This window comes from Sphingomonas sp. GW821-FHT09E03 (assembly GCF_059416225.1).
Genome location: NZ_JBWKOS010000002.1, coordinates 442751 through 498380, shown reverse-complemented (window position 1 = coordinate 498380; position 55630 = coordinate 442751). Strand labels below are relative to the sequence as shown.

Annotated in this window: 56 protein-coding genes and 1 tRNA gene (2 of these 57 cut by a window edge); 34 read left to right on the top strand and 23 right to left on the bottom strand. The window is 68.8% G+C overall.

The window, feature by feature from the left end:
* Positions 1–627, top strand: partial view of a flagellar biosynthesis protein FlhA gene (gene flhA / locus AC07M8_RS06705; RefSeq protein WP_495173589.1) — the 3' portion only. 1443 nt of this gene lie to the left of the window's left edge; only the last 627 of its 2070 coding nucleotides appear in the window; its start codon lies beyond the left edge, outside the window; its stop codon occupies positions 625–627.
* Positions 624–1400, top strand: coding sequence for an RNA polymerase sigma factor FliA (gene fliA / locus AC07M8_RS06700; RefSeq protein ID WP_495173588.1), 777 nt, complete (start codon positions 624–626; stop codon positions 1398–1400). Before flhA ends, fliA begins: the two co-directional genes overlap by 4 nt.
* Positions 1401–1948: 548 nt before the next feature.
* Here the strand turns inward: fliA and AC07M8_RS06695 are convergent.
* A complete protein-coding gene (locus AC07M8_RS06695; RefSeq protein ID WP_495173587.1) occupies positions 1949–2980 on the bottom strand; it encodes a flagellin N-terminal helical domain-containing protein in 1032 nt (343 codons plus the stop codon).
* 136 nt (positions 2981–3116) lie between these two features.
* Positions 3117–3434, bottom strand: coding sequence for a hypothetical protein (locus AC07M8_RS06690; RefSeq protein WP_495173586.1), 318 nt, complete (start codon positions 3432–3434; stop codon positions 3117–3119).
* Here AC07M8_RS06690 and AC07M8_RS06685 point away from each other — a divergent pair.
* From AC07M8_RS06685 to fliS, 18 genes are read left to right on the top strand one after another with little or no spacing between them, the layout of a single operon-like run.
* Positions 3427–4575, top strand: coding sequence for a sigma-54 interaction domain-containing protein (locus AC07M8_RS06685; RefSeq protein WP_495173585.1), 1149 nt, complete (start codon positions 3427–3429; stop codon positions 4573–4575). The genes AC07M8_RS06690 and AC07M8_RS06685 overlap by 8 nt on opposite strands.
* Positions 4572–4940, top strand: a complete 369-nt coding sequence (fliE, locus tag AC07M8_RS06680) for a flagellar hook-basal body complex protein FliE (protein WP_495173584.1) — start codon at positions 4572–4574, stop codon at positions 4938–4940. Before AC07M8_RS06685 ends, fliE begins: the two co-directional genes overlap by 4 nt.
* Before the next feature lies 1 nt (position 4941).
* Complete coding sequence (gene fliF / locus AC07M8_RS06675; RefSeq protein ID WP_495173583.1) at positions 4942–6630, top strand: flagellar basal-body MS-ring/collar protein FliF; 1689 nt, start codon at positions 4942–4944, stop codon at positions 6628–6630.
* On the top strand, positions 6627–7640 hold the full coding sequence (gene fliG / locus AC07M8_RS06670) for a flagellar motor switch protein FliG (protein WP_495173582.1): 1014 nt from the start codon (positions 6627–6629) through the stop codon (positions 7638–7640). The genes fliF and fliG overlap by 4 nt, the downstream gene beginning before the upstream one ends.
* A complete protein-coding gene (locus tag AC07M8_RS06665) occupies positions 7633–8346 on the top strand; it encodes a FliH/SctL family protein (RefSeq protein WP_495173581.1) in 714 nt (237 codons plus the stop codon). Before fliG ends, AC07M8_RS06665 begins: the two co-directional genes overlap by 8 nt.
* Positions 8340–9668 carry a FliI/YscN family ATPase gene (locus AC07M8_RS06660; protein ID WP_495173580.1) on the top strand — a complete coding sequence of 443 codons (1329 nt, stop codon included), beginning with the start codon at positions 8340–8342 and terminating at the stop codon, positions 9666–9668. Before AC07M8_RS06665 ends, AC07M8_RS06660 begins: the two co-directional genes overlap by 7 nt.
* Complete coding sequence (locus AC07M8_RS06655) at positions 9661–10080, top strand: hypothetical protein (protein ID WP_495173579.1); 420 nt, start codon at positions 9661–9663, stop codon at positions 10078–10080. Before AC07M8_RS06660 ends, AC07M8_RS06655 begins: the two co-directional genes overlap by 8 nt.
* Before the next feature lie 37 nt (positions 10081–10117).
* Positions 10118–12598 carry a flagellar hook-length control protein FliK gene (locus tag AC07M8_RS06650; RefSeq protein WP_495173578.1) on the top strand — a complete coding sequence of 827 codons (2481 nt, stop codon included), beginning with the start codon at positions 10118–10120 and terminating at the stop codon, positions 12596–12598.
* Between the two features lie 34 nt (positions 12599–12632).
* Complete coding sequence (locus AC07M8_RS06645) at positions 12633–13247, top strand: flagellar basal body-associated FliL family protein (protein WP_495173577.1); 615 nt, start codon at positions 12633–12635, stop codon at positions 13245–13247.
* 3 nt (positions 13248–13250) lie between these two features.
* Positions 13251–14183 (top strand): flagellar motor switch protein FliM, encoded by a 933-nt coding sequence (locus tag AC07M8_RS06640; RefSeq protein WP_495173576.1) that lies wholly within the window; start codon positions 13251–13253, stop codon positions 14181–14183.
* Positions 14180–14482: a flagellar motor switch protein FliN gene (fliN, locus tag AC07M8_RS06635; RefSeq protein ID WP_267397209.1), complete on the top strand. Its 303-nt coding sequence runs from the start codon at positions 14180–14182 to the stop codon at positions 14480–14482. Before AC07M8_RS06640 ends, fliN begins: the two co-directional genes overlap by 4 nt.
* 7 nt (positions 14483–14489) lie before the next feature.
* Positions 14490–14837, top strand: a complete 348-nt coding sequence (locus AC07M8_RS06630; RefSeq protein ID WP_267397210.1) for a FliO/MopB family protein — start codon at positions 14490–14492, stop codon at positions 14835–14837.
* The gene (gene fliP, locus AC07M8_RS06625) at positions 14834–15724 is read left to right on the top strand and encodes a flagellar type III secretion system pore protein FliP (RefSeq protein ID WP_495173575.1); all 891 of its coding nucleotides are present in this window, start codon (positions 14834–14836) and stop codon (positions 15722–15724) included. The genes AC07M8_RS06630 and fliP overlap by 4 nt, the downstream gene beginning before the upstream one ends.
* Before the next feature lie 13 nt (positions 15725–15737).
* On the top strand, positions 15738–16007 hold the full coding sequence (fliQ, locus tag AC07M8_RS06620; RefSeq protein ID WP_267397212.1) for a flagellar biosynthesis protein FliQ: 270 nt from the start codon (positions 15738–15740) through the stop codon (positions 16005–16007).
* 5 nt (positions 16008–16012) lie between these two features.
* Positions 16013–16783 (top strand): flagellar biosynthetic protein FliR, encoded by a 771-nt coding sequence (fliR, locus tag AC07M8_RS06615; RefSeq protein ID WP_267397213.1) that lies wholly within the window; start codon positions 16013–16015, stop codon positions 16781–16783.
* The gene (gene flhB / locus AC07M8_RS06610; RefSeq protein WP_495173574.1) at positions 16783–17910 is read left to right on the top strand and encodes a flagellar type III secretion system protein FlhB; all 1128 of its coding nucleotides are present in this window, start codon (positions 16783–16785) and stop codon (positions 17908–17910) included. The genes fliR and flhB overlap by 1 nt, the downstream gene beginning before the upstream one ends.
* Before the next feature lie 51 nt (positions 17911–17961).
* Entirely contained in the window at positions 17962–19464 is a 1503-nt protein-coding gene (gene fliD / locus AC07M8_RS06605) for a flagellar filament capping protein FliD (RefSeq protein ID WP_495173573.1), read from the top strand.
* Positions 19464–19862, top strand: coding sequence for a flagellar export chaperone FliS (gene fliS, locus AC07M8_RS06600; protein WP_495173572.1), 399 nt, complete (start codon positions 19464–19466; stop codon positions 19860–19862). The genes fliD and fliS overlap by 1 nt, the downstream gene beginning before the upstream one ends.
* A gap of 18 nt (positions 19863–19880) precedes the next feature.
* On the opposite strand, the gene AC07M8_RS06595 is transcribed toward fliS, so the two are convergent.
* Genes AC07M8_RS06595 through argH form a run of 5 tightly spaced genes read right to left on the bottom strand, consistent with a single transcriptional unit; the run spans position 19881 to position 24451 of the window.
* Entirely contained in the window at positions 19881–20834 is a 954-nt protein-coding gene (locus AC07M8_RS06595; protein WP_495173571.1) for a zinc transporter ZntB, read from the bottom strand.
* Positions 20831–21592, bottom strand: a complete 762-nt coding sequence (locus AC07M8_RS06590) for a precorrin-2 dehydrogenase/sirohydrochlorin ferrochelatase family protein (RefSeq protein WP_495173783.1) — start codon at positions 21590–21592, stop codon at positions 20831–20833. The genes AC07M8_RS06595 and AC07M8_RS06590 overlap by 4 nt, the downstream gene beginning before the upstream one ends.
* Positions 21589–22851: a diaminopimelate decarboxylase gene (gene lysA / locus AC07M8_RS06585; RefSeq protein WP_495173570.1), complete on the bottom strand. Its 1263-nt coding sequence runs from the start codon at positions 22849–22851 to the stop codon at positions 21589–21591. Before lysA ends, AC07M8_RS06590 begins: the two co-directional genes overlap by 4 nt.
* On the bottom strand, positions 22851–23087 hold the full coding sequence (locus tag AC07M8_RS06580) for a hypothetical protein (protein WP_495173569.1): 237 nt from the start codon (positions 23085–23087) through the stop codon (positions 22851–22853). Before AC07M8_RS06580 ends, lysA begins: the two co-directional genes overlap by 1 nt.
* On the bottom strand, positions 23084–24451 hold the full coding sequence (gene argH, locus AC07M8_RS06575; RefSeq protein WP_495173782.1) for an argininosuccinate lyase: 1368 nt from the start codon (positions 24449–24451) through the stop codon (positions 23084–23086). The genes AC07M8_RS06580 and argH overlap by 4 nt, the downstream gene beginning before the upstream one ends.
* Before the next feature lie 16 nt (positions 24452–24467).
* Between argH and AC07M8_RS06570 the strand changes: the two genes are divergently transcribed.
* A complete protein-coding gene (locus AC07M8_RS06570) occupies positions 24468–25076 on the top strand; it encodes a TlpA family protein disulfide reductase (RefSeq protein WP_495173568.1) in 609 nt (202 codons plus the stop codon).
* A 72-nt stretch (positions 25077–25148) separates the two neighbouring features.
* Positions 25149–26243 (top strand): NADH:flavin oxidoreductase/NADH oxidase, encoded by a 1095-nt coding sequence (locus AC07M8_RS06565; RefSeq protein ID WP_495173567.1) that lies wholly within the window; start codon positions 25149–25151, stop codon positions 26241–26243.
* A gap of 55 nt (positions 26244–26298) precedes the next feature.
* On the opposite strand, the gene AC07M8_RS06560 is transcribed toward AC07M8_RS06565, so the two are convergent.
* Together AC07M8_RS06560 and AC07M8_RS06555 are read right to left on the bottom strand one after the other, a co-directional pair.
* Entirely contained in the window at positions 26299–26583 is a 285-nt protein-coding gene (locus tag AC07M8_RS06560) for an NAD(P)H-dependent oxidoreductase (protein WP_495173781.1), read from the bottom strand.
* Positions 26511–26867 carry an NAD(P)H-dependent oxidoreductase gene (locus tag AC07M8_RS06555; RefSeq protein ID WP_495173566.1) on the bottom strand — a complete coding sequence of 119 codons (357 nt, stop codon included), beginning with the start codon at positions 26865–26867 and terminating at the stop codon, positions 26511–26513. Before AC07M8_RS06555 ends, AC07M8_RS06560 begins: the two co-directional genes overlap by 73 nt.
* Positions 26868–27051: 184 nt before the next feature.
* On the opposite strand from AC07M8_RS06555, the gene AC07M8_RS06550 reads away from it, so the two are divergent.
* On the top strand, positions 27052–27180 hold the full coding sequence (locus AC07M8_RS06550; protein ID WP_495173565.1) for a winged helix-turn-helix transcriptional regulator: 129 nt from the start codon (positions 27052–27054) through the stop codon (positions 27178–27180).
* A 392-nt stretch (positions 27181–27572) separates the two neighbouring features.
* On the opposite strand, the gene AC07M8_RS06545 is transcribed toward AC07M8_RS06550, so the two are convergent.
* A tRNA-Gln gene (locus tag AC07M8_RS06545) sits at positions 27573–27646 on the bottom strand.
* 151 nt (positions 27647–27797) lie between these two features.
* On the opposite strand from AC07M8_RS06545, the gene AC07M8_RS06540 reads away from it, so the two are divergent.
* Positions 27798–28841, top strand: coding sequence for a Ppx/GppA phosphatase family protein (locus AC07M8_RS06540; protein WP_495173564.1), 1044 nt, complete (start codon positions 27798–27800; stop codon positions 28839–28841).
* Positions 28842–28854: 13 nt separating this feature from the next.
* Positions 28855–29532, top strand: a complete 678-nt coding sequence (locus AC07M8_RS06535) for an RlmE family RNA methyltransferase (RefSeq protein WP_495173563.1) — start codon at positions 28855–28857, stop codon at positions 29530–29532.
* Between the two features lie 85 nt (positions 29533–29617).
* On the opposite strand, the gene rpoZ is transcribed toward AC07M8_RS06535, so the two are convergent.
* Complete coding sequence (rpoZ, locus tag AC07M8_RS06530; RefSeq protein ID WP_495173562.1) at positions 29618–29962, bottom strand: DNA-directed RNA polymerase subunit omega; 345 nt, start codon at positions 29960–29962, stop codon at positions 29618–29620.
* Between the two features lie 162 nt (positions 29963–30124).
* On the opposite strand from rpoZ, the gene AC07M8_RS06525 reads away from it, so the two are divergent.
* Complete coding sequence (locus tag AC07M8_RS06525) at positions 30125–31318, top strand: phospholipase D-like domain-containing protein (protein WP_495173561.1); 1194 nt, start codon at positions 30125–30127, stop codon at positions 31316–31318.
* Positions 31319–31329: 11 nt separating this feature from the next.
* On the opposite strand, the gene AC07M8_RS06520 is transcribed toward AC07M8_RS06525, so the two are convergent.
* Positions 31330–32319 (bottom strand): transferrin-binding protein-like solute binding protein, encoded by a 990-nt coding sequence (locus tag AC07M8_RS06520; RefSeq protein WP_495173780.1) that lies wholly within the window; start codon positions 32317–32319, stop codon positions 31330–31332.
* Between the two features lie 566 nt (positions 32320–32885).
* Here AC07M8_RS06520 and AC07M8_RS06515 point away from each other — a divergent pair.
* Positions 32886–35855, top strand: a complete 2970-nt coding sequence (locus AC07M8_RS06515) for a TonB-dependent receptor domain-containing protein (protein WP_495173560.1) — start codon at positions 32886–32888, stop codon at positions 35853–35855.
* Between the two features lie 49 nt (positions 35856–35904).
* On the opposite strand, the gene AC07M8_RS06510 is transcribed toward AC07M8_RS06515, so the two are convergent.
* The 5 genes from AC07M8_RS06510 to AC07M8_RS06490 form a co-directional block, all read right to left on the bottom strand.
* Complete coding sequence (locus AC07M8_RS06510) at positions 35905–37941, bottom strand: MGH1-like glycoside hydrolase domain-containing protein (RefSeq protein ID WP_495173559.1); 2037 nt, start codon at positions 37939–37941, stop codon at positions 35905–35907.
* Entirely contained in the window at positions 37938–38858 is a 921-nt protein-coding gene (locus tag AC07M8_RS06505) for a Gfo/Idh/MocA family protein (protein ID WP_495173558.1), read from the bottom strand. The genes AC07M8_RS06510 and AC07M8_RS06505 overlap by 4 nt, the downstream gene beginning before the upstream one ends.
* 3 nt (positions 38859–38861) lie before the next feature.
* Positions 38862–39848, bottom strand: a complete 987-nt coding sequence (gene araD1 / locus AC07M8_RS06500) for an AraD1 family protein (RefSeq protein WP_495173557.1) — start codon at positions 39846–39848, stop codon at positions 38862–38864.
* 49 nt (positions 39849–39897) lie between these two features.
* On the bottom strand, positions 39898–41472 hold the full coding sequence (locus AC07M8_RS06495; protein WP_495173556.1) for an aldehyde dehydrogenase (NADP(+)): 1575 nt from the start codon (positions 41470–41472) through the stop codon (positions 39898–39900).
* Between the two features lie 140 nt (positions 41473–41612).
* The gene (locus AC07M8_RS06490) at positions 41613–42221 is read right to left on the bottom strand and encodes a class I SAM-dependent methyltransferase (protein WP_495173555.1); all 609 of its coding nucleotides are present in this window, start codon (positions 42219–42221) and stop codon (positions 41613–41615) included.
* Between the two features lie 137 nt (positions 42222–42358).
* Between AC07M8_RS06490 and AC07M8_RS06485 the strand changes: the two genes are divergently transcribed.
* Complete coding sequence (locus AC07M8_RS06485) at positions 42359–42709, top strand: antibiotic biosynthesis monooxygenase family protein (protein WP_495173554.1); 351 nt, start codon at positions 42359–42361, stop codon at positions 42707–42709.
* Between the two features lie 87 nt (positions 42710–42796).
* Here AC07M8_RS06485 and AC07M8_RS06480 read toward each other — a convergent pair whose 3' ends face one another.
* The 4 genes from AC07M8_RS06480 to AC07M8_RS06465 all read right to left on the bottom strand — a co-directional run bounded on the left by AC07M8_RS06480 (position 42797) and on the right by AC07M8_RS06465 (position 47338).
* Positions 42797–43207 carry a hypothetical protein gene (locus tag AC07M8_RS06480; RefSeq protein ID WP_495173553.1) on the bottom strand — a complete coding sequence of 137 codons (411 nt, stop codon included), beginning with the start codon at positions 43205–43207 and terminating at the stop codon, positions 42797–42799.
* A 142-nt stretch (positions 43208–43349) separates the two neighbouring features.
* Positions 43350–44072, bottom strand: coding sequence for an acetoacetyl-CoA reductase (phbB, locus tag AC07M8_RS06475; RefSeq protein WP_495173552.1), 723 nt, complete (start codon positions 44070–44072; stop codon positions 43350–43352).
* A gap of 48 nt (positions 44073–44120) precedes the next feature.
* Entirely contained in the window at positions 44121–45128 is a 1008-nt protein-coding gene (gene hemH / locus AC07M8_RS06470; protein ID WP_495173551.1) for a ferrochelatase, read from the bottom strand.
* 2 nt (positions 45129–45130) lie between these two features.
* Positions 45131–47338, bottom strand: coding sequence for a xanthine dehydrogenase family protein molybdopterin-binding subunit (locus tag AC07M8_RS06465; protein WP_495173550.1), 2208 nt, complete (start codon positions 47336–47338; stop codon positions 45131–45133).
* A gap of 220 nt (positions 47339–47558) precedes the next feature.
* On the opposite strand from AC07M8_RS06465, the gene AC07M8_RS06460 reads away from it, so the two are divergent.
* Entirely contained in the window at positions 47559–49211 is a 1653-nt protein-coding gene (locus AC07M8_RS06460; RefSeq protein WP_495173549.1) for an inorganic phosphate transporter, read from the top strand.
* A 103-nt stretch (positions 49212–49314) separates the two neighbouring features.
* Here the strand turns inward: AC07M8_RS06460 and AC07M8_RS06455 are convergent, their stop codons facing one another.
* The gene (locus tag AC07M8_RS06455) at positions 49315–51030 is read right to left on the bottom strand and encodes a class I adenylate-forming enzyme family protein (protein ID WP_495173548.1); all 1716 of its coding nucleotides are present in this window, start codon (positions 51028–51030) and stop codon (positions 49315–49317) included.
* A gap of 65 nt (positions 51031–51095) precedes the next feature.
* On the opposite strand from AC07M8_RS06455, the gene lgt reads away from it, so the two are divergent.
* The 4 genes from lgt to pgeF all read left to right on the top strand — a co-directional run bounded on the left by lgt (position 51096) and on the right by pgeF (position 54393).
* Positions 51096–51995: a prolipoprotein diacylglyceryl transferase gene (lgt, locus tag AC07M8_RS06450; RefSeq protein ID WP_495173547.1), complete on the top strand. Its 900-nt coding sequence runs from the start codon at positions 51096–51098 to the stop codon at positions 51993–51995.
* A 69-nt stretch (positions 51996–52064) separates the two neighbouring features.
* Positions 52065–53126 (top strand): class I SAM-dependent methyltransferase, encoded by a 1062-nt coding sequence (locus AC07M8_RS06445; protein ID WP_495173546.1) that lies wholly within the window; start codon positions 52065–52067, stop codon positions 53124–53126.
* A complete protein-coding gene (locus tag AC07M8_RS06440) occupies positions 53123–53632 on the top strand; it encodes a GNAT family N-acetyltransferase (protein WP_495173545.1) in 510 nt (169 codons plus the stop codon). The genes AC07M8_RS06445 and AC07M8_RS06440 overlap by 4 nt, the downstream gene beginning before the upstream one ends.
* On the top strand, positions 53629–54393 hold the full coding sequence (pgeF, locus tag AC07M8_RS06435; RefSeq protein WP_495173544.1) for a peptidoglycan editing factor PgeF: 765 nt from the start codon (positions 53629–53631) through the stop codon (positions 54391–54393). Before AC07M8_RS06440 ends, pgeF begins: the two co-directional genes overlap by 4 nt.
* Before the next feature lie 7 nt (positions 54394–54400).
* Here pgeF and AC07M8_RS06430 read toward each other — a convergent pair whose 3' ends face one another.
* The gene (locus tag AC07M8_RS06430) at positions 54401–54646 is read right to left on the bottom strand and encodes a hypothetical protein (protein ID WP_495173543.1); all 246 of its coding nucleotides are present in this window, start codon (positions 54644–54646) and stop codon (positions 54401–54403) included.
* Positions 54647–54858: 212 nt separating this feature from the next.
* Between AC07M8_RS06430 and AC07M8_RS06425 the strand changes: the two genes are divergently transcribed.
* On the top strand, positions 54859–55630 hold the 5' portion of the coding sequence (locus AC07M8_RS06425; protein ID WP_495173542.1) for a cystathionine gamma-synthase family protein. The gene runs 554 nt beyond the window's last position; only the first 772 of its 1326 coding nucleotides appear in the window; its start codon is at positions 54859–54861; its stop codon lies off the right edge, out of view.

Here is a 55630-nt window from a genome sequence, read left to right as displayed (position 1 = left end):
CACCTGCTCGGCCAGAGCGCCAGCGAGCTGCTCGGCCCCGACGAGGTCCAGGCGCTGCTCGACGGCCTCAAGGAGCGCGCCGGCCAGCTGGTCGCCTCGCTGACCCCGCAGCCGCTGTCGCTCACCACCCTCACCCAGGTCCTCAAGGGCCTGCTCGCGGAGAACATCCCGTTGAAGGAGTTCCGTCGTATCGCTGGTGCCATCTCGGTCGCCGCCCATCGCACCCAGGACGCCGAGGAGATCATCGAACTGATCCGCCCCGAACTCGGCCCGCTGATCATCCAGAAGCTGTGCGGCGTGCGCGAGCCGCTGCGGGTGATGACGCTCGAAGGCCAGCTCGAAGGGCTGCTCGGCCAGGCCGCGCGCGCCGACGCCTCGCGCCGCCACGTGATCGAGCCCGATCTCGGCCGCCGCATCGTCGATGCCCTGCAGCAGGCGGCGCAGCCGCTGATCGCTGAGGCCAAGCCGTTCGCGTTGGTCGTCCAGCCCGCGATCCGCCTCGCCATCCGCAAGCTGGTCAAGACCTGCCTGCCCGATACGCCGGTATTGTCCTTCTTCGAGGTGCCCGAGGAGAAGGCGGTCGAGGTGGTCGCCGTGATCGGCGCGCCGCAGGCGCTCGCGGCATGAGCGCCGAACCGATGAAGCAGATGTTCGCCGGCGCGCAGCCCGCGCCCGCGCACCTCGTGCCGGAGCAGCCGCTGACCTATTCGCCGCGTCGCGCTGCTGCCAACACCGAGGCGCTGGTCCGCCAGCATCTGCCGCTGGTGCGGCGCATCGCCTGGCACGTCCATGGCTCGATGAGCAGCCTGATCGAGGTCGAGGATCTCGTCCAGGTCGGTCTCGTCGCGCTGGTCGAGGCCGCGGGCCAGGCTGCCGAACAGGGCGCGCAGTTCCGCGCCTATCTGCAGACGCGGCTGCGCGGCGCAATGATCGACGAGCTGCGCCGCCAGGCCACCACCACCCGCGGCGCGATGCGCCGCCGCCGGCAGTATGCCGCCGCCGTTTCCACCCTCACCGCACAGACGGGGCATGCCCCGGGAGAAGCCATGATCGCCGAGCATCTGGGTATCAGCGTCGACAAGCTGCGCGCCGACTACGAGACCGCCGCGGCGGTGCGCTTCGAATCGATCGACGATGTCTACCAGGACGATCTCCCCTGGTTCGCCGACGATACCCCCGACGCGTTCGAGCAGCTCGCCACCAGCGACCTGCGCGACACGCTGATCGCCGCGATCTCCAGCCTGCCCGAGCGCGAGGCGATGGTGATCCAGCTCTATTATGTCGAGGAGCTCAACCTCGAGGAGATCGGCCAGGTGCTCGACATCGGCGCCGCTCGGGTCTGCCAGATCAAGGCCGCCGCGCACGCCAAGCTCAAGCGAGCGCTCGCGAAGAAGGTGTAGCGCTTCCGCGCGGTTCAACAACGCAGCATGCAGGACCCAGGTCGCCGAGATGTCGGTCGCCTGGGTTTTTCGTATTCGGCGGGGGTGGTGCATGCGACCAGCAGCGGGCGGCACTGCACTTACCTTGTCCCGCCTTGCCCCAGTGAGCTCGTCGTCACACGATCCGAACCGCCGGGAGCGACGCTCGTCGGGTCCACCGCTGTTCCTGACTGGAGGCGTGATCGCCGCGATGCGTCCGTCATCCCACCATCTTGAGAACCACCCGCCACGTTGACGTCACCCCAGCGAAAGCTGGGGTCTCGTCATAACGAGGTCCGCGCGCGCGGAAGATCCCAGCGTTCGGTGGGATGACGGCGTGAGGAACGGCGTGACAGGCGGAAGCCGCAAGTCACCGGTCGTGCACACCTGAACGTAGAACCACCTCCACGCGCCGACGCCAAAAACCCCGGTGGCATGGAGCCACCGGGGTAATGGTGCCCCTTCTCGCGAAAGGGCCCGGTCGGCGCCGGCACCCTCTTGGGGGGCCGGTGCCGGCGCCGATACGTGCATTACTGGAGGAGCTTCAGCACGCCCTGCTGGCTCTGGTTGGCCTGGGCCAGCATCGCGGTCGACGCCTGGCTCAGGATCTGCGCCTTGGCGAGCGCGGTGGTCTCGGTCGAGAAGTCGGCGTCTTCGATCCGGCTCTTGGCGTCTGACAGATTGGTCGCGTTGTTAGTCAGATTGTTGACTGCCGACTGCAGGCGGCTTTGCGCGGCGCCGATGCCCGCCCGAACCGACGAAACCTTGTCGAGGAAGGTGTCGATCGTGTCGAGCGCGCTGCTGGCCGTGCCGGCGGTCTTGATCGAGATGCCAGTCGGGATGTCGTCGCCTACTTCAGCGAGGACGAGATCGCCCTTGTTCGGCGTGTAGCTCTTGCCGACTTCGACGAGCTTGCCGCCAACCGTGACGCCTGCGTTGCGCATGTCTTGGGTAGCCTCGAAGGGATCACCTGCGTCGGCATCCTGCACCTTCAGCGCACCCGCCGTAACATCGTCGGCCGTGGCGGCACGGGTGGTACCGGACACCAGGCTAGAAGTGTCGAGGTTGTCGATCTTGATCGTGACCTTGTCGCCGTTGTTGGCGCCGGTCTGGATGTCGAGGCTGACACCGGCGCCACCCGAGCTCTGCGTGAACAGCGACACGTCGTTAAACTTGGTACCAGTCAACACGCTCGAGATCTGCTGCGTCAGCTGATCGACTTCGGCCTGGATGTTGTCGCGATCCGACTGGCCGTAGGTGCCCGACGCCGACTGAACCGCCAGTTCGCGGATCCGCTGCGCCATGTTGGTCACTTCGCTCAGCGCGCCGTCAGCGGTCTGGGCAAGAGCGATACCGTCGTTCGAGTTGCGAACCGCTTGGTTCATACCCTTGATCTGCGCCGTCATCGACGAGGCGATGGCAAGGCCAGCGGCATCGTCTTTTGCCGAGTTGATGCGCGAGCCGGTCGACAGGCGCTCCATCGCGGTGGACAGTGCCGCATTGGCTGCGGTCGATGCATTGGCAGCGCGCAGCGAAGCGATGTTGGTACCGATGACAGTCATGAGAATATCTCCATTTGCTACGGCTTCACCGCCGCCCCCAGAGCGGAGGGCCGAGCCGTCAAATGGAGTAACGGCCGGTTACGGGGCGGCTTTAGCGAAAATATCGCAGCCTCCGGATCCTTTCCCCAGCCCCCTCCTACGCGCACGCGCGCAAGCGCATGCCGCCGGCGCGTAACGCGCGCGCGGACGCACCCGGAAAAGTTTTGCCGCCTGCAACCGATTTTAACAGGGCTTTAACCGCACTTGCCGCATTGAGAGCCTGTCCTTGGGGGTAATCAATGCGCTCGATTTTTCCTTCTGCTGCAGTCACTTCCCGCAAATACGCGCTGATCTCGAGCCTCAGGGCCCAGGGTTTTGGCATCGGTTCGTTCGAATCGGTCCAGCCTGGACCGGCTGATCTGTTTCTGATCGCCGAAGGCGAGGCCCCGCCCGCCCCGGCGCGGACGGTGATCATCGGCGAAGATGGCCGCTACGTGGTGCCGTCAAGCAACGGAAATCCCGCGCGGATCGCGTTCGGCCCGGCAGACGCTGCGGTGGGCAACGGCTTCGCCCGCGCGCTCGTTGCTGGCCCCAACCAGCCCACCGCTGCCGATCCCGAGAGCCTGGCGCTGCTCGCGCTCGCCGAACGGGTCGCGCAGGCGGACATTACGGTATTGATCAACGGCCCCACCGGCACCGGCAAGGAAGTGCTGGCGCGCGCGATCCACAACAATTCGGCGCGCAAGGACAAGCCGTTCATCGCCATCAATTGCGCCGCCTTGCCCGAGACGATGCTCGAGGCCTTGCTGTTCGGCCACCAGAAGGGCGCGTTCACCGGCGCCTCGAGCGGCGGCGAAGGCTTCTTCCGCGCGGCGGACGGCGGCACCATCCTGCTCGACGAGATCGCCGAGATGCCGCTGCAGCTGCAGGCCAAGCTGCTGCGCGTCCTTCAGGAGCGCGAAGTGGTGCCGATCGGCGCCTCGGTGCCCCAGTCGATCGACGTCCGCGTCGTCGCCTGCGCCAACCGCGATCTCCAGGCCGAGGTGGCCGCGGGCCGGTTCCGCGCCGATCTTTATTACCGCCTGTCGGTATTCCCGCTCTCCACCAAGCCGCTCGCCGAGCGCACCCAGGACATTCCCGCGCTCGCCGCGACGATGATCCTGCGCCACGCCGGCAATCGCGCGGTGGTGCCGTGGCCGACCGCCGAGGCGGTGCAGGCGCTGGTCGATTACGATTGGCCCGGCAACGTCCGCGAGCTCGAGAACGTGATCCAGCGCGCGCTGCTGTTCGCCGGCGGCGACACCATCGAGCTTGCCCATATCGTGTTCGATCGCCCGATCAGCTTCACCTTCCAGCGCACCGAGGCACCCGTCGTCGCGATCAACGCGCCGGCGCCGCCGCCGGTGTTCCTCCCCGCCGATACGGCAACACTCGGTAACGTCGTGCAGATGAGCGAATTCCAGGCGATCCGCGAAACGCTCGCCGCCTGCGGCGGCAGCCGAATCGAAACCGCCAAGCGGCTCGGCATTTCGGAGCGCACCTTGCGCTACCGGCTCGCCAAGGCACGCGAACAGGGTGAGGATCTCGCCCGCACCAACATGGCGGCCCGGGCATGAGCGGCGTTGCAGGGATCGGCGGTGCGATGAGCATCGACCGGGTGATGGCGATGCGCTCGCAGATCCTGGAGCGCAACCAGGCGCTGAGCCGCGCCAGCGCCAGCGGGTCGGTCGACAGCGCCGCCGCGACGGGCCCCGCCAAGCCGGTCAGCTTCGCCGACACGATGCAGGACGCGCTGAAGGGGGTCAACGAGACCCAGAACCAGGCCTCCACGCTGTCGGAAAGCTACGAACGCGGCGAGACCGTGGACATCGCCAAGGTGATGCTCGCGCGCCAACAGGCCTCGGTGGGCTTCGAAGCCACGCTGCAGGTCCGCAATAAACTCCTGTCCGCCTACAAGGACATCATGAGCATGCCGGTCTGATATGAGCACCGCCCTCGCCACCACCAATTCGGCACTTCCCGAGAAGTTCGCCAACCCTTTGCTCCAGATCAAGGGCGTGCTCGCGCAGCCCGCGGTACGCCGCGCGCTGCCGATGACGCTGCTCGTCGGGCTGATCGGCGCCGCCGCGCTCGCCTGGATGATGCTCGCCACGCCGACGCAGAAGACGCTGTTCACCGGCCTCACCGATGCCGACAAGCAGGCGGTCACGTCCGCGCTGACCCAGGCGAGCATCGCCAGCCATATCGACGACGGTACCGGCGCGCTGACCGTCAACGAGGACGATTTCAACAAGGCGCGGATGCTGCTCGCCGGCCAGGGCCTGCCCAAGGCGGCACCCGGCGGTTATGCGATCCTCGATTCGCTCCCCATGGGCGTCAGCCGCGCCGTCGAGGGTGAGCGGCTGCGCCAGGCGCGCGAGACCGAACTCGCCCGCTCGATCGAGGAGATCGACGCGGTGGCCGAGGCGCGCGTCCACCTCGCCATGCCCGAGGCATCGGTGTTCGTCCGCGACAATGCCGCGCCGTCCGCCTCGGTGGTGCTGAAGCTGCAGGGTGGCCGCTCGCTGAGCGACGCGCAGGTCCAATCGATCATCAATCTCACCGCGTCGTCGGTGCCGGGCATGAAGCCCGAGGGCGTCACCGTGGTCGACCAGCTCGGTGCGTTGCTGTCGAAGCCCGGCGGCAACGGCGATCCCGCCGGCGACCAGCGGCTCGAGGTGCAGCGTCACGTCGAGGACAAATATCGCCAGCAGCTGATCCAGCTGCTCACGCCGCTGGTTGGTGCCGGCAACTTCACCACCGAGGTGCAGGCCGACGTCAACCTCGACGAGACCCAGGCGACCCGCGAGAGCTACGAGAAGCAGGGCGCGCTGCGCGCCGAGACCGGAAATTGGACCGGCAACCAGGCCGCCACCGCCGCCGCGGCGCCCGGTGGCATCCCCGGTGCGCTCTCCAACACCCCGCCGCCTGCCAGCCAGCTGCAGACGCCGCAGGCCGCCAACGGCGCCAGCGGTGCCGCGCCCGGCACCGACCCGCAGCCGGTCGCCGGCGGTGCTGCACCCAATGCGGCCAAGCAGTCCGACGCGTTCCAGCGCGCCTATGACCTCGGCAAGGAGGTGTCGGTGACGCGCAATGCGCCCGGCGCCATCAAGCGCCTGTCGGTCGCGGTGCTGCTCCGTGATCCCGACAAGACCCGGCGCACCGCGATGGAGATCAACCAGATCACCGATCTGGTGAAGAGCGCGGTCGGCTTCGATCAGGCCCGCCAGGACCAGGTCACCGTGATCAGCCGCAAGTTCGCCGATGCCTCGGCCGATGTCGCCAGCGGCCCGAAATGGTATGACAATGCCTGGCTGCCGGTGCTCGCCCGCAACGCCACCGCGATCGTCATCGCCTTGCTGGTGCTACTGCTCGGCGTCCGCCCGCTCGCCAAGGGGCTGATGAAGAAGCGCGACGATGCCAATCCGGCGCTCGGCGCCCCGATCGGCGGCGCCGATGGCGCGCTTGCCAACACCGACGGCATCACCGTCGCCGACCCGGTCAGCCTCGATCGCCTCGAGCAGAGCCGCGGCACCGACGAGCGCATCGGTGCCGTCCGCGGCTTCACCCGTGACAATCCGGCGCGTGCCGCCTTGGCGGTCCGCGACATGATCAAGGCCGAAGCCAAGTGAGCACCGCCGTCGCCACCCGCACCTACACCGGCGTCGAGCGCGCCGCGGTGCTGATGATGCTCGTCGGCGAGGAGGAGGCTGCCGCCATCCTCCAGAAGCTCGAGCCCGAGGAAGTCCGCCAGCTCGGCACCGCGATGTTTGCGGTCGCCGATGTCTCCGAACAGGAAGTGGAGGACGTGCTTGACGATTTCGTCGGCCGCGCCCGCGAGCGCACCGGGATCAGCTTCGATCCGCGTCCCAAGATCGAGGCGGTGATGCACCGCGCGCTCGGGCCGGAAAAGGCCGACAGCGTGCTCGCGCGCATCACCCCGGCCGAGGCCGCCTGCGAACTCGAGCTGCTCGACTGGATGGAAGCGCCCGAGATCGCCGCCATGGTCGAGAAGGAGCATCCGCAGATCGCCGCGGTGCTGATCGCCAACCTCGATCCCGCGATCGGCGGCCAGGTGCTCGAGCTGCTGCCCGACGCGGTCCAGCCCGACATCCTCCACCGCATCGCCCGGCTCGGCCCGATCAATCCCGAGGCCGTCGAGACGCTGCGCACCATGCTCGCCAACCGCCGCGGCGGCGGCTCGTCGTCGGCGAGCGTGCTGCTCGGCGGCACGCGCGAGGCCGCCAAGATCCTGCAGGGCGCGCGCAAGGCGACCGAGCAGCGGGTGATGCCCAAGCTGTTCAAGATCGACAAGGACGTCGCCAAGGCGATCGAGGAGGCGATGTTCGTTTTCGACAATCTGCTCGACATGGACGACAAGAACCTCGGCACCCTCATCCGCAACGTCGACGGCGACATCCTCTCGCGCGCGCTCAAGGGCGTCGACGAGACGGCGCGCAGCCGCTTCCTCGGCTGCATGTCGGCGCGCGCTGCCGACGGCATCCGCGACGAGATGGAGGCGCGCGGGCCGATGAAGCTCGCCGAGGTGCTTGAAGCGCAGAAGGCGATGATTGGCATCGCGCGCAACCTCGCCAAGGACGGCACCATCGTGATGGGCGCAGGCGACGACGATTATGTCTGAGTTCGTCGCCGGCTTCGCCGCTCGCCACGACACCGCGGCGCACATCCTTCAGGCCGCGTTCGCGCCGCCGATGGGCTTTGCTGCGCGCGAGACCTGGACGCGCGAGGCGCGCGAGCCCGCCGCGTCCCGTCCGCGCCACTTCAGCCCGGCCGATCCGGCGATCAAACCTACAGAGGGCTGGGATCCGCTCGATGCCGAGGCCGAACCGAGCACCTTCATCAACCCGGTCGAAACCGCGCACGCGGCAGGCTATGCCGAGGGCCTAGCGGCCGCCGCCGCCGCGGCGCGCGAGACCGGCGACCGCGATCGCGCGCTGCTCAGCGAACTCACCGCCGCGATCGCCAACGGCCACCAGCTCGATCGCGAGCGGATCGCCGGGCAGTTGCGCCAGACGGTGATGTTCCTGGTTGCGCAACTGGTTGGCGAGGTCGGCGTCTCGCCCGAATGGCTGACCAGCCGGATCGAGGCGGCGGCCGAACTGCTTGCCGAATCGAGCGAGTCCGCGCTGCTTCGCCTCAACCCGGCCGATGTGCCGATGATCGAGGGCGGGCTGCCCAAATCGATCTTCGCCGCCGGCGATGCGACGATCTCGCGCGGCAGCTTCGTGCTCGAGAGTGCCTCGACGGTGGTGGAGGACGGCCCGGCGCTGTGGCTCGACCAGCTCGCCCAGGTGATCGACCGGATTCCGGTGCCGAGCGCATGCTAAACCGCTTCACCGCCGATTATCTGGAGACGCTCGGCGCCGCCCAGTTCCGCCCCACCCCCAAGGTATCCGGGCGGCTGTCGTCCTATGACGGCCTGCTGATGGAGGCGGTGGGATTGTCGCTCCCGGTCGGCACCGTGTGCCAGATCGGCGGCGACGCCGACGCCAAGGTGGAGGCCGAGGTGATCGGTTTCCGCAACGGCCGCACGCTGATGATGAACCTCGGCGGCCCCGCCGCCCTGCTGCCCAACGCCCCGGTGCGCCCGGTCGGCCCTCCCGGCGAGGCCGAAGTCGGCGCGGCGTTGCTCGGCCGCGTCGTCGATGGCGCCGGCAAGCCGATCGACGGCCTCGGCCCGATCCGCGGCGCTGCAAAATGGCCGCTCGCCGGCAAGCTCCAGTCGCCGCTCGATCGCGGCCGCGTGCTCGAGCCGATGGATGTCGGCGTGCGCGCGATCAACGGCCTGCTCACCATCGGCCAGGGCCAGCGCGTCGGCATCATGGCCGGCTCGGGCGTCGGCAAGTCGGTGCTGCTCGGCATGATGGTCCGCGCCGCCAAGGCCGACGTCATCGTCATCGGCCTGATCGGCGAGCGCAGCCGCGAGGTCGCCGATTTCCTCGAGACCAAGGTCGCCGGCGCCGCGCGCCAGCGCTCGGTGGTGGTCGCCGTGCCCGCCAACCATTCGCCGGTGCTGCGCATCCGCGGCGCGCTGCGTGCGACGGCGATCGCCGAAGCCTTCCGCGACGAGGGCAAGAAGGTGCTGCTGATCATGGATTCGCTGACCCGCGTCGCCCATGCCGGCCGCGAGATCGGCCTCGCGCTCGGCGAACCCGCCTCGGCGCGCGGCTATCCGCCTTCGGCCATCGCCATGCTGCCCAACCTCATCGAGCGCGCCGGTACCGACGTGCGCACCGGCGGCTCGATCACCGCCATCTACACCGTGCTCGCCGATGGCGACGACGGCAACGATCCGGTGGTCGATTCCGCCCGCTCGATCCTTGATGGCCATATCGTGCTCAACCGCCACCTCGCCGAGCGCGGCGTCTATCCGGCGATCGACATCGGCCCCTCGGTGAGCCGGGTGATGACCGATATCGCCGATTACGAGCATCTCCAGGCTGCGCGCGTGCTGCGCCGGCATCTCGCCACCTATGAGGAAAACCGCGACCTGGTGCTGATGGGCGCCTATCGCCCCGGCGCCGACCCGCAGATCGACAATGCCATCGCCGCCCACCCGGCGGTGATGGAATATATCAAGCAGGATGCCGACGCGAATGTCTCGCTGGCCGATTCGATCGCCGAGCTGACCGGCGTGTTCGGTGGCTGATCCGAAGAAGCTGGCGCGAATCCACCGCGTCCGCACCCTCCAGCTCAACCTCAAACATGCCGACGAGGCGCGCGCGCGCGAGAAGTTCGCCAGCGAGGCGACGCTCGCCCAGCGCATCGGCGCGCTCGCCGATGCCGTCTCGCCGACCCCCGAAAACGCGCTCGGCGCGTCGCTCGGCGCGGCCGCGCATTTCCGCGAGCGTCTCCACAAGTCCGCCGCCGCAGCGCAGAATCGCGTGCTCAACGCCGAGGTGTTCGTCAGCCGTGCCGCCGAGGCGACCCGCGCCGCCAAGCGCGACCAGACCGCGGTGGAGAAGCTGATCGACCGTGCCCGCGCCCAGATCGCGCTCAAGGACATGCGCAAGCTGGAAGAAGCGCCACCCGCCCGGAGCAAACGGCACGATCCTTGCTGAGTGACGGGCGAACAGTCCGTTCCACGTGAGAAGCCGCATGATCAACGCCGCCACTGCCATCACCCCCACCCTCGCCGGCCAGCCGGCGGCAGGGGTATCGGGCGCGGGCGGCGATCTGTTCTCCCTGTCCTTGCTGGCGATCACCGCGCCGCCCACCGCCGACACCGCGAACGCCGACCCTGCGGCTGCCGCGGCCGTCGCCGGGCAGGATGCTGCCGCGGGCGGCAAGATCTTGCCGACTGAGGCGGCGACGCTCGATCCTGCGCTCGCCTGGCTTCCCGCGGTCAACATCGCGGTGCCCGCCCCGATGGCGGTGGCGGTGCCGACCGACGATCAGCCGGCCATGCCGGTGCGCCTTGCCGACACTGCCGTGCCTGGCAACCCAGTCCTTGACCCCGGCGCCCGGTTCCGCAGCAAGCCAGCGCCAGGCACCGGCGAACAGCCTGCCCCGTCCCCCGAGGACGACACGCAGGGCGAACACGCGCAGACCGACCCGTTGCCACCGACGTCGACGCCCATCATCGTCGCGGCGCCCGCCACGCCCATCGCCCCGCTGCCCGCGCAGACGACCGCCGACGCCACGGTCGCGCCGCCGCAGGAGCAGACGCTCGACGCCCCGGCAGGCACGAAAATCCGATCCGGCAAGGCGCGCCGCGCCGCAGCGCCGGTCTCCGACCCGGCAGCGCCGTCGCCTGCCACCACCGCTGCGCCCGCCGCCAACATCGGCACAGCGGCGAAGGCACGGCCCACGACCACCGCGACCGACTCCACGGCTCCAGCAGCGTCGCCGGCACCGACGAGCACGGCCGCCGATCCGTCGGTAGCCGGCGTCACCGTGTCGCCGCCGCCCGGCGCGGCAACGCCGGAAGCCATCGTGGCGGCGCCGATGCCGCTTCCTGCCGCGGCGGTCGCGCTCACCATGCCACCCGTCGACGCTCCGGCCGCCCGGACCGCGGCGGTCGCGGCGATCCGTACCAGCAGCTCGACCCTGGCCATGGCCGCCGCCACACCCTCGCCGGCCCGATCGGAGCCGCCCGCATCGGCGGTCCCATCCGCCGACCTGCTCGACCCAACAGCGCCGCGCGCGCCACGCACGCCCGCGGCTGCGGCCCCGCCGGCAAGTTCCGCCGCGACCCGTTCGCAGACCCAGGCAATTGTCACGCCAGCGGCATTGCCCGCCGACGACGGCAACGGGGCGATCGCGGCGGCCATGCTCGCGTCTGCCGGCCAGCGCCCGGCGGGTCAGGCGCAGGTCGTTCAGCCTTCGCTTGTGGCGAGCGGATCGCCGGTTTCGGGTTTGCGTGACGCGACGCCGTCGCCGGCAGCAACTATTCCGCCCACCGTCACCACGGCAACGGCTTCCTCGATCCAATCGGCCGTTCGCGATACGCCGGTCGAGGCAGCGATCGTCACACCCGCGCCCCTCGACCTGCCGCCGATCCGCGGCAATCGTCGCACCACCGCCACCACGGTCGCTGCGGCCGCCGCCGTGCAGAATCCCGTCGCGGCAGCCGGTCTCGCCCAGGCGGTGTCACTGGCCGCCGCAGCCAGCCCCGTGCCGTCGGCGGGCGTGAGCCTGTCACCCACAGCAGGCACCCCGGTTGCCGGCCCCAAGGCAGACCGCCCGTCGCTGGCTGGCGCCGCGGCACTGCCGACCGCTGCCGCCAGCTCGGCTCCGCGTGGGACCACGCTCGCCAATGTGGCACTAGATGCCGCACCCGTGGCCGCTGCTGCGGCGCCCGTCCCTGTCGCGGGTGGCGTGCCGCTGCCAGCAGACCCGCTCGCCCCGGCAACCGCGGTGGCCGTATCCTCGTCCACCGCCACACCCGTTGCCGGCGATCAGCCACGCTCGAGCTTCATCCGCGATGTCTCCGCCACAACCGCGCCGTCGGTGGCGCTGGCGCCGCAGCTGCCGCCCGCGCCACAGCCCGTCGCGGGGACCACCGCGCCCGCGCTCCAGGTGTTCGGCGCCGCGATGCACGCCGCCGTCGCCGCGGACGAGCGCCGACGCGAGGCGCCCGGCGATGCCACCGCGACGCTCACCTCCGCCGTCACCGACGTGCGCCAGGCCGTCTCCGCGACGGCCGATGCCCAGCAGGCCCCGCTCGACATGCGCCAGGAACGCTGGCCGCACACGATGATCGACCATATCGAGCGGCTGCGCGACGCCGCCGATGCGGTCGATACCAGCATCCGCCTGATCCCCGATGCGCTCGGCACCATCGACGTGTCGGTGAAGAAGGATGGCGACACCGTCCACGTCCATTTCGCCGCCGAACAAGCCGCCACCCGCGCCATGCTCCAGGACGCGCAGCCGCGGCTTGCCCAGGCGGCCGAGGAGCGCGGGCTGCGTCTCGGCCAGACCGCGGTGGATGCCGGCGCGTTTGGCCATCAGCCCGGCCAGGGCCAGCCGCAGCGTCAGGCCGCCGGCCAGCCAACTCCAACGCCCGCACGGGCCACCGCAACGCCCGCCAACGACACCGAGGCCGATGCCGCCGACGCTGGCCGCATCGCCTGATCCGCACCAACCTATCGACCCGAAGGACTGAACCATGAGCGACAAGCCAGACGACGCGCCCAAGAAGAAGAAGGGCGGCCTCAAGAAGATGCTGATCATGGGCGTCGCCCTGATCGTCCTGGTCGGCGGCGGCGTCGGCGCCGGCGTCTACGCCTCGAGCGCCGGGCTGATCGGCGGACACCACGGTGGGGCCGCTGCCGAGGAGCACGGCCCCAAGCTGGTGCCCAAGACCGAGCAGAAGCGTCCTGCCGCCGGTGGTGAAGGTGGCGAAGGTGGCCATGGCGCCACGACGAGCGGCAAATCGGTGCCGAGCGGCAGCGGCGGCGATCAATATGCCTCCAACTATTTCGCGATGGACCCGCAGTTCACCTCCAATCTCAAGGATTCGGTGCACGTCATCCAGGTCGGCATCGCTGTCTCGACGCCGTACGACGACACGGTGATCGAGAACCTCAAGACCAACGACATCGCGGTGCGCTCGGCCGTGCTGATGGCGCTCGGCGACACGCCGGAGGAGCAGGTGTTCGACTCCGCGGGCAAGCAGCAGCTGCAGGGCCGGCTGGCGAAATCGATCAACGCCGTTCTTCAACAAAAAGAGGGCTTCGGCGGCATTAGTAACGTCTACTTTACCAATTTTGTTGTTCAGTGAGTCATGGTTAACGCAGCAGCAGACACCGAACGACGGACGCGTGATCGCACCCCAGCCGCCCATGCGAGCGGGCTTGGCGCGACGCAGCTCAATCCGTTCGGCGATCTTCACACGCTGCAGCATCTGTCGGCGCGGCTCGCGCGCAGCCTGCGCGGCGTGTTCGAGCCGCTGCTCCGCCAGGAGGTGCGCGCCTGGGCCGAGCCGCTCTCGGTCCAGCGCTTCGCCGATTACCGCGCCGAGCGCACCGACGGACTGACCGCCTGGCTGCCGATGATCATGTCGCCGCAGGGCGCGACCGGCCTGTGCGTGCTCGACGGCCATTTCGTGTTCGAGCTGCTCGACCTGTTCTTCGGCGGTACCGGCTCGGTGCCGCCGGTGTTGCCGCCCGAATTTTCGCCTGCGGCCGAGGCGCTGGTCACCCGGATCGGCGCCAGCATTGCCGGGCCGCTCGGCACCGCCTGGGAGCCGCTCGCCAAGATCGATTTCACGCCGACCCGTGTTGAAGTGAACCCGGCGATGCTCGCAACCGATGCCGACGATGCGATGATCGTCACCCGCTTCGGCATCGCCGCGGGCGAGCATGCGCCGGTGTTCATCGACCTGCTCTATCCGGTCACCGCGCTTAAGCCGCACGCGCCGACGCTCACCGGCAAGGTGCTCGACAAGGCCGAGGCCAATCCTGCGTGGCGCACCGCGCTGACCCGCGCGGCGATGAACGTGCGCTTCCCGATCCGCTCGGTGCTTGCCGAGCCGGTGGTGCCGCTGTCGCTGCTGATGAACCTCAAGGCCGGCGACGTCATCCCGATCAGCTTCGGCCCCGACGTGCCGGTGATGGTCGGCGGCGATTGCCTCGGCAAGGGCACCGTCGGCACCTCCAACGGCCACGCCGCCGTGCGCCTCACTTCCATCGCGATTCCCGAAGGACAAGATTCATGAACGACATGGCCGGTGGATTTCCGGTCGACTCCGCACTGGCCGCCAATTTCCGGCTGCTGCAGGATGTCGACGTCAAGCTGACGGTGGAGATCGGCTCCACCCAGCTCACCTTGCGCGAACTGCTCGCGCTCGGTGAGTCGAGCGTGATCGAGCTCGATCGCCAGGCCAACGAGCTGCTCGACGTGTTCGTCAACGGCACGCTGATCGGCCGCGGCGAGGTGGTCACGGTCGGCGATCGCTTCGGCGTGCGCATGACCGAGCTGGTCTCGCCCGACAAGTCCGTCGCGGCGCGCGGCTGAACTCTCGATGCTCTGGTCGTACATCCTCAAGCTCGTCATCCTGCTGCCGCTGGTCTGCGGCCTGATGATCGGCTGTCTCTATCTCTGGCGCCGGCTCGAAACCCGGATGCCGGGCAAGCCCTCGTCGCGGCTGATCAACATCCGCGAGACGATGATGATCTCGCCGGGCCTGCGCCTCGCAGTGCTGGATTTCGAGGGCAAGCGGCTGCTCGTCTCGGTCGGCCGCGGCGGTGTGACGCTGGTCGACAAGGTCGATGGCGGCGCCGATATCGCGCCGACTCCCGAACCGCGCGGCGACGCGCCGGTCCGCAAGCCGTTCGAGCTGCCCAAGTTCGATCTGGGGCGCGGCCGGTGAGCGTCACCATCACCCGCCGCGGCACCGGTCCCGCGCTGATCCAGCAACGCACCGCCGCGCCGCGCTCGCGCAACCTCAAGTGGCTGTGGATCGCGCTGGCGCTGATCCTCGCGATCGTGGTGGCGATGCCCGCCTTCGCGCAAGCCGCGCCCGCCGCCGCGCCGGCCCCCGGCGTCGGCGACGCGGTGGACCGCGCGCTCGGCCAGCTCTCGGCGCAGGGTGGCGCCGGCGCCGGTGCGGGCGTCGGCCAGTCGGCGCCGCTGTCGCTCAGCCTCCAGGTCCTGATCATCATGGGCCTGCTGACGATCCTGCCGGGCATCCTGCTGATGATGACCAGCTTTACCCGGATCGTGATCGTGCTCGCGGTGCTCCGCCAGGCGCTCGGCCTCCAGCAGACCCCGCCCAACCAGGTGCTGATCGGGCTGGCGCTGTTCCTGTCGCTGTTCGTGATGGCGCCGACCATCAGCCAGATGAACACCCAGGCGATTCAGCCCTATGCCGCCGGCCAGATCGCCGGCACCCAGATGATCCAGGCCGCCGGCGCGCCGCTGCATGATTTCATGACCAAGCAGACCCGGATCAAGGACGTCACGCTGTTTGCGCAAATGGCCAAGTCGGGCCCCTATGCGAGCCCCAAGGACATTCCCTTCGCGGTGCTGCTGCCCGCGTTCGTCACCTCCGAGCTCAAGACCGCGTTCCAGATCGGCTTCCTGATCTTTCTGCCGTTCATCGTCGTCGATCTCGTCGTCGCCACCGTGCTGATGGCGCTCGGCATGGCGATGCTGTCGCCGACGATCATCTCGCTGCCGTTCAAGCTGCTGCTGTTCGTGCTTGTCGACGGCTGGGCGCTGACCATGGGCAGCCTCGCCAACAGCTTCGCGACCTGAGGACCTGATACCGATGGACGCCGATTATTTCCTCACCGTCGCCAATCAGACGATGTGGGTGCTGGCGCTGGCGACGGCACCGATCCTGATCCCGGCGCTGCTCGCGGGGCTGATCCTGGGCATGATCCAGGCCGCGACCTCGATCAACGAGCAGACGCTGTCGTTCGTCCCCAAGCTGCTGGTGGTCGCGGTATCGATCATGATCTTCGGCAGCCTGATCCTCGGGCTGCTCAGCGACTTCACCATCGGCATGTTCGAGCGCATCCCGGATCTGGTGAAGTAGGGTCGATGCTCGGCTTCGGCCTCGCCATCGAGGGCCAGTTGTGGACCCTCATCTACGTGATGATCCGGATCGGCGCGGCCTTCGTGATCGCGCCGGTGTTCGGCGCCGTCGCCATCCCGCTGCCGGTGCGCGTCTCGCTCGCCGGCGCGATCGGTATCCTCGTGCTCAGCGTCCACCCGGTCGTGCCGCCGGCGCAGATCTTCACGGTCGTCACCATCCTGTCGATCGCCGCGGAGGCGCTGACCGGCATGGCGATCGGCTTCATCCTGCAGATCGCCTTCGCCGCGCCGATGATTGCCGCCGAAATGATCGGCGGCTCGATGGGGATCGGCTTCGCCTCGTCGGTCGATCCGCAAAATGGTCATTCCAGCCCCGCGCTCGGCCAGTTCTTCTCGGTGATGATCACGCTGCTGTTCCTCTCGGTGAACGGCCATCTGGTGCTCGTCGAGATGCTGGTGAAAAGCTATGACGTGATGCCGCCCGGCTCCTGGCTCGCGGTGCCGCGGTTGCGCGAGATCGCCTTCTTCGGCGGCTACATGTTCCTCGCCGGGCTGCTGCTGGCGCTGCCGGTCGGCTTCCTGTTGCTCTGCCTCAACCTCATCGTCGGCATGCTCAGCCGCGCCGCGCCGTCGCTCAACCTGTTCGCGGTCGGCATGCCCGCCAGCCTCGCGGTCGGCGTGATCGCGATGGCGGTCGCCTTCCCGGCGATGGGCGATTACATGCTGGTGATCATCCGCGAGGGCCTCGCCGCCACCGAATCGCTGGTACTCGGCTGATGAGCGACGAGGGCGGCGAAAAAACAGAAGCACCAACCCAGAAGCGCAAGCAAAAGGCCGCCGATGACGGCAATGTGCTGCGCTCAAAGGACTTCGCCACCGCGCTCGTCGTCCTTGCCGGCGTCGCCTGGTTCATGCTCTTCGGCCCATCGCTCGTATCGGCGTGCAAGGCGCTGATGGCGGCGAGCTTTCAGTTCGATCGCGGCGATGTTGAGGATTTCTCACCCTGGCGCGCGCTGTCCGAGGCCGGCTACAAGCTGGTGCCCTCACTGGTCAGCCTGCTCGCGATCAGCCTCATCGCCACGATCGTCAGCTCGGCGGGGCTTGGTTCGCTGCGCTTCAACGGCAGCCTGCTCGCCCCCAAGGCGAGCCGGATCAACCCTGGCTCGGGGCTCAAGCGGATCATCGGCCCGCAGGGTTGGGTGGAGCTCGGCAAGTCGCTGCTCAAGGTGGTGCTGCTCGGCGTGATTGGCGGCTACATGCTGTGGAAGTCGAGCCGCACCACGCTCGGCCTGTCGTCGTCCAGTCTCGGCGACGCGGTAGGCGCGCTCGGCGGCACCTTCATGTCGGTGATGATCGCGATGAGCCTCGGCCTCGTCGCCATCGCGATGTTCGACGTGCCGGTGCAGATCCTCCAGCTGTTCCGCAAGCTAAGGATGAGCAAGCAGGAAATCCGCGACGAGCATAAGGAGAGCGAAGGCTCGCCCGAGGCGAAGGGCCAGCAGCGCGCGGCGATGCGCGCCATGGCCACCCGCGGCTTCCGCAAGGCGGTCACCGAGGCACATGTGGTGCTTACCAACCCGACCCACTTCGCGGTGGCACTGCGCTACGAACGCGGGATCGACCAGGTGCCGGTTGTGGTCGCCAAGGGCCGCGGCGCGACCGCGCTCGCGATCCGCGATCTCGCCGGCGAACACCGGGTGCCGATCCTCGAATATCCGATGCTGGCGCGCGCAATTTATTACACCAGCAAGGAAAACCAGGAGGTCCGCGACGATCTCTACACCGCGATCGCGACCGTGCTCGCCTTCGTGTTCAACCTCAACGCCCAGGCCGGCGGCAGCCCGCCGCCGATCGAGGTCCCGCAAGGCGCGCGGTTCGACGAAAATGGCGTGGAAATTCGTTAAAGATTCGCCGGCTGCGGCCGTTACCAGTTATGAAGCGCGGGGAGTTCGACCATGACCACAACCACCAGCACGACGAGCACCCCCACTCCCACCGCCACCGCCGCCAGCCTGACCGCGGCAGCGGCCCAGTCGCTGCTGACCTCGCTCAACACCGGCTCCGGTGTAGACACAGCCTCGCTGGTCACGTCGCTGGTCCAGGCCCAGTTCGCCGCCAAGACCGCGGCGATCACCGCCAAGAACACCACGCTCACCGCGCAGATCTCCGGGGTCAGCACGCTCAAGAGCACGATCAGCGGTTTTTCAACCGCGCTCAACACGCTGATCAGCGGCGGCACCCTCGCCACCACGCCCAACAGCTCCAACACCGCCGTGCTCACCGCCACCACGATCGCCGGCAGCAAGGTCGCCGACTTGTCCTCGAGCATCACCGTCAAAGCGCTCGCCGCCGCGCAAAGCGCGCGCAGCGCCACGGCAGTTGATCCCAGCGCGACGATCGGCACCGGAACGCTGACGCTGACGCTGGGCACCGCCACCTATGGCAGCGACGCCACTGGCACCTCGACGATGACGGCCTTCACCCCCGGCAGTACCGCGCCGGTGGACATCAAGATCACTGGCGGCAGCCTCACCGACATCGCCAGCTCGATCAACGCGGCGAAGGCAGGCGTCACCGCCAGCGTGATCGCCGATGCGGATGGCAAGGCCTATCTGTCGCTCAAGGGCGCCACTGGCGCTGCGCAGGCGTTCACCCTCAAGGCAACTACCGACACCAGTGGCAAGCTGGCGCAGTTCAACGTCGGTGTCGGCGGCAACGCGCCGCTGACCGGCGTTGCCCAGGACGCCTCACTGACGCTTGATGGCGTCACGGTGAAGCGCAGCAGCAATTCGATCAGCGATCTGGTTGCCGGCGTGAAGCTCGATCTCACCGGCACCTCCACCACGCCGGTCGCGCTGACCTCCACCCGTCCCACCGTGGCGCTGATGCAGGGCGTCAACGACTTTACCGAAACCTTCAACCAGGTACTGGCGACGGTGACCGGTCTTACCGACGCCAAGACCGGCGATCTCAAGTCGGATACCGCCGCAAAAACGCTGCTGCGTTCCTTGCAGACTCTAACCACCAAGCAGCTCACCACCAGCACGACGCCCGGCGCGCCGACGACGCTGGCGCAGATCGGTATCGGCACCAACCGCGACGGCACGCTCGCGGTCAATGCCGCAACGCTAACTGACGCCATCACCAAATTTCCCGACGAAGTGGAGGCGATGTTCGCGAGCGCCACCAGCAACACCGGCGGCCTCAGCGCCCAGCTGGCGGCGATCTCCACCGCGGCATCGAATACCACGTACGGCCTCGGTGCCTCGACGACCCGCTACACGAAGGCGCAGGCCGACCTGACCACCGAACAGGACACGATCTCAACCCAGTCCGATGCCATGACCACCCGGCTGACCCAGCAGTTCTCGACCATGAACTCGAAGGTCTCCGCCTATAAATCCACACAGACCTTCCTGGAAAACCAGATCAAGGCCTGGAACTCGAGCGACGATTGATGGCTTACGCAAGTGCTCTCCTGCGCGATCCGTTCGCCACCTATCGCCAGATCGATATCGCCGGTCGCACCGGCGAGGCGAAGGGCCCGGCCCTTGTCCAGCTGCTGTACGAGGAACTCGTCGCCGCGCTGCGTGCCGCCGCCTGGGCGGTCGAGAACAGCCAGCTGCGGGGCAAGAGCGAGCGCATCACCCGCGCCACCGCCATCCTGTTCGCACTCGAAGCCGGTCTCGATTTCGAGCGCGGCGGTGAGGTGTCCTACACGCTGGCACGCTTCTACGGTGGCATCCGACGGACCATCGTCGACGCCTCGATCGGCATCGATCCCCGACCGTTCCGCGATGCGGCGAACAGCCTCAGCGAGATCGCCGAGGCTTGGCGGACGGCGAGCAAGGCCTGAGCCGATTCCAGCGCCGCGCTAGCGCTGGAACCAGTGGCGCTGGACGAAATAGATGACCACGCCGGCCGCAATCGCCGCGCACACGCCCATGATCGCGTCGAACGCCCAAGGCTCGTGCGCATAAGGCAGGTTGTCGACGTTCATTCCATACAGGCCGGTGATAAAGGTCAGCGGCAGGAACACCATCGCCACGATCGAGATGATCAGCGAGCGGTTGTCGAGCTGCTCGCCGCGCAAGTCGGTGAGCGCATCGTGCATCAGCGACGAGCGCTCGCGGATCGACTCCAGCTCTTCGGCCATCCGCGCCGCGCGATCGGCCGCGGCATTGAGGTGCAACCGATCGTCATCGTGCAACCAGTCACAGGGCAAGGTCGCGAGCTTTTCCAGCGCGGCACGCTGCGGGGTGAGGAAGCGGCGCAGGCCGATCGCCGACACCCGCACCCGACTGACATGCCGCCGCAGCTCGAACACGCGCGAGGCATCGAGCTGCTCCTCGCAATCGTCGAGCGTGTCGCCAAGATCGGCGACCTCCGGGTCGAGGTCGGTGGTGATTGCGGTGGCGAAGGCGGCGATCAGATCGCCGGGATCGACGATGCGGCCGGTCTGCACCACCTTCTCCACTTCATCCACGGCGATCAGCGGCCGCCGCGTTACCGAGAACACCCGGCCGCTGATCGCCCAGATCCGCACCGAGGCGAGCGGATCGCCCGAGCTCATCTCCTCGCTCGATCGGCCCCGCAGGTTGAGCAGCGCGCCCTCGTCGAACGCCTCGCAGCGTGGCCGCGTCTCGGTCGCGGTCAGCGCATCGATGACATAGTCGGGCAGCTTGGCATCGTCGCGTAGCCAGGCCTGGGCACGCGCCTCGTTGGTCGACAGATGCGCCCAGATCAGATCGGCTGGATCGCCCAGCGCAGCCTTGATCTCGATCCGCTCCGCCTTGCCGCCGACGACCCGATAGCCGAACCCGCTCATGTCATCTCCACGTCGACGCTCAGGCCATTCTCCAGCGCAACGGGCGGGGCCCCGGTTGCGATCCGCGCAGCATCGGCGCGGGCGCGATCCAGGATGGCGCCGGGCACGTCGTCGCGATGGTAGACGCGATCGGCATTGGCCAGCGCACGGGCCTGCCGCAGGGTGAGATCGTCGGGATCGACTGACGTCAGCCGGAGCGTGACCAGCCGTGTGCCCATGGCGGTGCCGTCGAAGGCCAAGTCATGCGGCAACGTCGCCGCCTCGACGGCGAGCAGGTCGAGTGGGCCGCCAGGCGCCAGTGCCGCCGCGATCGCCTGTCGCCGCTCGCCCATCTGCGGATAGCGCGAACGCAGTGTCGCGCGGGCAGCATGAAGGCGTTCCGCGATCAGGCCGAGCGCCGGCGGCAGGATCGCCTCAAGCCGCTGGCGCAGCGCCGCGGCGAGCCCCGCCGACACCCCGCCGGTGCCGATCGCGATCAGCACCGGATTGCGATCGACGATCGCTGGCAGCGTGAAGTCGCACAGCTCGGCGCGATCGACCGCATTGACCAGGATGCCGCGCGCGCGCAGCCGGGCGACGATCGGCGCCGGATCGTCCACCGCGACGATCGCCAGCGCCGCCGCAGCCTCCTCGCCGACGATCACGGCGCCGGCACGCTCGAGCAAGCGCCGCTTGGCGTCGGCCGGCTCGCCTTCGCCAACCAGGATCACCGCGCGGCCGGCCAGCCGCACGAATAGCGGCAGGCTGTTGAGGCTCACCGGTGCAGCCACTCCGGCACTCGTTCGGCGGCGAGGATGGTCTCGGGCTGGATGCGATCGGCGACCACCGCGAACCGGTCACCGTCCACCAGCACCTCGGGCACCAGCGCGCGGCTATTGTAGGTCGAGGCCATGGTCGCGCCATAGGCGCCCGCGGTGCGGAACACGCCGAGGTCGCCGCTCGTCACCACGTCGATCTCGCGGTTCATGGCAAAGGTGTCGCCGCTTTCGCACACCGGGCCGGCAATGTTGGCGGTCATTGTCTCGCCGGTCGGCTGCACCGCGACGAAGTCGTGGAAGGCGTCGTACAGCGCCGGACGAGCGAGGTCGTTCATGGCGGCATCGACGATGACATAAGGGTTGGTCACGCCCGGCTTCACCCAGATTACCTCGGTGAGCAGCAGCCCGGCATTGCCGGCGATGACGCGCCCGGGCTCGAACATCAGCTCGACATCCCAGCCCCTGGTCGCGCGCTCGACCATCGCGCCGTAATCGGCGGGGGTCGGCAGCACGTCATCGGGCTTGTAGGGCACGCCGAGGCCACCGCCGAGATCGACGCGGCTGATGGTATGGCCGGCCGCTCGCAGCTCCGCGACCAGCTCGCCGACCCGCGCATAGGCCTCTTCGAGCCGCGACAGGTCGCTGAGCTGGCTGCCGATGTGAATCGCGACACCGCGCAGGTCAAGGCCCTCGAGCGGCGCCAGCCGGTCGAACATGCCGCGGGCCTGGTCGATCGGCACACCGAACTTGTTCTCGCGCCGCCCGGTGGAGATCTTGGCATGGGTGCCGGCATCGACATCGGGGTTGACGCGCAGCACCGCCGGCGCCCGCAAGCCCTTGGCCGCGGCGAGCTGGGCGAGGACGACGCCCTCTTCCTCCAGCTCGAGGTTGAACTGGCCAATCCCGACCTCCAGCCCGCGGCTCAGCTCGGCGCGGGTCTTGCCGACGCCCGAGAAGACGATGTCGGCCGCGGGGATGCCAGCCGCCAGCGCGCGCGCCATCTCGCCGCCCGAGACGACATCCGCGCCATAGCCCTCGTCGGCGAGCACGCGCAGCACCGCGACATTGGGATTGGCCTTGATCGCATAAGCAAGGTGGACGCGATCGAGTCCCGCCAGGCCGGCGCGGAATACCTGGGCGTGGCGCCGGAAGGTGGCGGTGGAATAGACGTAGACGGGGGTGCCGACCGCCTCGGCAATCGCGGTCAGCGGCACGTCCTCGCAGTGGAGGATGCCGTCGCGGTAGGTGAAATGATCCATCAGCTTGGCGGCAGATCGAATTCGTCGCTGCGGCGCTCGTCCGACGCCGTCAGCAGCTCGTCGCTGCGCTGCGGCCGCTGCTGGGTGGTCGGGGTCAGCAACTGCTTGGGCGTCGGCGTCGCCAGCGCGCCATAAGGCGCGACCGGAAGCGAATGGCCCTCGCGCGGCTGCAACGGCTTGGCGGCGCCACAGCCGGCGAGCGCCAGCGCCAGCGCCACGGGGATCAACCTCTTCATCGCAACTCCTCGCGCGCCGCGGCGATCGCGGCACGGACATTGGCCGGGGCGGTGCCGCCAAAGCTGGTGCGGCTCGCCACCGACGCATCCACCGAGAGCACATCATAGACGCGTTCGTCGATCCGCGCATCGATCCCCGTCAGTTCGTCGATCGGCAGCTGGTCGAGCGCAACGCCGAGCTCCTCGGCGCGCTTCACCGCGCGGCCGGTGACGTGATGCGCCTCGCGGAACGGCAGTCCCGCCTCGCGCACCAGCCAGTCGGCGAGATCGGTCGCGGTGGCGAAGCCCGCTTCGGCGAGTGCGCGCATCCGGTCGGTGCGGAAGGTCGCGCTTTCGACCATCCCGGTCATCGCCGCGATCGACAGGCCGAGCAGGTCGTGCGCCTCGAACACCGGCGGCTTGTCGTCCTGCATGTCCTTCGAATAGGCGAGCGGCAGGCCCTTCATGGTGATCATCAGGCTGACCAGCGCCCCGGTGATCCGCCCGGCATGGCCGCGCACCAGCTCGGCCGCATCGGGATTGCGCTTCTGCGGCATGATCGAGCTGCCGGTGGACCATTGGTCGCTCAGCGCAACGAAGCCGAACGGCTGGCTCGCCCAGATCACGAACTCCTCGGCCAGCCGGCTGAGATGCAGGCTGCACTGCGCCGCGGCGGTGAGATATTCGATCGCGAAATCACGATCCGACACCGAATCGAGGCTGTTGCGCGTCGGCCCATCGAAGCCGAGCGCCTTGGCGGTCGCCTCGCGATCGAGCGGGAAGCCGGTGCCCGCCAGCGCCGCCGCGCCGAGCGGGCAGCGGTTCATCCGCGCACGCGCATCGGCGAACCGCGACACGTCGCGTGCGGCCATCTCGACATAGGCCATCAGATGATGGCCGAGCGTCACCGGCTGCGCCGACTGCAGATGGGTGAAGCCCGGCATCACGCTCGCGGCATGCTCCTCGGCCCGCGCCATCAGCGCGGCCTGGAAACCGTTGAGCGCGGCGAGCACCTGGTCGATCGCATCGCGCACCCACAGCCGGAAATCGGTCGCCACCTGATCGTTGCGCGAGCGCGCGGTGTGCAGCCGACCGGCGACCGGGCCGATCGCGTCGGCGAGCTTGGCCTCGCTGAGCATGTGGATGTCTTCGAGCGCGAGATCCTCGGGCACGCCATGATCGGCATAGTCCGCCGCGACCAGGTCGAGCCCCGCGTCGATCGCCGCGGCATCCTCGGCGGAGACGATACCCTGCTGGCCGAGCATCGCGACATGCGCCTTGGAGCCGGCGATGTCCTGGCGCCACATCCGCTTGTCGAACGGGATGGACGCATTTATCTCGCGCATCACTGCCGCCGGGCCTTCGGCAAACCGCCCGCCCCACATCGAATTGGATCCGCCCATGGCACCGTCATTTCCTGCGCGCGTCGCGATCGTCTGTCTCCTGGCCCTCGCCGCTGCCGGCTGCGATAGGCAAAGCCCGCCGTCCGGGCAAGCCAACGTCGCCGCGCCCGACGAGGCTGCGGCCAACGTCGCCTCACCCGACGAAGCCGGCGCCGCCGCGGCGCCGACCGCGACGATCGGCCTCGATCGCAGCCACAAGGGCAGCGCGGCCCCGGCGGTGAGCTTCACCGGGCCGGACGGCAAGCCGGTGACGCTGGCGGCGTTCAAGGGCAAGCCGGTGCTCGTCAACCTGTGGGCGACCTGGTGCGGACCGTGCATCGTCGAGCTGCCGACGCTCCAGAAGCTTGCCACATCGAACACGGTCCGCGTCGTCGCGATCAGCCAGGATAGCCAGGATCCCGCCAAGGTGCCGGGCTTCCTCAAGGCACATGGCGCGCCCGAGATCGCGCCGTATGTCGACAGCAAGATGGCGCTCAGCCTCGCCTATCAGGCCAATCTGCCGACCACGATCCTGTTCGACAGCGCCGGCAAGGAAGTGTGGCGGTGGAATGGCGGCAACGACTGGTCTGGCGCGCCGGCCGCGGCGTTGATCGCCGAAGCGTCCTGATCGGCGGTGCCCAATGCAGTCGACGCGCGTTCAGCCCGGGATGCGCGCGCCGCGCGCTAGTCGGAGACCTTCGTGAGCACACTCTTCCAGCCGATCGACGTCGACCAGCTTCGCCTCGACAACCGCATCGTCATCGCGCCGATGTGCCAATATTCGGCCGAACACGGCTGCATGACCGATTGGCACCTGATCCATCTCGGCCAGCTGGCGCTGTCGGGCGCCGGGCTGCTGACGATCGAGGCGACCGCCGTGGTGCCCGAGGGCCGGATCACCTATGGTGACGTCGGCCTGTGGAACGATACCACCGAGGCGGCGATGGCGCGGGTGCTGGGGGGAATCCGCCGCTGGTCGCCGATGCCGATCGCGATCCAGCTCAGCCACGCCGGGCGCAAGGCCTCCACCGAAGTGCCGTGGCAGGGCGGTGCCCAGATCGCGCCGGACGCCGCCAACGGCTGGCAGACCGAGGCGCCCTCGGCACTGCCCTTCACGGACGGCCAGGCCGCTCCAACAGCGCTCGATCGCGCCGGCCTCGATCGGATCCGCGACGCCTTCGCCGATGCCGCCCGCCGTGCGGCGCGGCTCGGGATCGATGCGGTGCAGCTCCACGGCGCCCATGGCTATCTGCTCCACCAGTTCCTCTCGCCGCTCGCCAACCAACGCACCGACGAATATGGCGGGTCGCTCGACAACCGGATGCGCTTCCCGCTCGAGGTGTTCGACGCCGTCCGCGCCGCCTTCCCGGCAGACCGCCCGGTGACGATGCGCGTCTCGGGCACCGATTGGGTAGAGGGCGGCTGGGACGCTGAGCAGACCATCGCCTTTGCCGAAGCGCTCGAGGCGCGCGGCTGTGCGGCGATCCATGTCTCGAGCGGCGGGCTTCATCCCGACCAGCAGATTCCCGTCGGCCCGAGCTATCAGGTGCCGCTCGCCCGCCAAGTCAAGCAACGCGTGTCGATGCCGGTGGTCGCGGTCGGGCTGATCACCGAGTTTGAACAGGCCGAGGCGATCGTCGCCACCGGCGACGCCGACATGATCGCGCTCGCCCGCACCATCCTCTACGATCCGCGCTGGCCGTGGCACGCCGCCGCCGCGCTCGGCGCGCAGGTCAAGGCGCCTGACCAATACCTCCGCTCGCAGCCGCGGCAATTAAAGCATCTGTTCGGCTGAGATCCAGCACGACATCGCCGCGGCACCGACAGTGCCCGCGGCGATGTCGGCTCGATCAGGCGGTCGGCGCCAGCTGCCGTGCCCGACCGATCGCCCCGTCAATCGAGGTGCGCCGCGCGTCCTCGCCGCGGCCGAGCCCTTCGGCGATGATCACCTCGACATCGGCGCCGACGAAGCCGAACACCGAACGGAGCAGCGTCTCGGCATGTTCATAGGCCGCATAGCGCACGCCCTCGCCATAGAAGTTGCCGCGCGCGAGAGCGATGATCACGCGCTTGCCGGCGGCGAGGCCGACCGGCCCGTTGTCGCCGTAGGAGAAGGTCTTGCCGCGTACCGCGATCCGATCGATCCGAGCCTTGGGAGCTGGCTGGGAAGAGAGAAATTGTAGAGGCCGGCGCCGATCACGACGATGTCGGCATCGAGGAACTGCTGCACGTCCGCGCCGGCCGCCAAGGCAAGATAGGTATCGAATGAGAGGTGCGGCAACGCCTCTGCCGCGAGGTCGTGGTAGGTCACTTCGAGGCCTTCATGCGCGTCGCGCAGGCGCTCGACGACGGCGGCGAACATCACCCGGCTCGCCGAGCCGTCGCCCGTGATACTGGAATCGAGATGCAGAACCTTCACTGATGGTCTCCGGTCTGAATTGCGACCAGGAGCAATCAAGTGACCCATCACGGTTCGCCAAGAACGCATCTGTATAGGACCAGGTCACATGGATATGCCCGCCTCACCCGGCGTCAGCACGCAAAGCGGCAGGATGAGCAGCGTGCAAACCATCGTCGGCGACAAATGGACGGTGATGCTGGTCATGGTGCTGATCGAGCGGCCGCGCCGATTCAACGATCTCAAGCGGACCGTCGGCGGCATCTCGCAGCAGATGCTGGTGCGCGCGATCCGGCTGCCGCGCCGACGCGATGACCTGTTCGCGTCGTGCTGACGGCAGCCATCGCTGGCTGACGCCCGCCGAGCGGATCGACCGGGTGTAGCCACCGCCAAGCCATCATCTCGCCAAGAAGCCTGGCCGCGCCGGATGATACGCACCGAGCGCGGCCAGGAGGTGCCCGCTGGTCAACAAACCTACAGGGGACAGCGCCGAGTCCATGGTCAAAGAAGCGCGCGCCCGGTCATCAGACGGAGCCAAGGCCGCGATGCCTTGGCGGGTGGCCAGATGGCCGTCACAAGCCGGGACAGCTGTACCGCGATGATGATGCGAGACTGGCTACTCGAATTGTAGGAGCGCGCCGATGCTTGAGACGCAGCGATGATCAAGCCTGGCCGGCCGTGAAGTCGGCGCCAGGGGGTCGTCGGCAGTGTCATGGGATAGCGGCCTGGATGCCCCGTGAGGATTCGAACCTCAATTGACGGAGTCAGAGTCCGTAGTCTTACCTTTAGACGACGGGGCAACAGGAGGGCGCGCATCTAGGCGGGGCGTCGGGGGCTGTCAACCGGGCTTTGCCGCTTCCCTTGCCGTTGGGCTGGTGGCGCGCTACCTAGGGGACAAGCACCGAGCGGGAATTTCCCGCGGCGGCAGAACAGAATAGAAAGAACACGGCTATGGGGGATCGTTCCGCCCGCACGCCGTACCGGCAGGGGAGCCCTGCCCGTCCGGCGCCCTTGCGGCCCCAGCGTGGCCGCTGGTCCGACGCGCAGGCCTTTGCCGCGCTGGATCTTGGCACCAACAATTGCCGACTACTGATCGCGCGGCCGCAGGGTGATGGTTTTGCGGTGATCGACGCCTTCTCGCGGATCGTGCGACTCGGCGAAGGCCTTGCCGCGACCGGCCAGCTCAGCGATGCCGCGATCGAGCGCACCATCGCGGCACTCCGGGTCTGCGCCGACAAGCTCAAGCGCCGCAACGTCACCCTTGCCCGCTCGGTTGCCACCGAGGCGTGCCGCCGTGCCGGCAATGGCGCCGCGTTCATCGCCCGCGCCTATGAGGAGACCGGGATCCATCTCGACATCATCTCCGCCGAAGAAGAGGCGCGGCTGGCGGTGCTCGGCTGCCACGCGCTGATCGAGCCGGGCGACGATCCGGCGCTGGTGTTCGACATCGGCGGCGGCTCGACCGAACTGGTGCTGATCGACACGCCGCGCGACGCGATGCCGCGCGTGCTCGACTGGCATTCGGCACCGTGGGGCGTGGTGTCGCTGACCGAGAGCGCCGGCGGTGGCGAGAGCCCGGAGGAGCGGCTCGCTTCCTATGCGCGGATGCGCTCGATGGTCGCGGACAGCTTCGCCGACTTCGCCGGCCGCCTGCCCAAGAACGTTCGGCGGCCGCGGCTGCTCGGCACCAGCGGCACGGTGACGACGCTCGGCAGCGTCCACCTAGGGCTCAGCCACTATGACCGCGCCCAGGTAGACGGGCTGATCGTGCCGGCCAGAGCGATGCGCCAGATCAGCGCCGACCTTTCCTCCATGTCGATCCGCGAGCGTGCGCAGCTCGCCTGCATCGGCACCGAGCGCGCCGACCTGGTGGTCGCCGGCTGCGCGATCCTCGAGACGATCCTCGATCTGTGGCCCGCCGAGCGGCTGGGCATCGCCGATCGGGGCATCCGCGAGGGCATCTTGCGACGATTGATGGGAAGTGCGCGGCCATGAACGGGACGATGATATGAGCCGGGACGGTGGTGGCCTGCGGACGCGGGTGAAGACGGCGCGCGGGCGCACCGCGCAATCGACGCGCTGGCTGGAGCGCCAGCTCAACGACCCCTATGTCCGCCGCGCGCGCGCGGAGGGCTATCGCAGCCGCGCCGCCTACAAGCTGATCGAGCTCGACGAGCGCTTCGCGCTGATCCGCGGCGCCAAGCGCGTGGTCGATCTCGGCATCGCGCCGGGGGGGTGGAGCCAGGTGATCAAGCGCCGGCTGCCCAAGGCCTCGGTGGTCGGCATCGACCTGCTGCCCGTCGACCCGATCGACGGCGTCACCATCTTCCAGATGGACTTCATGGACGATGCCGCGCCGGCCAAGCTGATCGAGGCGCTGGGCGGCGCGCCCGACCTCGTCCTCTCCGACATGGCCGCCAACACCGTGGGCCATCCGCAGACCGACGCGCTGCGCACCATGGCGCTGGTCGAGACCGCGCTTGCCTTCGCCTGCGACGTGCTCGAGCCGGGCGGGACCTTCGTCTCCAAGGTGTTCGCCGGCGGCGCCGATTCGCAGCTGGTCGCCGAGATGAAGCGCAACTTCACGACGGTGAAGCACGCCAAGCCGCCGTCGAGCCGCAAGGGATCGGTGGAGTGGTTCGTGGTCGCGCAGGGGTTTAAGGGGCGGCGCGAGGAGCCCGCCTAACTTCGCTAACATCACGCATATCGCGCCACGCAAAAAGGGCCGCGGCATCGCTGCCACGGCCCGTTTTCTAACCGATTACAACGGTTTAGCCGTCGTAATCGGCGCCGAGGTTCTGGTTGCGCGGGGGTGCGGCCGCGGTGAGGCGGAGCGCCTCGGCCGAGGCGGACAGCGAGCCGACGGCATCGGCCTCGTCCTCGTCATCAACCTGAACCTTCTGGAGGCTGTTGATGACCGATTCCTCGAGCTGATCGGGACGGACCAGCTCGTCGGCGATCTCGCGCAGCGCGACGACCGGGTTCTTGTCACGATCGCGATCGAGCAGGAGTTCGGCACCGCCGGAGATCTGGCGGGCGCGCTGCGCCGCGAACAGCACCAGATCGAAGCGGTTGGAGACCTTGTCGACGCAATCCTCGACGGTGACGCGCGCCATGGACGCTTTCCTTCGCAAATACCGATGAAATGAAGACGCGACGACTAGGCGATCGGCACCGCCAAGTCAAGGAAGCCACCGCGTGCGGCCCCGGCCCTCGCGCCGACGCGGCTTGCCGGCATATGACTTGCCCCCCCGCGCCCCAGCGGCCATCACCCGCGCATGACCGAGCCCGCGCCCCAGCCCCCCGCGGCCCACCCCGCCGACCAGCCCAGCTTCACCGTCGCCGACAACCGGCTGACCCTGCTCGACACCGGGCCGCGGCGGCTGCAGGCGCTGCTCGACCTGATCGCGGACGCCCATCACTCGCTGCGCATCCTTTATTACATCTATGCCGACGACGAGACCGGCCGGAAGGTGAACGACGCGCTGACCGCGGCGGCCCAGCGCGGCGTGACGGTGGCGGTGATCGTCGACGGCTTCGGCAGCGACGTCGACGCGGACTTCTTCGCGCCGCTGCAGGCGGCCGGCGGCTCGATCTGCCGCTTCTCGCCGCGGGTCGGACGCCGCTATCTGCTGCGCAACCACCAGAAGCTCGCGCTCGCCGATGCGGACGAGAACCCCCGGATCATCGTCGGCGGGTTCAACGTCGAGGACGATTATTTCGGCACGGTCGCCGAACAGGCGTGGCGCGACCTCGGCCTGCTGGTGGAAGGACCCCAGGCGGCCAAGCTCGCCGGCTATTTCGACGCGCTGCACGAATGGGTGCGCCAGCCCGGCGGCAAGCTGCGCCACCTCAACAAGGCGCTGTCGCGGTGGAGCGAGCGCGAGGGGCCGATGCGCTGGCTGATCGGCGGGCCGACCCGGCGACTATCGCCCTGGGCGCGCGCGGTGCGTGCCGACATGCGCCACGCGGCCAAGATCGACGTGATCGCGGCCTATTTCACGCCATCGCCGACGATGCTGAGGCGGCTCGACAGGGCCGGGCGGCGCCAGGCCGCGGTGCGGATCGTCACCGCCGCCAAGTCCGACAACAACGCCACCATCGCCGCGGCGCGCTTCACCTACGCCGGGTTGCTGCGCAAGGGCGTGGCGCTGTTCGAATATCAGCCGACCAAGCTCCACACCAAGCTATACGTGATCGACGATGCGGTGCACATCGGCTCGGCCAACCTCGACATGCGCAGCCTGTTCATCAACCTAGAGCTGATGCTGCGGATCGAGGATCCCGCCTTCGCCGCGCACGTGCGTGGCTATGTGGATGGCGAGATCGCCCGCTCGGAGCCGATCACCCGCGCCTGGTACAAGGCGCATATCGGGCCCTGGCAGCGGGTGCGGCAGTTCTTCGCCTATCTGCTGATCGCGGTGGTCGACCCGAGCGTGTCGCGCGGGCTGAACTTCGGCATCGACGACTAGGCGATCGTCCATCATTGCCCGTACGGATTGACGATCCCGACCGCGCCGCCGACCACCGCCTGGCGCCCGTCATTGGCGACATAGGTGATGACGAACTCGTTCGCGCTCGGCCCCACGAACAGCAGGTGGAATTGCGCAGGCACCGTTCCATCCGTGCTGAGGCTGCCGTTTGACAATGAGCCGGTGACGGCGTTGCCGTTGATCGCCCCCTGGATCGGCAGATAGCCGAAGCCGCCAGTTTCGCTCTTGTAGAAGTTGATGCCGGACAGCGTGAGATTACCCGAGACAGTACCGGCGGCAAAGTCGACGGTCAGAAATGCACCGCTCTCCTGCGAGACAAACCAGAGATCGGTGTCGGTCGCGTAGTTACCGGCATTGAGGATGCTGTACTTGACCGTGCCCGCATGAGGCATGGCAGCCGGCGGCGTCGCTGTTCCGTAGCCGAAATAATTCAGCCGCGTTTGCCGGCTGGATCCATTGACGATGGTATGCTGCCAGCCTCCGATACCGCCATAGCGTGCCGTGGTGTAGCCGCTGCCCAGATAGGATGAGATGTAGGTAGAGGCCTGGTACAGCGCCAAATAGTTTTCCGCCGTCGCGGAAGGAGCGGTCAACACCACCGTCCCATTGCCGTTTGGAGCAGTGGTATCGTAGGTCAGCTGCGCCGGTCCGAATACCATCGAATTGGCCGCGTCGGCGAGATGGTAGCCCGACGCATCATAGCTGCCGCTGAACCGCGGCGTGTCGATGACAGTGGTGCGGTTGCTCGTGGTACCGCCGGTGATGACGCCCCCCGTTTGCGTAATGTCGCCGGTCGTCGTGACATCCATCGAGGCAGCGATGAAGGTAGCGTCCGACGCCGGCTTGACCTCACCGGTATGCAGCCCGCCTGACGACGGTGTCGGCGTGGCCGGCGTCGTGCCGGTGCCCGATGAACTGCCCGCCGCCGACCCGCCATCGCCGCCGCATCCGGCCAACATGACGCAACACGCCACCAGCACCAATGATCTACGCATACTGCCCCTCCCCCGCCAGTGGCTCTGCCTTATCGCTCCCGGCCGATCAAGCGAGGCCAGACGCACGCCTTCGCGACCAGCTCGACCAGCCTCGTGGTCGCATCCGTCAGGCCGCGGCCATGCTCTGCTCCACATTGCTCGAGGAAACAGCGCTCTGCCGCTGAACGACGCTAGTTGACGGCAGGCGTCATTGTCCGGTCGATGCAGCCGCCTACTCGGAGACGCGGCGGCCTGCGAACAGTCGCCGGCACGGCTTGCGTTGTGGAGTCCGTTACACGGGGTCCGACGCGCTCACGCCACCCGGGAGATTGGTTTGGCTCTCGACACAAGCAATTGCAATCTATCGGTTTTCGGCACCCGCTTGTTAATAACAGTGCTCGATCGGCGACAGGTTCGGGCAATCATCGGGCCATCGCCGAACGCAACTTTACAGCTCGGACCGCAAGGCTAATCGCCGCGACCACGCGCTGCCCCGAGGCCGGGAGCCCGGAAGTTGCGTGTCGCCCTGCATGATTATCCGGGATCGACGATCCCCAGTAAGGACGCTTGCCTTGACCACCCGTTCCTCGTTCACGCGTAAAGCCCTGCTTCTCAGCTCCACCCGCGGCGCGCTCGCGCTGGTCGGCGCCGGCCTCGCCATCGCCGCGCCCGCCGCCGCCCACGACGTCGCCGGCCAGGCCCAGCCGGCGGTGACCGGCACCGCCGGCGTGCAGCCCGACACCAGCGACGCCGTCAACGCCAGCCAGGGTGCGACCGCCGCGTCGGCCACGCCGAGCTCGGCAGCGACGCCAGCGACCGGCGGCACCGACATCGTCGTCACCGGGACGCTGTTCCGCCGCACCGACACCGAGACGCCGTCGCCGGTCACCGTGCTCAGCGCCGATACGCTGGCGCGCGCCGGGCTCAACACCGTCTCGGACGCGGTGCGCTCGATCTCGTCGGACAGCTCGGGCTCGATCCCGACCTCGTTCACCAACGGCTTCGGCGCCGGCTCGTCGGCGGTGTCGCTGCGCGGCCTTACCGTGAACTCGACGCTGACCCTGATCGATGGCTTGCGCACTGCCAACTATCCGCTCGCCGACGACGGTCAGCGCGCGTTCGTCGACCTCAACACCATCCCCGATGCGATCGTCGACCGGGTCGAGGTGCTCAAGGATGGCGCCTCGTCGAGCTATGGCGCGGATGCGATCGGTGGTGTGGTCAACATCATCATGAAGAAGGAAATCACCGGCATCCTGGGCTCGGTGGAGGGCGGCGCCACCCAGCGCGGCGACGGCGGTGAGCAGCGCGGCACGCTGACCATCGGCCACGGCCACCTCGCCGAGGACGGCTATAACTTCTACATCTCGGGCGAGTATCAGCACGACAGCGCGATCTACAACAAGGGCCGCGGCTTTCCCTACAACACCAACGACCTGACCTCGATCGGCGGGCTCAACAACAATCCGGGATCGGTGGTGCCAGGCACCACGACCAGCGCGATCGTCGCGCCGACCACGCAGCAGACCGCGGGCGACGTGCTCTCGGGCACCGGCGTCACCACGGGCCCATGGCAGATCCTCAACCCCGCCGGCTGCTCCAGCGGCCAGACCACGGTGACCGGCGCGTCCGGCACCGGCTGCGAGCAGAACACCGCCGCTGATTACGGCCAGATCCAGCCCGAGCAGACCCGCTGGGGCGTCACCGCCCATGGCACGGTGCAGATCAACCCGGATACGCAGGCGTATCTGATGGCGTCCTATTATCAGAACGACGTCAAGGCAGAGGGGACGCCGGCAACGATCCGCTCGAGCAACCCGATCAACACGCTCAACATCGTGCTGCCGGCGACGCTCAGCGACGGCTCGCTCAACCCCAACAACCCGTTTGCCGCGCTCGGCGAGGCAGCGGCGCTGCGCTACCGGTTCGGCGACATCGCCTCGAGCAGCGAATATAACAGCCATGTGATCCGCGGCGCCGCCGGGATCGACGGCAAGTTCGGCAACGGCTGGGGCTATTCGGTCGACGCCACCGCCGCCCATTCGTGGCTCGACATCACCCAGAACGGTTATCTCAACCTGACCGGGCTCGAGAATGCGATCAACGACGGCACCTACAATTTCGTCGATCCGAGCCAGAATTCGGCCGCGGTGCGTGCCTCGCTGTCGCCGGCGATCCGCAACACCGCGACCAGCGACGAGGACATGATCCAGGGCGTGATCACCAAGTCGCTGTTCAACCTGCCCGGCGGCGCGCTGCAGCTCGGCGTCGGCGGCTCGGTGCGCTACGAGGCGGTGAACGATCCCGACCAGAATGCCGACGAGCAGACGCTGGGGCTGAACGCCTTTGCCGCCACCGGCCACCATTGGGTGGAATCGAGCTACTTCGAAGTCAGCGCGCCGATCTTCAAGCAGCTCGAGATCGACGCCTCGGGCCGCTACGATCACTATAGCGAGGGCTACAGCCACTTCTCGCCCAAGATCGGCGTCAAGTTCACCCCGATCCAGCAGATCGCGTTCCGCGGCACCTTCTCCAAGGGCTTCCGCGCGCCGAGCTTCGCGGAAACGCAGGGCACGGTGATCGGCTATACCAACACCACCACGCCTTGCTCGTTCCAGGCGCTGCACGGCGCGACGGTGGCCGCGGACGGCAGCTGCTCGGGTGGCTCGTCGTACAACCAAGCCTATTCGCTCGGCACCAACACCGCGGGCAACCCGAACCTCAAGCCCGAGCTGTCGACCAGCTTCACCGCGGGCACGGTGGTGCAGCCAACCAAGTGGCTGAGCTTCACGGTCGACTATTACAACATCAAGAAGACCCGGGTGATCACCGCCGGCCCGCTCTCGGGCGAGGCGCTGGCCGATTATTATGCCGGCACCACGCTGCCGACCGGCTATTCGGTGACGCTGGATGCCGTGGACCCCGACAATCCCACCGCCGCGCGCCGCGTGCTCTACGTCAATGCGCCTTATGCCAATGCCGGCGGGCTCAAGACCTCGGGAATCGACTTCGCGGCGCAGGTGCAGACCAGGCTCGCCGACAACATCCACTTCCTGAGCCGCGCCGAAGCGACCAAGATCCTGCACTATTACTTCCAGACCGCCGCCGGCGACCCCTATATCGACTATGTCGGCACCCAGGCGCCGTACGTCACCTCGTCCGGGGCCGGCACGCCGGCGTGGCGCGGCAACTGGCAGAACAGCGTCGCGATCGGCAAGACCCAGCTGACCGCCACCGCTTATTACACCTCGGGCTACAAGGCGGTCGCCTATGACGCCTACAACGCCACCACCTGCGCCGATGGCAGCACCTATGGCGACGGCGACTTCAACTGCCACGTCAAACACTTCATCGACGTCGACCTGCACGGCAACGTCGATGTGAACGACAAGTTCTCGATCTACTTCAACGTCGCGAACCTGTTCGACGCCAAGGCGCCGCTCAACGCGGGCAATTACGCCGCGGTGAACTACAACCCGACCTATACCCAGGCGGGTGCGGTCGGCCGGGCGTTCCGGATCGGCGCGAACTTCAAATATTGAGAAGACGCGGCGCCGGGGGCAGGAGACTGCCCACGGCGCCTGTTGCTGCTCAGAACAGCTTGAATTCCACCAGTCGCGCGGCGCGGCCGGGGCGGTTGGTCAGGACCAGGCGGACCTTGCTGGTGGTGATCGCCGGCCAGCCAAGCTCGGTGATGCCATTGGCGACCGCGGGTGCGGCGCCGGTCGGCAAGTCGCTCCATTGCCCGTCCTGCCAGGCCTGGAGGCGATAGCGCGCCGGCGCGGCCACCGCCTTGGCATCGGCGAAGAAGGCGAGTTCGGCGGCGTGGACCGGGCGCTGCTTGCCCAAGTCCACAGCGAACCAGGCTTCGCCGGTGGCGCCGGCGCTCGACCAGCCGTTGACCATCTCCGGGAAGAACCAGGTGCGGCCGTCGACCGCCTGGTGGAGCGCCGTGGGATCGGCGTTGATCGAGGCGCTCGGCTTGGGGAAGTCGCCGCGGACCAGCTCGACCGCGAGATCGACGCGGCGCGCGATCGGCGCGGCCGGCGCGCGTGGCAGCGGCACCGACAGCCGGGCGAGCCCGGGCGCCTGGGCAACGCGGGCGCCATCCACCCACAGGCTCAGCCCCCTGCCCTGCCGATAATGGCGGCCATCGGCGTCATAGACCACGCTCACCCGGTGGCCGTGGTAGGGCAGGTCCTGGAGCGCGAACCAGCGCAGCGCCTGGGGGCCGGTGGCGGGGACCAGCGGATCGACCTCGAGGACGTCGTCGGCGCGCGGGCGCAGACCGACGAGCCCGGTGACGATCAGGTCGACATAGCCCGAATGGTCGTAATGATGGCTGCGGGCGAGGCCGACGATCGGCCGGCCGGTGGCGGGATCGTAATCCTCCTGCAGATCGGGGACGCCATCCGCGCCATAATGGAGATGCGCATATTGGCGCAGCAGGCGGACGTAATCGGCGCGGGTGATCACGCGCTGGTGGTAATCGTGGAGGAGGTTGGCGAGGCCGGTGAGCAGCTGGGTGGTCTGGAATGGCCAGACCGGGCCGTTCCACTGGCACTCGCGCAGGCCCGTGGGCGTGTCGTAGCGATATTGCCGCATGTAATAAGGATAGCTCGGCTCGACGGTGCGCAGGCCGGCGGGGCCGGCGAGCTCGTTCGCGTCGAGGATGTGGCGCCAGGCGGCGGCGCGCTGGGGCGTGTCGGGCGCGAGGCCGTAGGTCCAGGGCAGATAGCCGACCAGCTCGCGGCCGCGGATCGGCGCCCAATATTGTACATGCTCGTTATCGACCTTGTAGCGGTCGACGTAATGGCCGAGCGGCTCGCTCCACAGCGCCTCGTCGAGGCGAGTGCGCAGGCGCTCGGCGCGGGCGGCATAATCCTGCGCGGTGGCCGCGTCGCCGGCGAGCGCCGCGATCTGGCCGATCGCGCGGGCGTTGGCGTACATGTAGCTGTTGATCGACGGGCGGAAGGCGTCGCCGCCGCGGAAGCCGTCCTTGCCGCCGGAGGCGTCGATCGAGGAGATGGTATATTCGGTGGCGTCGAGCAGCGGCTCGATCCAGTAGAGCTGCTTGGTGAAATCGTAGCGATCGTCCCACAGATTGTAGATGTGGCGCATCGCGCCGAGGTGGCGGATCGCGGCGGCGCGATCACCATCGGCGAGGTAGCGGCCCCACACGGCATCGGCGATCGCCTCGCTGAAATGGCGATCGTTGCCGCCGCCCTCGTAGAGGAAGTCGACATAGTCGCCGGCATAGCGCCGGTCGCGCAGCCAGCGCGCCTCGGCGAGGTGGAAGCCGGTGGCGTCGTTGAGGCTGGCATAGGGCTCACGCTGCCAGCCGACGTCGTCCATGAATTCGGTGGTGATATAGCCGCGGGTGCCGAGGTCGCGCTGATGCGCGCGCAGCAGCTTCCAGCGATAATAATAGATCGCCGTCAGCTCGGCGTCCGACGAATCGAAGAAGGGGATGTTGCCGAGGTACCAGGGCGCATCGTTGCCGAAGGCGGCGCGGGCAAGGCGGGACTCGTCGAGCACGGGCCGACGGGCATCGGGCGGCGCGGCGGCGGCCGTGACGCCGGCGAGGGTGCCCGCCAGCAGCAGCAGGCGGGCACCCCGGCGGATCAATCCTCGAACGCCTCGACCTGGAGGCGCTCGGCACGGAGATAGGCGTCGGCGACGTGGCGCATCGGCGCGACGTCGACATCGCTGACGCCGCGCCTCACCAGATCGGCGAAGCGATCATAGAGGCCGCGATATTCGGCCTCGGGCGGGAGCGACTGCTGGACGCCGTCGAGGTACATCTCGCTGCCGCCCTTGGAGAGGGTGAGCTGGCCGGCATCGGTGTCGACGCGGATGTCCCAGGTCTGCGGGCCGGTCTGGCGCCAATCGAACGCAGCGACGATCGGCGTACCGGCGGCATCGGTGAAGCGGAGGTCGGCGGCGATCGGCGCGGCGCGGTTGGCGGGCACCTCGATCGAGCCTTCGGTGAGGAAGAAGGGCGGCAGGATGTGGGTCGCGATCGACAGCGCGTTGATGCCGGGATCGAACACGCCCATCCCGCCCGGCTGCCAGATCCAGGCCTGGCCCGGATGCCAGTGACGGACGTCTTCCTTCCATTCGATCGCGACCGACGTCAGCGTCTTGCCGGCGAGCCACTGGCGGGCCGGCTCGACGCCCGACGCGTAGCGCGAATGCCAGCTGGCGAAGAGGGTGACGCCATGCGCATCGGCGATGTCGCGGAGCAGGCGGATCTCGCTCAGCGTCGCGCCGGGCGGCTTTTCGAGAAAGACGTGCTTGCCCGATTGCAGCGCGAGGCGCGCGGCATCGAAGCGGACCTGCGGCGGCTGGCAGAGCGCGATCGCCTCGAGGCTCGGCTCGGCCGCGATCATCTCCTCGATCGAGCCATAGGTGGTGCCGCGATCGAGCTTGCTGTTGTGGCTGGCGGCGGTGAACAGGTCGAAATCGGGCGAGGCGTCGAGCACCGGAATGTGCTGGTCGCGCGCGATCTTGCCGATGCCGACAATACCGATCTTGATCGCCATGGCTCAGAGCACCTTCACGGAGACGGGCGCGGGCGCATCGACCGCGATGGGGTTGCGGACGGGAATGCGGAACGGCGCGGCCTCGATCTCGAACACGTCGCCTTCCTGGGTGGCGAAGCCCTCGGCGAACGACAGCGTCGCGGTGCCGTAGAAATGGACATGGACGTCGCCGGGGCGGCGGAACAGCTCGTATTTGAAATGGTGATGCTCGAGATTGGCGACGCTGTGCGACATGTTCGCCTCGCCCGACAGGAACGGCTTTTCCCACACCGTGGCACCGTCGCGGACGATGCGGCTGGTGCCGCGCACGTCGGCGGGCAGTTCGCCGACCAGCAGCTCGGCGCCGAGTGACGCGTTGCGCAGCTTGCTGTGGGCGAGCCACAGGTAATTGCCGCGCTCGGTGACGTGATCGGAGAATTCATTGGCAAGCGCGAAGCCGAGCCGCACCGGATTGCCGTCCTCGCCGATCAGATAGATGCCGGCGATCTCCGGCTCCTCGCCGGCGTCGAGCGCGAAGGCGGGCGAGCGCAGGGCCTCGCCGGGGGCGACGAGCTGCGAGCCATCTCCCTTGTAGAACCATTCGGGCTGGACGCCCTGCCCGGCTTGCGACGGCTTGCCGCCCTCGACGCCCATCAGGAACATCTTCATCGAATCGGTCGGCGCCGGATTCTCGGCAGCGCTGCGATGCATCTTGTCGCGCCCCTCGGCCGAGCCGAGGTGGGTAAGACCGGTGCCGGTGAGCAGCAGATGCGCCTGGTCGGCATGGTCGATCGGCGCGAGCAGGGTGACGGCGGCGAGATCGACCGGCTCGCCGAGGCCGGCCTGCTCGACCGCGGCGGCGAGGCCATGGCCGGCAGCGATCGCCGCCTCGGCCAGCGCGAGCGTGGTGGTCGCCCCGGTGACGCGGCGCGGAGCGCCGTCGACGTCGGTAAAGGCGGCGACACCGCGCGCGCCGGCGGCGTCACGGAACTGAACGAGTGACAGCAACACGGGGTAACTCCTCTCCTTCGGCTGGCTCCACGGCCGCCGTCGATTCTTGTCAGGCCTGCTCGATCTTGCCGTCGACGCGACGGACGAGCTGCCATGGGTTGTCGCTGCGCAGCGGCACCGGCAGCAGCGCATCCGGCAGGTTCTGGTAGCAGACCGGGCGCAGGAAACGGTCGATCGCGAGCGTGCCGACCGAGGTGGTGCGGCCGTCCGAGGTGGCGGGGTAAGGACCGCCATGGACCATCGCATGGCTGACCTCGACACCGGTCGGCCAGCCATTGGCGAGGATCCGACCGACCTTGCGGGCGAGCAGCGGCACCAGCGCGGCGGCGGCGGGCTCGTCCTCGGCGTCGATCAGCAGCGTCGCGGTGAGCTGGCCCTCGAGCGCGCCGATCAGCTCGGCGGCCTCGCTCATGTCGTCGACCTCGATGACGATCGACGAGGAGCCGAACACCTCGTGCGACAGCGCGGGATCGGCGAGGAAGCTCTTGGCATCGGTGCGGAACAGCGCGCCGCGGGCCTGGTTGACGCCCTCACCGACGCAGCCGCGCGCGACGCTGGTGACGGCGCTGTGGCTGGCGAGCGCATCGACGCCCTGCTCGAAGCTCGCGTGGATGCCCGGGCTGAGCATCGCCTGCGGCTGGCTGTCGGTCATCGCCGCGGCGGCAGCGGCGACGAAGGCGTCGAGCTCGGGGCCCTTGGGGGCGATCAGCACGCCGGGGTTGGTGCAGAACTGGCCGGCACCCATCGTCAGCGACTGGACATAGGCCGGCGCAAGCGCGGCACCGCGAGCCTTCAGCGCAGCCGGGAACAGCAGCACGGGGTTGATGCTGCTCATCTCGGCATAGACCGGGATCGGCTCGTCGCGACCGGCGGCGATGCGGACCAGCGCGAGGCCACCGCCACGCGAGCCGGTGAAGCCCACCGCCTTGATGCGCGGATCGGCGACCAGGGCGCCGCCGAGCTCGTTGGTCTCACCGGGCAGGAAGGAGAACACACCCTCGTGAAGGCCGCAGGCCTTGACCGCGGACTGGATGGCGCGGGCGACGAGCTCGCCGGTGCCGGGATGCGCGGGATGGCCCTTGACCACCACCGGGCTGCCCGCGGCGAGCGCCGAGGCGGTGTCGCCACCGGCCACCGAGAAGGCGAGCGGGAAGTTGGAGGCGCCGAACACCGCGACCGGGCCGACCGAGACATGGCGACGGCGCAGGTCCGGGCGCGGCAGCGGCGCACGATCGGGCAGCGCGGGATCGACGGTCGCCTGGACCCAGGCGCCCTCGCGGACCACGCTCGCGAACAGCCGCAGCTGGCCAACGGTGCGGCCGCGCTCGCCCTCGATGCGGCCGCGCGGCAGGCCGGATTCGGCGACGGCGCGGTCGATCAGCTCGTCACCGATCGCGACGATCGCGTCGGCGACCGCCTCGAGGAAGACGGCACGGTCTTCGAGCGCAAGCTCGGAAAAGCTGGGATAAGCCGCCTCGGCGAGCGCGCAGGCGGCAGCGACCTCGTCTGGGCCGGCGGAGGAAAAGGATGGCTGCAGCGCCTCGCCCGTCGCCGGATTGATCGCGCTGAATTTGGCGGCGCTGTCGCGCTCGCTGCTGCCGATGAGGCTGGCGCCGGTAATCATGATGCTCTCCGCAATAACTCCGACAAGTACCTAGGCGGGGGTTGGCGGCGGCGCAACCCGCGGCGGGCCGGGGCTGTCGCTGTTTGGCACGAAGAGGCAGGGCAGCACGGTAAGGCGGCAACACGGCGCCGCCGGGCGCGTCAGTCCTTCCAGGCCCAGTAGAGCTGGGCGGGGGGCACGTTCCACCATTCCATGTCATGGTCGATGTTGGAGAAATGGGGGGTGAGGAAGTCCTTCACCTTGGGCGAGAACTGATAGACCAGGAAGGCGCCGCCGGGACGGATCACGCGCTGGGTGGCGCTGGCGATCGCGGGGCCGACGCCGGCGGGCAGCGTCGAGAAGGGCAGGCCCGAGAGCACGTAATCGGCATGCTCATGGCCGTGATCGCGGACGATCTCCTCGACGTCCGCCGCCGAGCCGTTGACCGCGACGAAGCGGGAATCGGTGATGGTGTGATCGAGATAGCGGATGAAATCGGCGTTGGTGTCGATCGCGATCAGCGTCGCATCGGGCGCCATCCGCTCGAGGATCGGGCGGCAGAAGGTGCCGACGCCGGGGCCATATTCGACGAACAGCTTGCACGATTCCCAATCCACCGGGCCGAGCATCTTGCGGATCAGCTTGTCCGACGACGGGATGATCGAGCCGACCATCACCGGATGCTTCAGGAAACCTTGAAAGAACATCGCGACCGGGCTGGGGACGCCGGCGGGACGAGCGCGTCGGGCGGCGGTGGTCGAACTGGGCATCGGCTTCCTTGTCGTTCGTATTCCCCACGCACGGCGAGGGCTTGGATCCCCCGTCGCACGATTGCCGAACGCGTTTCAAGTGTGACGGTTGCGTTGTCGCGGCGAACTGTTGCACGGCGCTTACCGCGGAGGTGACGATGACGGCGGCGCGAGAGTTACCGGGTGAGGATCGGGCGGGGCAGATCGCGGTGATCTTCGTCTCGCAACGGACCGACGAGGATGCGGCCGGCTATGGCGCCGCTGCCGCGGCGATGGGGGCGCTGGCCGCCACCCAGCCCGGCTATCGCGGCGAGCGCAGCAGCCGCGACGCCGCGGGCCTGGGAATTACCGTGAGCTACTGGGCCGACGAAGCGAGCGCGCTCGCCTGGCGCGACCACCCCGAGCATCGCGCGATCCGCAACGTCGGGCGGGCGCGGTGGTATCAATGGTATGAGATGGTCGTCGCCGATGTCGCGCGGGATTATGCGTGCCAGCGCGACCCGGCCTGATCCAGCCAGCCACAACGCGACAGGGCGGCAGGCTCGCGCCCACCGCCCCTTTGTTGCCGATGTAACAGGCGATCGCTCGCCTACGACTTAGTTGCAGACCCGGACCCGGGCGCTGCGGCCGTAATAGGGATCGTAGCGACGCTCGGTCCAGCAGCGGCGGGCGTAGCCGTAACCATAGCCGCCGCGGTTGTAGCCATAGCCGCCGTTATAGCCGTAGCCGTCATAGTAAGCGCGCGGCGGGGGCGGCGGCGCGTCATAATAATAGCCGCGATCGTAATAGCGGCCGCGGCCGTCGTTCGCGATTGCTGCACCGAGGCCCAGGCCGACGATGCCGCCGAGCAGCGCGCCCGCGGCGACGTCACCACCGCCGTGGCGATAACCGCCATGATAGCCACCGCGATAGCCGCCGTAGCGCTGTGCGTCCGCGGGCGCCGCCGCCACGACCGCGGTCGCGGCGAGCGCGACGCCCAGCCCTGCCTTCTTGATCAAACCGTTCATGCCGAACCTCCTCAAACTCATATCGCTCGGTTCGCCTGGATAAACGCACCAAGTGAGAGCGTGTTGCAGGCTTTGCCCGAGTCGGGCTGAACCGAGGCGGAATGTGTTGTTAATCCGGGGTTTAACCGTGCGCCGCCGCGCTTCAGTACATGTGCTGGCCACCGTTGATGCTGAGCGTCGAGCCGGTGACGAAGCCCGCGTCCTCGGCGCAGAGGAAGGCGACGCCGCGGGCGATCTCGCTGGCCTGGCCGAGGCGGCCGACCGGGATGCGGGCGACGATCTTGTCGAGCACTTCGGGCGGCACGGCGGCGACCATCTCGGTATCGATATAGCCGGGCGCGATCGCGTTGACGGTGATGCCGGCGCGCGCGCCTTCCTGCGCCAGCGCCTTGGTGAGGCCATGGATACCGGACTTGGCGGCGGCATAATTGACCTGGCCATATTGGCCGGCCTGGCCGTTGATCGAACCGATGTTGACGATCCGCCCCCAGCGCCGTTCCCGCATCCCGGGGAACACCGCCTTGGCCATGTTGAAGCAGCCGCCAAGATTGGTATCGATCACTGCCTGCCAGGCGGCATAGTCGAGCGTCATCAGCGTGCCGTCGCGGGTGATGCCGGCGTTGTTGACGAGCACATCGACCGGGCCGAGCTCGACGGCGACGCGGGCGCAGCCGGCGGCGCAGGCGGCGGGATCGGCGACGTCCCAGCGGTAGGTGGCGATGCCGGTCGCGGCGGTGAAGGCGGCGGCGCGGGGCTCGTCACGCGCATAGGTGGCGGCGACGATCATGCCGGCCTCGCGCAACGCCAGGCTGATCGCCTCGCCGATCCCGCGCGTGCCGCCGGTGACGATCGCTACCCGTGCCATGCCTGCTCCTTCGTTGCTGTTCTCGCGCCCTGGCCTACCGACGCCGCGCTAGCCAGCCGCCACCCAGCCCTGCAGCTCGCGGCCGATCAGTGCGCGCAGCATGTCGACGCCGACCGGCGTGTCGTTGAGGCAGGGCAGATAGGCGAAATCGGTGCCGCCGGCGGCGACAAAGCTCTCGCGGCCGCGGATGCTGAGTTCCTCCAGCGTTTCGAGGCAGTCGGCGGAAAAGCCCGGCGCGAGGATCGCGACCTTGCGGATGCCCTGCGCGGGCAGCGCCGCCAGCGTCTCGTCGGTCGCCGGGCCGAGCCACTTGGCCGGGCCGAACCGCGACTGGAAGGCGACGATCAGCTCGCGGCCCAGCGCCTCGCCGAGCAGCCGCGCGGTCTTCTGGCAGTGGCAATGATAGGGATCGCCGAGCTCGAGCGTGCGCTTGGGCATGCCGTGGAAGCTCGCGACCACCGCCTCAGGGACGAAATCGAGCGCGGCGATCTGCGCCTCGACGGTGCGCTTGAGCGCGTCGATATAGGCGGGATCGTCGTGATAGGGTGGCAAGGTGCGGATCGCCGGCTGCCAGCGCATGCCGGCGAGCGCCGCAAAGGCGCGGTCGTTGGCGGTTGCGGTGGTGGCGGCGCAATATTGCGGATAGAGCGGCGCGAGCAGGATGCGCTCGCAGCCCTGCGCCTTCAGCGCCGCCAGCCGCGTGGGGATCGACGGATTGCCGTAGCGCATCGCATAATCGACCAGCACACCCTCGCCGAACGCGCCCTGCAGCGCGGCGGCCTGCGCGCGGGTGATCGCGGCCAGCGGCGAGCCGTCGTCGCGCCACACCAGGCCATAGGCATGCGCCGACTTCTTCGGCCGGGTCTGAAGGATGATGCCGCGCAGGATCGGCTGCCAGGCGATCGCCGGCAGCTCCACCACCCGGCGATCGGACAGGAACTCGCCGAGGTAGCGCTTCACCGCCTTGGCATCGGGCGCGTCGGGGGTGCCGAGGTTGGTCAGCAGCACGCCGATCTTGCGCGGGGGAATCGGCGGGTGATCGGCGGGAGGGTTCATGATCAGGCTCTTAGCGGCAAAGCGCGGGTCCGGGTACCGGTTGCGGCAACCAGCGCGTTGGCGATCGCGGGGGCGACCGCGGGGATGCCGATCTCGCTGACCCCGCCCGGATCCTCGGCCGACGGCACGAACTCGACGATGATGTCGGGCGTGTCGGCGAGCCGCGGCAGGGCGAGCGCGCCGAGGTGGCGGGCATCGGCGAGGTTGCGGGTGACGCCGGTGCTCGCGCCGAGCGCGGTGGCAAGGCCGAAGATCAGCCCGCCCTCGATCTGCTGGAGCACCAGATCGGGGTTGATCCGCCGGCCGCAATCCACCGCCGCGACCAACCGGTCGACCACCGGCCGGCCGCCCTCCCCCACATGCGCCTCGGCGAGCACCGCGATATAACTGCCGCGCAGAGCGTGGCAGGCGATGCCCTGGCCGCTGCCCGGCACGCCGCCGTTCCAACCGCCGAGCGCGGCGACGGTGGACAGGCAGCGCGCCAGCCGCGGCTCGCCGCCGAGCATGCCGATCCGGTACGACAGCGGCTCGGCATTGGCGGCGCGGGCGCATTCGTCGAGGAAACATTCGGTGAAGAAGGCGGTGTAGCCGTGGGCACCGCCGCGCAGATGCCCGGTGGGGACGGGAATCATGGCCGGGTGATGATCGATCGCATAAGCCGGGATGCGATAGGGCGGCACCGCGCCGGCGATGGCATAAGGATCACCCGAGCGGCCAAGCGCCGCGGCGGTGGCGAGCGCGCCCGGCATCAGCCGGTGCGCGAGCTGGTGCCCGGTGGCGGGGGCGGCGATCTGGGCACGCCAGCCGACCAGCGCGCCGTTGGCGGCGAGCCGCGCCGTCATCCGCGCGAGTGCCGGCGGCCGATAGCGATCGTGGAGCAGGTCCTCGACCCGCGACCAGACCAGATTGACCGGGCGCTTGAGCCGCATCGCCAGCACCGCCGCCTGCTCGGCGACGAGCGGCTCGAGCGCGGCGCCGAACGAGCCGCCGGCCATCATCGGGTGGATGATCACAGCATCGTCGCCGAGCCCGGTTGCCGCCGCCGCGGCGGCGCGGGCGAGCCCGGGCGCGGCGGTCGGCAGCCACAGTTCGAGCCGGCCGTCGCGCCACGCCGCGGCGGCGCTCATCGTCTCGGCGGCGGCATGGACGCCGAGGCCGACGCGATAATCGGCGGTGATCAGCCCGCCGCCGCGCAGCAGCGGCGCGACATCGCCCGCCTTGGCCATCGACACGCCTTCTGCCGCCAGCGCGGCGGCAAGCGCGGCATCCACGCCGGCACTGTCGACGATGCCGTCGGCGGTCTCGAACCGCGGCGCCAGCGCGTCGAGCGCGCGGTTCGCCGCCCACCAGTCGGTGGCGACCGCAGCGACCCAGCGCGGGTTTTCGACCACCGCTACCACGCCGCGAATCCGGTCTGCCGCGGCGCGATCGACCCGCACCAGCCGGCTGTCGCCGAGCGGGGCCATGCGGATCGCGGCATGGACCATGTCGGGCAGGCGGATGTCGCCAGCGAAATTGGCCGAGCCGTCCACCTTGGCGGGCACATCGAGTCGCGGCAGCGAATGCCCGCCGAGCGCGCCCGCGCCCTGCGCGCCGATCGGCGGCGGATCGGGCGGGGTGAGCCCCGCGGCGGCCTCGGCAAGCTCGGCGAAGCGCAGCTTGCGATTCCCGTGGACGACGAAGCCCGCGTCCACCGTGCATTCCGCCCAGGCGACGCCCCAGCGCGCCGCCGCGGCCTGGCAGAGCAGCGCCCGCGCCGTGGCGCCGGCGGCGCGGCACGGCTCCTCGAACATCCGCACCGAGCTGGAGCCTCCGGTGAGCATCATCCCCGCGCGCGCGGCGAGCGTAGCCTGCCACCCGGGCGGCAGCCCGGCGAGCCCGCCGCCGAACAGCTCGTCGAGCGCCAGCGGGTTGGCGTAAAGCGGGTTGAGCGGCGCGGGCTCGACGCCGACGGTGCGCCAATCGGCGCCAAGCTCGTCGGCGACGATCTGCGGCAGCGCGGTATAGACGCCCTGGCCATGCTCGAGCTGCGGCACCGCAACGGTGACATGGCCGTCGCTGCCGATCTTGAGCCAGGCGCCGAACAGATGCTCGCCGGGATCGGCGACCAGCGTCGGCCGGTAGGTACGCGGCCACAAGGCCCAGGCGACCACCAGGCCGATTCCGGCGCCGCCACCGATCACCACGCCGCGTCTGCTGATCGCTGTCATGGATCGGGCTGTATCGGGGGTGGTGCGGCGAGGCCAGTGGGGAGGTCGCAGGTCGTCTCCCCTCGCGCCAGCCGCCCGTCGCCAGCCGTCGTCCAGTGTACACGGGCATGACGATGCGATGGATAGGGTTTCCCGCCGCCGCGTTATGGGCCGATGCCCTGCACCATCATGCCCCCGCAGCCGTCACGAAACTGTCGCACTGGAGGCCGATAGCTCCGTTATGGCCACTACCGCATTCGCCGGCGCCGACTCGCCGCACGCGCCCGCAGCGCACCGCGGGCCTCATCTCGATGGGCATATCCATCCGGCGGGGCGGTGGATATTCCTTGCCGTGCTGCTCGGCGGGCTTGCCTATGCGGGAGTGAGTATCCTGCTCGACACCAGCGAAGTGGGCGAAAAGCTTGCCTTCGGCGTGTTCCTGTTCCTCGGTCTGGCGCTGGTGATCGCTCTCGGCTTCGAATTCGTCAACGGCTTCCACGACACCGCCAATGCGGTAGCGACGGTGATCTACACCCATGCCCTTCCCGCGCCACTCGCGGTAGTATGGTCGGGCTGCTTCAACTTCCTCGGCGTGATGATGTCGAGCGGGGCGGTGGCCTATTCGATCGTCACCCTGCTCCCCGTCGACCTCATCCTCCATGTCGGCAGCGCCGGCGGCTATGCGATGATCTTCGCGCTGCTGCTCGCCGCGGTCGGCTGGAATCTCGCTACCTGGCTGGCCGGCCTGCCCAATTCGTCGAGCCATGCGCTGATCGGCTCGATCCTCGGCGTCGGTCTTGCCAACCAGTTGCTCTCGACCAATCCGGGCGGCACCGCCGGCGTCGACTGGGGTCAGGCCGAAAAGGTGCTGGCGGCGCTGCTGCTGAGCCCGCTGATCGGCTTTGCCGGCGCGTTCGTGATGCTGCTGGTGATGAAGCGGGTCGCGCCGCAGCCCGAACTTTATCGCGAGCCGGGCGCCAACCAGCCGCCGCCGCGCGGGATCCGCGCGCTGCTGATCTTCACCTGCACCGCGGTGAGCTACGCCCATGGCAGTAACGACGGCCAGAAGGGCATGGGGCTGATCATGCTGATCCTGATCGGCTGCGCGCCCACCGCCTACGCGCTCAACCGCACCGTGCCCGAGAGCGCGACCCCGGCCTTCGTTCGCGCCGCCACTGCCGCCGAACAGGCGTTCGCCCGCCAGGCGCCGGGTGCGTCGGCGACCCCGGACCAAGCCCGCGCGACGCTCGCTCAGGGTTTGCGCGAGCGCAAGATCGGCTCGCCGCAGAGCTTCGCCGCGCTTGCCTCGCTGTCGAAGGACGTCACCGGCCGGATCGAGGAATATGGTTCGCTCGGCAAGGTGCCGGCCGCCGAGACGCCGAACCTGCGCAACGACATGTATCTGGTGCTTGACGCCTCGACGCTGGTCGCCAAGGACAAGGACGTGCGCACCAAAATGACCGCGGCCGAGCTCGATTCGGTCAAGGCCTATGACACCAAGCTCCAGGAGGGCACGCGCTACATCCCGATCTGGGTGAAGGTCGCAGTGGCGCTGGCGCTGGGGCTCGGCACGATGGTCGGCTGGAAGCGCATCGTGGTCACGGTCGGCGAGAAGATCGGTCAGAGCCACCTCACCTACGGCATGGGCGCCTCGGCCGAGCTGGTCGCCGCCTCCACCATCCTGCTCGCCGACCAGTTCGGCCTGCCGGTATCGACCACCCATGTGCTGTCGTCGGGCGTCGCCGGCGCCTCGGTCGCCAATGGCGCCGGGCTGCAGAAGCGCACGGTGCGCAACATGGCGCTCGCCTGGGTGCTGACGCTGCCGGTGGCGATGACGCTGTCGGGGCTGCTCTACTGGCTGATGCTGACCGTGGTGAAGAGCATGGGCCTGTAAGGCCGTCCGTCCAGTCCCGCCCGTCGTTCCATTCCAGCCGTCATCCCAGCGAAAGCTGGCATCTCGCGCCGCGAGCGGGGAAGGAGTCGCTGGAGACCCCAGCTCACGCTGGGGTGACGGATGACGCTGCGAGCGCGCGATAGGTGGCGCGGATCGACACCTTGTCGATCTTCTCGGTGCCGAGCCGCGGCAGCGCTGCCGGCGCAAGCCAGATCCGCACCGGCACCTTGAACGCGGCGATGTGTGCGGCGAGGAAGGCCTGGAGATCGGCCTCGGTCAGCGCCGATCCGGCGCGCAGGTGGACCACCGCGCCCGGCACCTCGCCGAGCCGCGCGTCGGCGAGGCCGAACACCGCGGCTTCGGCTACCGCGGAATGCGCATAGAGCGCCGCCTCCACCTCTAGGCAGGCGATGTTCTCGCCGCCGCGGATGATGATGTCCTTGCTGCGATCGACGATGAACAGATAGCCGTCCTCGTCGAGATAGCCGATGTCGCCGGTGCGGAAGAAACCGTCGGGGGTGAAGGCGGCGCGGGTCGCCTCGGGGCGCTGCCAATATTCGCGGAAGTTGCAGATCGAGCGGATGCCGATCTCGCCGCGCGCGCCCTGCGGCAGTTCGGCGCCGTCGTCGTCGAGGATCGCGATCTCGACCAGCGGCCGCGAGGCGCGGCCGGTGCTGTCCGGCTTGGCGAGATAGTTGGTGCGCCAATTGCCCGCGCCCACCGCATTGGTCTCGGTGAGGCCATAGCCGATCAGCGGCGCGGCGCCGCCCATCTCCGCGTCGATCCGGCGGACATGCTCTACCGGCCGCGGCGCGCCGCCGCAGCCGAAATCGGTGACGGTGGACAAATCGAAGCGCGCGCGCTCCGGATGGGTGAGGATCTCGAAGCTCATCAGCGGAACGCCGATGAAATAGCTGACCTGCTCGGCCTCGATCAGCCGCATCGCCTCCAGCACGTTCCACTTGGGGATCAGCACCAGCTTGCGGCCCATCGCGAAGCTCTGCAGCATCACCGGCACCTGCGCGGTGACGTGGAACAGCGGCAGCGTCAGCAGCGTCGCCGGCTGCCCCTCCGGCGCGTTGCCGTCGGCGGTGGCGATCGAGAGCATGGTCACCGCCTGAGTGAGGAAGCTGAACACGCCCTGCACCACGCCGCGATGATCGCTGAGCGCGCCCTTGGAGAGGCCGGTGGAGCCCGAGGTGAACAGGATCGTCGCCGGATCGGTGGGGGCGAGCGCGGGAAGCGTCGGCAGCGCCCCGCTCCCGCCCGTTCCCAGCACCGGCGCCAGCGCCGCGAGCAGCGGCGGGGTGTCGTCGAGCGCGATCACCGGGCGGGCGAGGCCGGGAATCGCGGCGAGCCGGGCGGCGCGCGGCGGATCGGCGAGGATCAGCCGGCAATCGACCTCGCGAATCGCCGCCTCGAGCTCGTCCGCCTGCCACCAGCCGTTGAGCAGCGTGGCGATCCCGCCCGCCATCAATATGCCCATGTAGAGCACGATCCACGACGGCGAGTTGCGCATCGCGATGCCCACCCGGTCGCCCGGCACGATGCCGTGATCCGCGATCAGCGCGCCCGCGACCTCGGTAGCGGCGGCATGAACCTGCGCAAACGTCAGCCGCTCGTCACCTGCGACTAGGAAGGTCTTGTCGGCATGTTCCTGGCAGTAATGGGCAAAATAGAGCGGCAGAGTGGGCGGCGCGACCGCGATCACCGGGAGGGTGCGGCCGTCCTGCTCGACCGTGCCGGCGGCGAGCATGCCCCCCGGCGCGGTCAGCGCCGCGACCGTTGCATCCATGCGCTCGTCGAGCACCGTCCGCATATTTCTCTCCGCTTGGTCTTAAGGCCTTGCCCCACTATGCAGGCGCCATAGCCCAGGGGGAAGCCTTGATCCTGCCCGTTCTCGCCGCTGCTGCCGCCACCGTGCCCGCGGAGCACATCCATTTCGCCGATCTCGGCCTCCATCCGGACGTGTTCTCGCTCGGCTTCTTCACGCTGCGCTGGTACAGCCTCGCCTATATCGCCGGCATCCTGATCGGCTGGTGGTACCTGCTCAAGCTGCTCGCCCAGCCCGGCGCGCCGATGGCGCGGCGCCATGCCGATGATCTCGTCTTCTATGCGACGCTGGGGATCATCCTCGGCGGCAGGCTTGGCTATGTGATCTTCTACGCGCCCGAGATGTTCCTCCATCCGCTGCGCATCTTCCGGCTGTGGGATGGCGGGATGAGCTTCCACGGCGGGGTGATCGGCACCTCGATCGGGCTGATCCTGTTCTCGCGCAAGCATCAGCTCAACTGGCTGCGCGTCCACGACTATATCGCCTGCTGCGTGCCGTTCGGGCTGTTCTTCGGCCGGCTCGCCAATTTCGTGAACGGCGAATTGTGGGGCAAACCCGCCAATGTCGCCTGGGCGATCGTGTTCGAGCGCACCGTGCCCTACGGCATCCCCGAGCCGGCGCGCCACCCGAGCCAGCTCTACGAGGCGGGGCTCGAGGGCATCGTGCTGTTCGCGGTCCTGTGGTTCGCCTTCTGGCGCACCAAGGCGCGCTACGACCCGGGCAAGCTCGTCGGCCTGTTCGTGCTCGGCTATGGCATCGCGCGCTTCGTGGTCGAATTCTTCCGCGAGCCCGACGCCCAGTTTCGCGGCAGCTTTATCGAGGCGACCCATATCCACATGGGCCAGTGGCTGTGCGTGCCGATGATCGCTGGCGGCGCCTATCTGATGCTGACCTCGGCGCGGCGGCGGACGCGGGTGGAGCCGATCGCGGGAACGGTGAGCGTTTCGTAGATCGGGCTTGCCCGCCCTTCGCCAACGGTGAAGGGGCCCATGGCCATGGCCGACACGACCGGAAGATAGATGAACGATACGCCCGACCCAGGCCCCGCCGCCCCTCTCGCCGATCGGCTCGCGCGGGCGATCACGCTGGCCGGGCCGATGCCGGTGTCGCAGTTCATGGCCGCGGCCAATGCGCATTATTATGCGACCCGCGATCCGCTCGGCGCCGCGGGCGATTTCGTCACCGCGCCCGAGATCAGCCAGATGTTCGGCGAGCTGATCGGGCTGTGGTGCGCCGATCTGTGGCAGCGCGCCGGCAGCCCCGAGGTCGCCTGGGTGGAGCTCGGCCCCGGCCGCGGCACGCTCGCCGCCGATGCGCTGCGGGCGATGGCCCGGGCCGGGCTCGCGCCGCCGGTGCATCTCGTCGAGACCAGCCCGCTACTCCGCGCCGCCCAGGCCGAGCGGGTGCCGCACGCGACCTGGCATGACGGCGTCGACACCCTGCCCACCGATCGGCCCTTGCTGGTCGTTGCCAATGAATTCTTCGACGCGCTGCCGATCCGCCAGTTGGTCCATCGCGCCGATGGCTGGCACGAGCGGCTGGTCGCCTGCCAGGACACGCTGTTCCTGCCGATCGCGGGCAAGCCGGTGCCGGCCGAACTGATGCCCGAATCGCTGCGCGACGCGCCGGCGGGCGCGATCCTCGAAACCTCGCCCGCCGCGGTCGGCATCGTCCGCGCGCTGGCGCGGCGGCTCGCGGCGCAGGGCGGCGGGCTGCTCGCGGTGGATTACGGCTATGAGGGCCCGGTGCTCGGCGAGACGCTGCAGGCAGTGCGCGGCCATGGCTTTGCCAACCCGTTCGAGGCGCCGGGCGACAACGACCTGTCCGCCCATGTCGACTTCGCCACCCTCGCCGCCGCCGGCCAGGCCGAAGGCGCGGTCGCCTGGGGGCCGGTGACGCAGCGCGATCTGCTCGGACAGCTCGGCATCGACGCCCGCGCCGCGGCGCTGGCGGCGGGCGCGCCCGAGCGCACCGAGGCGATCCTCGCCGATCGATCGCGGCTGATGAGCGACATGGGGACGCTGTTCCGCGCGCTCGCGCTGACCAACCGCGACTGGCCAACCCCGGCGGCGTTCGCATGATCGCCTATCGCGACGCCACTGCCGCCGACGGCGCCGCGCTCGGCACGATGGCCGCAGCGTCGTTCACCGCGACCTTCGGCACCTTGTACCAGCCGCACGATCTCGCCACCTTCCTCGGCGAGGCGTTCGGCCCCGCCGGGCTGCCGGCGCACGCCGCCGACCCGCGCTACATCATTCGCGTCGCCACCGACGGCGCGGCGATCATCGGCTTCGCCAAGCTCGGCCCGGTGGTGTTCCCCGGCGACTGGCACCCGCAGGCTATCGAGCTCCATCAGCTCTATGTGCTCGACGGCTGGCACGGCGCCGGCGTCGGCCCGGCGCTGATGGACTGGACGATCGACGCCGCGCGCACGATGGGCAAGGCCGAGATCATCCTCAGCGTCTATGTCGACAACCACCGCGCGCGGCGCTTCTACGAGCGGCGCGGCTTCGAGGAGATCGGCCGCTACACCTTCATGGTCGGCGACAAGGAAGACGACGATCGGATCATGAGGCTGGCGCTGTGAGCGTCGAGGTCAACCGCGCCGCGGCGCTCGCCGGCGTCGACCAGGGCTTTCTCGGCCGCCGCGGCGGGGTGTCAACCGGGGCGATGGCGGGGCTGAACGTCGGGCTCGGTTCGGACGACGATCCTGCCGCAGTCGCCGACAACCGGCGCCGCGCCGCCGACGCGGTGGCGCCCGGCGCCAGCCTCGTCACCGTCTACCAGGTCCATTCCGCCACGGCGATTACCGTCACCGCGCCGGTCGCCGACGATGCCCGCGCGCAGGCCGATGCGCTGGTGACCGACCGGCCCGGGCTGGTGCTCGGCATCCTCACCGCCGATTGCGCGCCGGTGCTGTTCGCCGACGCGCAAGCGGGCGTGGTCGGCGCCGCGCACGCCGGCTGGAAGGGCGCGCTCGGCGGCGTCACCGATGCGACGCTCGCCGCGATGGAGCGGCTCGGGGCCCAGCGGGCAAGGATCGTCGCCGCGGTCGGCCCGTGCATCGCGCGTGCCTCCTATGAAGTGGATGATGCCTTCCTCGCCCGCTTCGCCGCCGCCGATCCTGCCAACGAACGCTTCTTCGTCGACGGCGAGCCCGGGCACCACCAGTTCGATCTCGAAGCCTATGTGGTCGCCCGGCTCGCCGCCGCGGGCATCGGCCGGGTCGAGGCGCTGGGGCTCGACACCTATGCGGACGAGGACCGCTTCTACAGCTTCCGCCGCGCCACCCATCGCGGCGAACCGAGCTACGGCCGCCAGATCAGCCTGATTGGGCTGCCGCGTTAGATAGCGCTCAGCCGAGATCTACTTCGAGCGTGATCGTTCCGATGTTGTCGAGGTGATAGTGCGTGCCATCGGCGTCACTGTAATTATCTACGTCGCCGGTATCGAGCGTGTGCTGTGTCAGAGGTCCGTGATCAATCGAGATCGTGTACGACGCGCCGTCATTGGCCGTGTTGTTGGTCACCGATAGCAGGTTCTGTCCTCGACCGGTGTTGAGATCGAACACCATCGTACCGCGCGGCGCGAGGTGATACATGCCGTCCGGGAGATATAAGGGGGGTGGCATCGCTCTTGCCTTTCGCCGTTGAGATTGCGCCACGCTATCACAGCGATGCCAGACCAAGGCCCCAGATGGATCGGAATTGAGGCTTATTTGCCTTCAACCCCCCGAAATGGAGGATGCATGCTCCGAGCCCAATCGTTACAGATGATACGATCTTCCTGAACCGCCTCTATCCGGAGATTAACATGGCGACCAACGACACCGAAGCCGATCTGACCGGGGTACAGGCGAGCCGCCGTCCCAAGGCGTCGATCGACTCGATCGGCGACCGCAAGCTCAAGGCGTCCACTCGGATGATGGGCCATGGCTTCGATCCGCAATTGTCGGAAGGATCGCTGAAGCCGCCGATCTTCCTCACCTCCACCTTCGTCTTCCCCAATGCCGCGGCCGGCAAGCGCCACTTCGAGGGCGTGACGGGCAAGCGTCCGGGCGGCGCCGAGGGGCTGGTCTATTCGCGCTTCAACGGGCCCAACCAGGAGATCCTCGAGGATCGCCTGGCGATTTGGGAAGAGGCCGAGGATGCGCTCGCTTTCTCCAGCGGCATGTCGGCGATCGCCACCCTGTTCCTGGCGATGACCAAGCCGGGCGACACCATCGTCCATTCCGGCCCGCTCTATGCCGCCACCGAGACGCTGATCGGCCGCATCCTCGGCAAGTTCGGGGTCAAGTGGCTCGACTTCCCGGCGGGCGCGACCCGCGAGGAGATCGATGCGGTGCTGACCGAGGCCGCGACCGGCAATGTCGCGCTGATCTATCTCGAAAGTCCCGCCAACCCGACCAACGCGCTGGTCGATGTCGAGGCGGTCGCTGCGAGCCGCGATGCGATCTTCGCCGATGCCGCGGAGAAGCCGCCGATCGCGATCGACAACACCTTTTTGGGACCGTTGTGGCAGCAGCCGCTGCGCCACGGCGCCGATATCGTCGTCTACAGCCTGACCAAATATGCCGGCGGCCATT

What these genes read in the sequence shown, in the direction of transcription:
- fliA (WP_495173588.1), top strand. Translation starts at nt 624, where the DNA reads ATGAGCGCCGAACCGATGAAGCAGATGTTCGCCGGCGCGCAGCCCGCG.
- AC07M8_RS06695 (WP_495173587.1), bottom strand. Translation starts at nt 2,980, where the DNA reads ATGACTGTCATCGGTACCAACATCGCTTCGCTGCGCGCTGCCAATGCA.
- AC07M8_RS06690 (WP_495173586.1), bottom strand. Translation starts at nt 3,434, where the DNA reads ATGATCACCGTCCGCGCCGGGGCGGGCGGGGCCTCGCCTTCGGCGATC.
- fliE (WP_495173584.1), top strand. Translation starts at nt 4,572, where the DNA reads ATGAGCGGCGTTGCAGGGATCGGCGGTGCGATGAGCATCGACCGGGTG.
- fliF (WP_495173583.1), top strand. Translation starts at nt 4,942, where the DNA reads ATGAGCACCGCCCTCGCCACCACCAATTCGGCACTTCCCGAGAAGTTC.
- AC07M8_RS06665 (WP_495173581.1), top strand. Translation starts at nt 7,633, where the DNA reads ATGTCTGAGTTCGTCGCCGGCTTCGCCGCTCGCCACGACACCGCGGCG.
- AC07M8_RS06660 (WP_495173580.1), top strand. Translation starts at nt 8,340, where the DNA reads ATGCTAAACCGCTTCACCGCCGATTATCTGGAGACGCTCGGCGCCGCC.
- AC07M8_RS06650 (WP_495173578.1), top strand. Translation starts at nt 10,118, where the DNA reads ATGATCAACGCCGCCACTGCCATCACCCCCACCCTCGCCGGCCAGCCG.
- AC07M8_RS06645 (WP_495173577.1), top strand. Translation starts at nt 12,633, where the DNA reads ATGAGCGACAAGCCAGACGACGCGCCCAAGAAGAAGAAGGGCGGCCTC.
- AC07M8_RS06640 (WP_495173576.1), top strand. Translation starts at nt 13,251, where the DNA reads ATGGTTAACGCAGCAGCAGACACCGAACGACGGACGCGTGATCGCACC.
- fliN (WP_267397209.1), top strand. Translation starts at nt 14,180, where the DNA reads ATGAACGACATGGCCGGTGGATTTCCGGTCGACTCCGCACTGGCCGCC.
- AC07M8_RS06630 (WP_267397210.1), top strand. Translation starts at nt 14,490, where the DNA reads ATGCTCTGGTCGTACATCCTCAAGCTCGTCATCCTGCTGCCGCTGGTC.
- fliQ (WP_267397212.1), top strand. Translation starts at nt 15,738, where the DNA reads ATGGACGCCGATTATTTCCTCACCGTCGCCAATCAGACGATGTGGGTG.
- fliR (WP_267397213.1), top strand. Translation starts at nt 16,013, where the DNA reads ATGCTCGGCTTCGGCCTCGCCATCGAGGGCCAGTTGTGGACCCTCATC.
- flhB (WP_495173574.1), top strand. Translation starts at nt 16,783, where the DNA reads ATGAGCGACGAGGGCGGCGAAAAAACAGAAGCACCAACCCAGAAGCGC.
- fliD (WP_495173573.1), top strand. Translation starts at nt 17,962, where the DNA reads ATGACCACAACCACCAGCACGACGAGCACCCCCACTCCCACCGCCACC.
- fliS (WP_495173572.1), top strand. Translation starts at nt 19,464, where the DNA reads ATGGCTTACGCAAGTGCTCTCCTGCGCGATCCGTTCGCCACCTATCGC.
- AC07M8_RS06595 (WP_495173571.1), bottom strand. Translation starts at nt 20,834, where the DNA reads ATGAGCGGGTTCGGCTATCGGGTCGTCGGCGGCAAGGCGGAGCGGATC.
- lysA (WP_495173570.1), bottom strand. Translation starts at nt 22,851, where the DNA reads ATGGATCATTTCACCTACCGCGACGGCATCCTCCACTGCGAGGACGTG.
- AC07M8_RS06580 (WP_495173569.1), bottom strand. Translation starts at nt 23,087, where the DNA reads ATGAAGAGGTTGATCCCCGTGGCGCTGGCGCTGGCGCTCGCCGGCTGT.
- argH (WP_495173782.1), bottom strand. Translation starts at nt 24,451, where the DNA reads ATGTGGGGCGGGCGGTTTGCCGAAGGCCCGGCGGCAGTGATGCGCGAG.
- AC07M8_RS06570 (WP_495173568.1), top strand. Translation starts at nt 24,468, where the DNA reads ATGGCACCGTCATTTCCTGCGCGCGTCGCGATCGTCTGTCTCCTGGCC.
- AC07M8_RS06550 (WP_495173565.1), top strand. Translation starts at nt 27,052, where the DNA reads ATGGTGCTGATCGAGCGGCCGCGCCGATTCAACGATCTCAAGCGGACC.
- AC07M8_RS06540 (WP_495173564.1), top strand. Translation starts at nt 27,798, where the DNA reads ATGGGGGATCGTTCCGCCCGCACGCCGTACCGGCAGGGGAGCCCTGCC.
- AC07M8_RS06535 (WP_495173563.1), top strand. Translation starts at nt 28,855, where the DNA reads ATGAGCCGGGACGGTGGTGGCCTGCGGACGCGGGTGAAGACGGCGCGC.
- rpoZ (WP_495173562.1), bottom strand. Translation starts at nt 29,962, where the DNA reads ATGGCGCGCGTCACCGTCGAGGATTGCGTCGACAAGGTCTCCAACCGC.
- AC07M8_RS06525 (WP_495173561.1), top strand. Translation starts at nt 30,125, where the DNA reads ATGACCGAGCCCGCGCCCCAGCCCCCCGCGGCCCACCCCGCCGACCAG.
- AC07M8_RS06505 (WP_495173558.1), bottom strand. Translation starts at nt 38,858, where the DNA reads ATGGCGATCAAGATCGGTATTGTCGGCATCGGCAAGATCGCGCGCGAC.
- AC07M8_RS06495 (WP_495173556.1), bottom strand. Translation starts at nt 41,472, where the DNA reads ATGATTACCGGCGCCAGCCTCATCGGCAGCAGCGAGCGCGACAGCGCC.
- AC07M8_RS06490 (WP_495173555.1), bottom strand. Translation starts at nt 42,221, where the DNA reads ATGCCCAGTTCGACCACCGCCGCCCGACGCGCTCGTCCCGCCGGCGTC.
- AC07M8_RS06485 (WP_495173554.1), top strand. Translation starts at nt 42,359, where the DNA reads ATGACGGCGGCGCGAGAGTTACCGGGTGAGGATCGGGCGGGGCAGATC.
- AC07M8_RS06480 (WP_495173553.1), bottom strand. Translation starts at nt 43,207, where the DNA reads ATGAACGGTTTGATCAAGAAGGCAGGGCTGGGCGTCGCGCTCGCCGCG.
- phbB (WP_495173552.1), bottom strand. Translation starts at nt 44,072, where the DNA reads ATGGCACGGGTAGCGATCGTCACCGGCGGCACGCGCGGGATCGGCGAG.
- hemH (WP_495173551.1), bottom strand. Translation starts at nt 45,128, where the DNA reads ATGAACCCTCCCGCCGATCACCCGCCGATTCCCCCGCGCAAGATCGGC.
- AC07M8_RS06465 (WP_495173550.1), bottom strand. Translation starts at nt 47,338, where the DNA reads ATGACAGCGATCAGCAGACGCGGCGTGGTGATCGGTGGCGGCGCCGGA.
- AC07M8_RS06460 (WP_495173549.1), top strand. Translation starts at nt 47,559, where the DNA reads ATGGCCACTACCGCATTCGCCGGCGCCGACTCGCCGCACGCGCCCGCA.
- AC07M8_RS06455 (WP_495173548.1), bottom strand. Translation starts at nt 51,030, where the DNA reads ATGCGGACGGTGCTCGACGAGCGCATGGATGCAACGGTCGCGGCGCTG.
- AC07M8_RS06445 (WP_495173546.1), top strand. Translation starts at nt 52,065, where the DNA reads ATGAACGATACGCCCGACCCAGGCCCCGCCGCCCCTCTCGCCGATCGG.
- AC07M8_RS06440 (WP_495173545.1), top strand. Translation starts at nt 53,123, where the DNA reads ATGATCGCCTATCGCGACGCCACTGCCGCCGACGGCGCCGCGCTCGGC.
- AC07M8_RS06430 (WP_495173543.1), bottom strand. Translation starts at nt 54,646, where the DNA reads ATGTATCACCTCGCGCCGCGCGGTACGATGGTGTTCGATCTCAACACC.